Genomic DNA, 56,930 nt, shown 5'->3' with positions numbered 1-56,930 from the left:
TCGGGAACGATACAAACGTCATACTTTTCAGGCAAGGGTCAATTATCCGCTCAAACCCAGGCCCACGAGTCCGATTCCATGAAAAGACCGTAGTTTTTTGTCAGGTTTTCCGCAGGTGGCATCGATTTCGAAGAGACCGCAGAACGGTCGGCTTCGGTTAAGCTTGTCACCGGCCGTGCGCCGGTAGTGCGCGGAGCATTTGAAGAAAAAGGAGTTGCATGACGGTGGCATCGATGATGGCCGCATTGCTTTCGTGTTTGACACTGGCAATTTGGGCGGTGCTGCGCTATGGGCGTGGCGGATTCTGGCAGGTCGCGTTGCCGCGCACCGGCGGTGCGATGCCGGAGGGGCGTGTTTGGCCGGATGTGGTGGCCATCGTCCCGGCACGTAACGAGGCGGACGTGATCGCCCAGGCGGTCCATTCCTTGCTGACGCAGGACTATCCGGGCGCGCTGCGCGTGGTGGTGATCGACGATCACAGCGACGACGGCACGGCCGAGGCGGCCCGCGCCGCGGCCGCCGCGCTGGGCGAGCAGGCGACGGCGCGACTGCGGATCGTAGGCGCGAGAACGCTGCCCAAAGGCTGGAGTGGCAAGGTGTGGGCACAGTCCGAGGGTATCGCGGCATCGGGCACGTTCGCACCGGGCGCGGAATGGTTCTGGCTGACGGACGCCGACATCGTGCATCCCCCCCATGGACTGCGCGACCTCGTCCTGCGTGGAGAACAGGGCAAGCGCGACATGGTTTCACTGATGGTACGGTTGCGCTGCAGCGCATTGCCGGAGCGGATGTTGATCCCGGCCTTCGTTTTCTTCTTCGCCAAGCTCTACCCGTTCCGGTGGATTGCCGACGATGCGAAGGCGACTGCCGGCGCGGCGGGAGGGTGTATTCTGCTGCGCCATGGCGCATTGACGCGCATTGGTGGACTGGCGGCGATCAAAGGCGCATTGATCGACGACTGTGCGTTGGCGGCCGCGGTCAAGCGCGGCGGCAGCGTCCGGCTTGATCTGGCCGATGCCGCAGTGTCGATTCGCCCGTACGATGGCTGGAAAGACATCTGGAACATGATTGCGCGCACGGCGTACACCCAGTTGCACTATTCTCCGTGGTTGCTGATTGGTGCGACGTTGGGCATGGTGCTGACGTATCTCGCGCCGCCGTTACTGACGATAGTCGGTCTGCTGAGCGGCGCGCCCTGGGGGTTTGCCGGTCTGGCGGCGTGGGTGCTGATGACCCGCTGCTATATGCCGATGCTGCGGTACTACAAACAATCCCCGCTCTGGGCCGTGGCGCTGCCGGTGGTAGCGTGTTTTTATATGGCGGCCACGCTGGATTCCGGCTGGCGACATAGCGTGGGGCGGGGTGGTCACTGGAAGGGGCGGGCGCAGTCCAGTAACGTGACGGAATGATGCGGTAACGCATGGGACGCCATGCGGCGATAGAGCAAGCGAGGGCCGGCTGGAACGGCCCCTCGATACAACAAGAGGTCTTACGACGATGGCAATGATAAAGACGGGAAGGATGCCGGGTGCGGCGATGGTGCGAGCGGCCGCGACGACGATGCTGGCGGCGATGACGCTGGCGGGTCTGGGCGCATGCAGTTCCGGGCCTGCGCTATTCACCAGCGACGGCCGTCCGACGCAGCAGATCAGCTGCAATGGCGGCAGTTTCGTCGAATGCCAGCGCCGTGCGCAAGTGGCTTGTGGGGACGGCGGCTATGACACGTTAAGTCAACAAACCGGTCAGCAGAACACGATGGTCATCGCGTGCAAGCGAATCCAGCGCAGCTACTGATCAAGAGGGACGCGCCGGAACGCGGTTCGTGAAAGAGCGAAACGCGTCTCGCATGCGCGTAGCGTGCCGCTGCTATCCGAACAGGACGGGGGCGAGGCCTTTTGACGTTATCCGCCACGCAGGCGTTCGCGCCTGCGTGGGCATCTGCTTAGTGGGCGCTCAGGCAATCTTTCATGAATGCCTTGCGCGCATCGCCGGTCTTGCCTTTGGCATCGGCATTACAGCTCTTCATCTTGTCCTGCTGTGTCGGCTTGGGGGCGACCGAGGGCTTCGACGACAGGCAGCTCTTCATGAACGCCTTGCGCTGATCGCCTTTCATATTCCCGTCGGACGCTTGCTTGTTGCAGGTCGCCATTTTCGTTTGCTGCGCGTTTTGCGCCACGGCCGCGGGGGCGGTGCTCGCCAGGCCGAGCGCAAGTCCCAGGCTCAGCGCGGTCATCGCCAACGTCTTGCGTGATCCGGTCCGACAGGGCGCGTTGGCACTGGACGAAAACAATGTGGCATTGCGTTGCAGTTTCATGCTGGTGCTCTCTCCAAGGGGAAATGGAATCGACATCCGACCCTTGCATGATACGCCCGCCCCCTATCTACCGAGTCGCCGGTATCGTGCTGCAATTCCTCATTGCGCAGACAGCCGGGAGGCGGTAACTCCGGGGAATATCCCTCCGCCGCGTGATAGAGACCGCGAACGTTGCGAGATCGCCAGCAATGGATATTTGTCGTCTATAAATTCGCGTTTGCCCGGTGTCGTCTGCTACCATTTGCGTGACCGCTACGCTTGTTCGCGCCAGCGTCGGCACGTTGGAACACCGGGCGTGGCTTACCATGCTGGCTACTGCTGATTTGCAATTCCCATGTCTGTCGTCCATTCCCGCCAAGTTGTTTCGCCTTACCCGGCCAATGCGCGCCCGTGCGGCGTGCATGGCCGGCGGCGTGCGCCTGCGCATGGCCTGGCGACGGTCGTGGCGTCCTTGGCAAGTGTCGCCGGGTTGGCGGCATTGCTGACGGGGGCGGCAAGCGCGTTCGCCGCCGAGCCATTGCATGCCACCAGGACGCGTCATGCTGCAACGCACCATCACGCCGGTATGACAGCCGCGGAACGCACACATGCAAGCCGCACGGTGCATCGTCAGGCCGGCTCGCGTCAGGCGGCATCACCTGCCGAGGGACATGTGGTACGTGCCACCCGGGCCAATCACGCCGCCAAAGACGATGCCGCGCGCGCGTCCGTCTCGAAGGTGCCCTCGGGCACGCTGCCCGTTCAGGACGCGGTATCGGTCTGTATCGCCTCGCTGAATCGAGATATGCGTAATAACAAACGCTACGACCGGCTGATCCAGTTGGATCGCTATGTAATTCGCGCCCGGGTGCAGCACGAGGATGCGGTTTTCAGCGTGGTGCAGCCGGTGCCGGTGGATACCACGGTGATGATCAAGGGGTCCGCACGGGTTCGAGGTCACTGGCAGTGGCAGCCCGTCATCACCCGCTGCGGCCTGCATAACGGCAAGGTCGTGGCCACGTCGATCGAACCGCGCACGGCACCGGCGCCGCTGCCACCGGGCGAGGAACGTGAGCGCCGGCCAGGCGTCGATTATGTCGAGCGTTTCACGCCCATGCGTCACGCCTGATCGCTCCAGTGGCCCGCGCCGAAGCGCGGTTTGCGCGTTTCTCAACAGGCGTGATCCCGAAGTGTCGGTAGAATCCCCGGGTACCTGACCGTGAATCCGTCGTGCGGACCTTTGCGCTAGCGAGGCGGCACGACGGCACGTGTCATGCCGTCCAGGAGAGTCCGCCGCACGATGTTCCGTTCCTTGTTCCGCCCTTTCTCGTTTTTGCGGCAATGGCGTGCCGCGCGTCACGAGCGCCAGTTATTCGAATTGTTGTCCCATGCCGAGTGGGATGCGCCACTGGCTGTCCGAAATCAATGGCTGATCGATGTCGTGCGTTGGCTGCGTCGCACCTCGGTGCCAAAGAACCCGACTGGCGCGACGGGCCACGGCGAGGTTGGCGGCGCCGAGACCATGGCAGAACGGGCGGAGCGGGAAGAGATCACCGACACGTCGGCAACCGACGCCAGCGACGACACGGTCCGCAGTTGGCCCCAGCATGTGCGGCTGCGCTTCCTGTTGCGCACGCTTGCCCAGCATCCGGACTGGCGCCGTAATGTCTCGCGTTTGCTCCGGGCGACGCTGGCGGAGGGCGACGCCATTTCGATGCTATGCGACACCGGGATGCCGACGCGTTCCGGCTTCTGGGGCGCGCTGACCGAGCGCATCGGTGCATCGTGGATTCCGCCGGCGCCAAACACCCGTGATCTGTCGGCGCTGGTCATTTTGATGTTCGGCGACGATCAGCCGGATCGTCAGGCGCGGCGAATGCGTAAAGCGGCCGCGCCAAGATTTTCTCGTACCTGGGGCTGGCGCGGCCGGTGGGGGCGACGCGACGATCCAACGCCCTCGCGGCTCGACGATGCGGCCTGGATCGACGCGCTGCCCGCTGAACTGCTGCAAGGCCTGTTCGCGTTGCTGCATGACCCGGACGCCGACGAAGTCGCGCGCGTTGCCTACGCCGATGCATTGCTGGCCGCGATGCACAACCTCTGCTACCAGATAGGCTCCACCGGCTTGTCTCCGGCGGTGCGCTCGCGGCTGAGTGAAGTCCGTATCCGGGCGCTGCCGTTCTATCAGCTCGGCCCGGTGATGCAGGCCGTGGAGGCCGCCGATGCCCATACGCGGGATAAGGAGCCGTTGGCCCCATCCGCCTCCGGGGAGGCATCGACGGTGACCGATCGCGGCGTTGAAGGCGACGCCAACGCCAACGCATCGTCGCGCGCCAACGGCATGGACGACACCCGCGCCGCGACCATTCATCTTGCCGCCGCGCAACACATCGCCGCGGCAACCGATGCGCGCCGATCGGCGCAGTCGACGTTGCTGCAGGAAGTGAACGTCCTTCGGGCGTTGCTCGACGATTGCCATGCGGCGATCACCGAGCTGTATGCACACCTGGATGCGAACGGCGTGAGCGTCGAGGTGGTCTATCAAGTCGAGCGCATGCGTGCACGTCTGGTACGCCTCGAGCGGCTGCTGGACGCCTGGCTTGCCGAAAATCCGCTTGCCGCACAGGCCAGCCTTTTCGCGGACCTCGTTCGGGCGGTACGTGCGCGTCAAAGCGTCGGCCACCTCATCCGCGTCAACTTTGCCTTGCTTGCCCGCAAGATGATCGAAAGTTGTGCGCAGACAGGGGATCATTACATCGCACGCGACCGCGCCGAGTATCGCAAGATGCTATGGATGGCGAGCGGCGGTGGCGCGCTGACGATGTTCACCGTTTATATCAAATTCTTTGTCACCGGCGCGCACTGGGCGCCGATGGTCGAAGGAACGCTGGCCGCTCTGAATTACGCGATCAGCTTCGTGCTGATGCACTTCCTGCATTTCACGCTGGCGACGAAACAACCGGCGATGACGGCGCCGGCGATTGCCGCACGGCTAGAGGATACGGGCACGCCGGAAGGCATGGACGCATTCGCGACCGACGTGATCGCGCTGATGCGCACCCAGGCCGCGGCCGTCTTTGGCAATCTGGCGCTGGTGTTTCCGCTGTGCCTGTTGGCGCAACTCGGCTGGGCGCATCTGACGCATGGTGGTCATTTGATTTCCCCCGCGAAAGCCGAAGCCACGTTGCGATCGTTTTCACTGCTGGGTCCCACGCCGATCTATGCGGCGATGACCGGGGTGCTGCTCTGGTTGTCGGGGCTGATCGCCGGTTGGGCCGAAAACTGGTTTGCCTTGCATCGCCTGGCGGATGTGCTGTACTACAACCGCCGCCTGCGGACCTTGACCGGTGAGCGCGGCGCCGCGCATATTGCGGGATTTTGGCGTCGTAATTTTTCCGGTATCGTCAGCAATCTGTCATTGGGCATGATGCTCGGTATCGTTCCGGCCGTCATGGGCGCGTTCGCGTTGCCGTTCGAAGTGCGTCACGTCACGCTTTCCACCGGTTCGATCGCCGCGGCGATTGGCGTGTTGGGGCCGAAGGTGTTGCATGACGCTGCCTTGTGGTGGGCCGTTGCCGGGACGGCGATCATGGCTGTTTTGAACGTGGCGGTCAGTTTCTTCCTCGCATTCCAGATGGCGTTGCGTTCGCGCACGAGTTTGCCCGTGGACAAGGTAGAAATTTACCGCGCAATACGGCGTCGGTTGGTGCGTCATCCCTGGTCATTGTTGTTTCCACCCGCAACGTGATGAATGATTGGAATGTGGGATGAATTGGCTGCATACGATGTTGTCGTCGTGATACGTCACCGCGGTGGTCGTAAAAATGGTAATTTGCTGAAAGATTGTTGGTGGCAACCACGTCCAGGGCGTGGCTGTATTCGTCTTGGCGGCATGCGAGGCGCTCTGGTTCATCAAACTGACAACAAGAATCGAGCATGGACCTGATTCACGCGATGCGTGTCTTCGCACGAGTGGCGGATGCGCAAAGCTTCACGCGCGCGGCGGAACAACTCGACGTATCGGTACCCGTGGTGACGCGAAGCATCGCCGCGCTGGAGCAGCATCTGGGCGTGCGGTTATTCCAGCGTACGACACGACGCGTTTCGCTTACCGATACCGGTCAATCGTATCTGGAAGGATGCCGGGCGGTCCTGATGCAGATCGAGGATATTGAGACGACGGTGGCGCGTACGTCGAGCGAAACGCGTGGCAGCCTGCGCGTGGCGGCCTCCACTGGTTTTGCACTGACACGTCTTGCGCCGGTATTCGCGGCATTCCAGCTTCGTTTTCCCAGCATTGCATTGCAAGTGTCGTTGATGGATCGGCCCGTCGATATCGTCGATGAAGGCTTCGATGTCGGCCTGGTCGCGGACCATATGGTCAAATCCGAGACCTTGATCATGCGAGAGCTGGCAGCGCTGCCCCGTATTCCTGTCGCGTCGCCCGCCTACCTCAGCCGTGCCGGGACGCCGATTACGCCACAGGACCTGGAAGCGCACGCATTCCTGGCGCCAAGCAGCGATATGCGCAGCCATCAATGGACATTCGGGGATGGACAACAGCACTGGCGTGTGCACCTGACGCCCACGCTATCGGCTAATTCGAGCATGTTTTTACACGCGCTCACGCTCGAAGGAACGGGCTTTTCGATCTTGCCGCAAACGTTGGTCGAGCGCGATCTGCGCAGCGGTGCGTTACAGAGACTGCTGGCGCCGACGACCGTTGAAGATGGTGAAGTCTCGGTGTTCCTTGTCTATCCAAGTAGACGTTATATCAATCGCCGAGTGCGGACGTTCATTGATCACATCGCGGAAAGCTTCGGCGATACCCACGATACGTCGCGATTACACGGCGCGCTGCCCGATGAGGACGCAGACGATATCCAAGGCCAGCGTGAAACACACCGCTGATCGTCGCCACGGTTACTTCGCCGCCGCGGAGGCGACGTGCGGATCGTCGTCGAGCGACACGTCGCGGGCACCAAAACGTTGTGCCAGGACCGAGCAGATCATCAGTTGAATCTGGTGGAACAGCATCAACGGCAGCACGATCGTGCCTGCGCCGCCGGGCATGCCGGCAAACAGCACTTTGGCCATTGGCACGCCGGCCGCCAGGCTCTTCTTCGAGCCACAGAACATGATGGTGATCTGGTCCGGCTTTGAAAAGCCCAGCCTGCGGCCCGCGATTGTCGTCAGTCCCAGTGCGATGCCCAACAACACCAGATTGACCACGACCAGGCCAGCGATTGCCGACAATGGAATCTGGTGCCATAGCCCACCGATCACCGCCGCGCTGAATGCGCTATAGACCGTGAGGATAATCGAGCTGTTATCGACGATCTTCAGCATCCCACGATGCCGGCCGACCCACTCGCCAATCCACGTCCGGGCGATCTGACCCGCGGCGAAGGGCACCAGCAGTTGCAGGACAATGCTGCCGATCATATGCAGCGCATTGCCACCGCCGCCGTGCGTTTGCAGGATCAAGCCCGCCAGCAGCGGCGTGATGAAGATGCCCAGCACGCTCGACGCCGAGGCGGCACAGACCGCGGCAGGCACATTCCCTTTTGCAATCGATGTCAGTGCAATTGACGACTGCACCGTCGAGGGAAGCATGCATGTGTACATGACGCCAACGTATAACGCCGGTGTAACCAACGGGAGCAACACCGGCTTCAACACAATGGCGAGCAGCGGAAACACGATAAATGTGCTGCACAGGATCGACACATGCAGGCGCCAGTGCGTCAGCGCGGCAACCAGCGCTTCGCGCGACAGTTTCGCGCCGTGGAGGAAAAACAGGATGACAATCGCGAGCGTGGTCAGGTGGCTGAAGATCGGGGCGAAAATGCCGCGCGCCGGCAGGAAACTGGCAAGCGCAACCGTGCCGACGAGCGACAACGTGAAATTATCGGGAAGAAAGCGCGGGCGAGCCATGTCAAGTCTCAATGCGAGCGAATGAAAGCCGTATTGAAACGCGTGCCTACTAAAATGGCAAATTCATTTTTTGGCGCTATTCATGCGTTATTGATATGAATAATCGACTACGTATAAGGACTGTGCGTGGAAGATATGTGCATTGTCTGTGTTACACGAAGTTACAACCGGGCGGCCACGCTAACATCTTGCCCCTCGACAGTAATGGGGCTGCCGCTTACATTGAGGGCACGTGTCAGGGTCGGGTAACAGACCTTTCACGATTTTGGGTTATTGATATGCGAGTCATGTATTTTTAACGCGATGCCGCGCAATAAATCATTGTTTTGAAGTCGGCTTCATTTCCGCAGTTTGCTATGCCCACCGCACTTCGTCGCTCTAAATCGCTGCCGGCGTTACTCGCTGTGTTTGCCGTGCTCGTCGTCATTGCAACGATTGCCGCTGTGCTCATCAGTAATGTAATGCCGTCGCGTCATGCGCAAACGAGCAGTGATGGTACCGATGACATGACGTCGGGGGTCGGCCGGGCATCCCGCATCGCGGCGGTTACGCCGTTGTCACGTCCCGGTGCCTCGGGCGTGACAAAATCAGACACCCCCACCGACACCGATATCGGCGCTACACCCGGCGATACAGCTTCCAGCGCGTCGACACTATCCGCGTCCGGATCGGCGGCGACCACCGATGTGCTGCCTGCATCCGATGCCCAATCCGCCAATGCCGCGGGCATGCGGCATTCGCATTTGCGGGCGGCCATGCATCGTCCGGCGGTCGACTCCGACAGCATGCGCTCGGGCGGTACGTTGCGCGCGGATATTGCCCGTTACAATGCGGAGCGCCGTTCAGGTCACCGTCCGGGGGTATTGCATGCCGCGAGCGTACCGAACGTCCATTCGCTCTGGGACGAGATTCCCGGCCCGATGTCCGACGTGTATCGGAATTGACGTCTCGCCCGGCATGTGTGGGGCCGCCTAGCTTTTTATGCCCACCAATCGGTCAAGCGTTTCCCGATACTCCGTAGCCAGCCGGTTGACGAGCGTTTCCACTGGCGGCATATCGCCGATGGCGGCAACGCTCTGACCCGCGCCCCAGATATCCTTCCATGCCTTGCCTTGTTCGTTGTTGAGGCGCAGCGCCCCGGGTCTCCCCTGTACATCGTCAAGATCGATGCCACCGCGAATCAGACTGTCTTTTAAATAATTGCCTAGCACTCCGGTGACGCGATCGGTGTAGACGATGTCATCTGTCGACGCGGCGACGACCGCCTGCTTGTATGCCTCCGCGGCGTTCGCTTCCTGTGTCGCGATGAATCGCGTCCCCATATAAGCCATGTCCGCACCCATTGCCTGTGCCGCGACGATGGCACCGCCGCTTGCAATCGCACCGGACAGGATGATGAATCCATCCGGATAGAATTGGCGGATCTCCGCCACCAAGGCAAAAGGAGAGAGCCGGCCCGCATGTCCACCGGCACCGCTGGCGACGACGATCAGTCCGTCCACGCCCGCTTCCAGCGCTTTTTTTGCGTGCTTTGCGTGGATGACATCATGCAGCACGATACCGCCGTACCCGTGCACCTCATCAACCAGTTCCTTCGGTGGTGCGCCGAGGCTCGTGATCAGGATCTTTACCTTATGTGCGATGCAGACGGCTGCATCTTCCGCCTGCCGCTCATTTGAGCCGTGAATGATCAAGTTGACCGCATACGGCGCACATTTCTCGACGCCGGGATAGGGTTCCGTGGTCTCTTGTGCGATACGCTTGAGCCAGGCATCCAACTCGGGCTGTGGACGCGCGTTCAACGCGGGAAACGCGCCGACGATGCCGGCGCGGCATTGCGCTATGACGAGTTCCGGATAGCTGACGGTGAACATCGGCGCGGCGATGAGCGGTAGGCGTATGTGCTGCAACAGCGAGGGGATGGCCATGACGGCGCTCTCCGAGACCGATCGTGCGATGAGATTGCGGCGCCCGGCGTGTCCTTCACCGTCGCGTGCGACGCGGCAGTGGTGGTGCGTACCGAATCCATGAAATAGCACGATCGTGCGTTAATGGGCGTTCGCAGTATAGCCCGGCGGTCCGACCTTGTCGAAGAGGCGGCGCTCAAATGCGTTGCCTCGCGAATCATCGATCGATGGGAACTTTCCGGAGGATGCGCGGTCTTACGGATATCGCAAGACGCGATGACGCTGATCACGTCGATAATTACGCCGTTCTATTCAGAGCGGCTTTTTTTTGCGCGCGGGGCATGGCATGCGTACTTTCGACGCAAGCCAGCAAGCCAAATACGCGACTACCTTCTTACAACGACCCGGCGCTGGTGGCGACTTCGGCGGATCGCGGCTTGATGAGTACCTTCGCCGTTGCGCTCAGCACGGTCTGCTCGCGCTGGTTCGTGACCGTGCCTTCGAGTGTGGTGAGATCACCATTCAACTCGTTCTTCCAGAAGGCATCCACCACGGTCCAGGTCATCGTCAGCGTGTCGCCGGCAATGACGGGCCGATGCACCTTGATGGCGAAGTCCTGCAGCAGCGGTTGCGCGAATTTGGCGAAGTGTGCGGTCACCGTCGCCAGGAAATAGGCGGTGGGTTGCGAGCCCGACGCGAGGATGTTCGGGAAGCCGGCAGCCTTGGCGGCCGATTCGTCGTGATGCAGCGGATGCATGTCATCGACATGCTCCGCATAGAGGCGAATGTCTTGCGGCGCCAGACGCTGAACCTTCGAAAAAACGTCGCCGATCATGACAATGCGTGACATAAGAAGCGTACCTCACTCTGGGTGTCGGGGGTCAGGGTAACGGCAACGCGTGCTAAGCAAACCGGCATCCTTGATTTGCATTCTGCGCCGCCGATATCAAACTGGCCAACGAAAATTGACTAGGCGTTTCCCGTTTGACCCTATGCCTGAGGCAAGAACACGACAGTCATACCGTATGTCGATTCACATGCTTCCTCTTGCTGCAGCAAGCGCCGTGCACGGTGCTGGAAAATGGGCCGTAACGCGCAACACATGCGGCCGCAAGCGCATCCTGAGCGGGTGCTCGAACAGCCATGCAACAGGAGTCGCCATATCGACTGGTGAGTGACTTTTTCGTCAACGGCGTTCTGCCAGGTCGATCACCGGCGCGTTCGTCCAACGAGCCAGCGTCGCGCCGTCTAGCTGGAACACGGCATGCGGGTGGCCTGCCGCGGCCCAAATTGTGTCCAGGGCCATCAAGTCGGCATCGATCAAGACCACCGGTTCGATGGCATGGCCGATTGGGCATACGCCCCCGATGGCGTAGCCGGTCGCGTCGCGGACAAAGCGGGCGTCGGCGCGACCGATCGCGCCGACTTGCGCGGTGACTTTGCGCTCGTCCACGCGATTGATGCCGCTTGCGACAACCAACACGGGGCGATCGTCTTCCAGACGTCGGAAGATGATCGATTTCGCGATATTGGCGACCTCGCAACCCAGGGCCTGCGCGGCTTCCGCCGAGGTGCGCCCGGTTTGCGGCAACATGACGACGGGATGGGGATGCGCAAACCTTGCCAGCAATGCGGCAACCCGTTGCGCCGATGGCGGCAACGACGGTATCTCGGTTGGTTCCGTCAATGTGGCCGATGCCGGACTGCCTGGTCGGGCCGGCATCGCTTCAGCGGCGGAACCGTGCGTCACCTCGAGTCCATTCTCTTCCAAGGCTGATTTTGCAAGCGGTTGTTGCGGCGCCGACGGTGCCTGCGCCTGGATACTGCTATCCGTCATATCCTCTCCTGCCGTGCTCTCTGCGTTCCATTCGATGTGACCTCATTGTAGGCCCAGCCGGACAGCGATGCAGTAACGTCAATATCGGCATGGGATTTGGCATCACGCCGCGGGCCGGCGCAACATCAATGATGTTCGGATCGTTCGTTGGGCGAATGCCAGACCACGGCGTCGTCGATGGCATAGAGCTGGCAGCGGGTTTCGCTGTTACGCTGGCAGTTATCAAGGGCAACGGCGATAGGGTCGTCGCCGCCTTCGGCCCACGACCACGCCCCGACTGACGAGATGGCGAATGCGCGGCTGGGATATCGCGTGAGAAATGTGCGATAGCCGTTGCGGCCTTCTTCGTCGAGATAGGGCACCGCATCGACATCATCGAGCGCCGCGAAATGGCTAGGCGCCGGCCGATGGACCGCCGGCGTTCGTTCGCAGACGGTATCGGGCATGCCGATACTGACCAGAAAACGGTCCACGGCCGGCCACCAGATCGCGACGCCGTCACGATCGCCCACTAGTCGATGGGCATTGTCCTTGTAGGCACCGAAGTCGACGAACGCCACTTGACCACCCGAGTCGCGATAGCCATCACGTAAGCGCCGTGCCAGGTCGATCGGCCAGTTCTGATCGTTATCGCCATAGAGCCAAAGGGAAGGCAACGGCGCGCGTGTGCCGAAGTGGGTGAAAGCGGCCACAAGCGATTGCTGCCAGCTATCGCACAGTGCTTGCCGCAATCCGCCCGAAAAGTTGATGAGTCCCCTTACGCCCGTGGCGGGATGCATGCCATACGCGATGGTGGCCAGGCCGCCTTGCGAGGCGCCTGCCACCAGCACGCGTGACGTGTCGGCATCTGGCTGGGTGTGCAGCCAGTCCACCGTGGCGGCCACATCCACGGCTTGCTGTTCGCCGATGCCGGTGATATCACATGGCGTTTCGGTGTAGGTGCCATCGGAACCGGCGAATCCTTCACGATTCGGCACGACCACCAGATAACCGCGCCGCACGAATTCGCGGGCGAAGGCCAACGGTCGCGCGCGTAGCTGTTCGCGTGGGTCGATGGGTTCCTTGCCATGGTTGAACACGACAACCGGGAATGGGCCGCTGCCTTCCGGTTTGAAGACAGTCGTCTCGAGCGTCTTGCCGGTCGTACCTACCGGTACGCGGACAACGGTTTCGTTCATGCCGGGCGGCAGCAGCGGCAGGAGCGTGAGCGGTGTGTCACTCTCGGTGACCGGGCTGGGGACCGACTGCACGGCAGCCGGTGCCGACGCCGTATCGACGGTCGATGCGGACTGTGACGGAACCGGTGTGTGCGGCAACGATTGCCTTGGGCGCGTCGCCACGCCGCTGGCGGGTCCACGCACTCCGGCGGCGCTGCGTCCGCGCTCGAAACCACCCGGAACGGTGACCAGCGCGACGCGTTTCACCAGGACGGCCGCCGACGCGGGGCGTGATGGATGCGCTTGCGTGTCCGGCGGTGTGGGCGCTTCGGCGCGCGTAACTGCTGGCGCTGCCAGCAGCAACACGCCCAGCGCCGCACTGAACCAACGGCGCGTCACTCCTGTCCAGGCGGGAGACCCGCGAAATCGACGGACTCCGGATGGTCGCTACCCAGTCCACCGATGGTCTTGACGCAGGCGTCATGGCGCGGCGCGATATCGGCAGGTGACGAAACCGTCATGCCCAGGTCCCGCAAGCGGCCATCATGGACGCCGTACGTCCAGCCATGCATCGTCAGCGGCTGGCCGCGCTGCCAGGCGTCGAGCACGATATTCGTATTGCAGACATGGACTACCTGTTCCATCGTGTTCAACTCGACCAGGCGTCGGTGGCGGGCCGCGCCGAGTGGCCATCGCTCCAGCAGGTCAGCATGCTTGTCGCGGACATCCTGAACGTGCCGCAACCAGTTATCGGCCAGCCCGACCCGTGCGCCCGTCATCGCCGCGCGCACGCCTGAACAGCCGTAATGACCCACTACCACGATGTGCCGGATCTTCAACACATCCACCGCGAACTGGATCACGGACAAGCAATTCAGATCCGACGGCACCACGACATTCGCGATATTCCGGTGAACAAACACCTCGCCAGGCGGCAGGCCGATGATTTCATTGGCCGGTACACGCGAATCGGAGCAGCCAATCCACAGCAGTTCCGGCGACTGCTGGTCCGCCAGCCGGGCGAAGTATCCGGGGTCCGACGCGATCATGCGGTCGACCCACTCCCGGTTGTTCTCGAAGAGGTAGTTCAGTGTCGCCTCGGTGCCGCCATCCGCGTCGTCGCCCGGTGGGGTGCAGCAGGGCGGCACCCCGGGCGTGTCCGCCCCGGTGGCGAGGAGGGGCGGTGTGCCGGTATCGGCGTCGGAGCGGCGATAGGTCATGTTTTATCCTGTGCCGCACGGTCAATGGTCCAGGTACGGCGTTGTTAAATTGTAGCGCCATTGCCGGTGCTTGCCGATGAGTGCTGGAACGGTCCGAGATCCGATATGCCGGAGGGCCGCGGCAGGAGCCCAGGGAATGGATCGTCTACAATGCCACAGCAACCTCTCACTTTCCCGATGATGAAACCTAGCGAACGCGAACTCGATTACTGTTTCGGCGACACGTTGCCGCCGCCCGGCACCGCGTTCGAGGTGGCGCCGGGGGTGCATTGGGTGCGGATGCCCCTGCCTTTTGCGTTGGACCACATCAACCTGTGGGTCATCAACGACCCCTACAATCCAGGTGACGGCAACGCCGCGGCGGAAGGCGAGACCGATGCGGCGCCGGGTTGGACCATCATCGATGCCGGCATCGGCAGCGACATCACGCACGGGCATTGGGAAAGCGTCTTCGATGGTCTGTTGGACGGCAAGCCGGTGCATCGCGTGTTGTGCACCCATTTCCATCCGGATCATTTCGGCTCGGCGCACTGGTTGTGCGAGGGCGGTGCGCGGCACCGCTGGCAGGCCCGGCTGTGGATGACGGTGGGGGAATACGCCACCGGCCGCTTGCTGGCACAGACCAGCGCCAGCACCGGCAGTGGCGGTGTTGCCGCCGCGGAGCATATGCGCCGTCACGGTTTCGACGATAAGGTGGCGCTCGAACAGATCGCCCATCGCGCGGCCTATTACCCCACTTTGGTGCCGTCCGTGCCGCCGCGGTTCCGGCGGATGCGCGAGCATGACCAGATCATGATGCACGGCGTGACCTGGCGGGTCATCATCGGACAGGGACATTCGCCAGAGCATGCGGCGTTGTATAGCGACAAGCGCAATATCCTGATCGCCGGCGATATGGTGCTGCCCCGGATCTCGACCAATGTCTCGGTCTTCGATACGGAACCCGAAGGCGATCCGTTGGGCGACTTTCTGACGTCGCTGGGCCGCTACGACGATCTGCCCGCCGATGTGCTGGTCCTGCCATCGCACGGCAAGCCGTTCCGTGGATTGCATCCGCGCCTGCGGCAATTGCGTGAGCATCACCGCGCGCGGCTTGGCGAGGTGATCGAGGCCTGTTCGCATGCGCCGCGCAGCGCCGCCGATATCGTCCCGATCATGTTCCCGCGCGCGTTGGACACACACCAGATGACGTTTGCGCTGGGTGAGGCACTGGCGCACTTGAACCATCTGTGGCTGCGCAACGCATTACGGCGTGAGGTTGGCGCGGACGACGTCTATCGGTTCACGACCTGCTGAAGCGATCTGGCGCCGATGCGGAGCGTCGGCGCCACCATCGATATCGATCAGTTCACGTTGACGGCGTCGAAGTGGACGCGGCCGAATGGACTGACCTGATAGCCGCTGACATCACTGCGCGTGATGGCGGACGCCACCGGATAACCCAGGGGAATCCACAACGCTTCATCGTGGATCTTCTTCTGCGCGTCGATATACAGCTTGGTGCGGGTCGCGACGTTATCGGTCGTTTTCGCATCGGCGATATCCTTCTCCAGCGCATCATTGCAATAGCGCGCGAAGTTGATGCCCGACTGCACCGAGGCGCAAGCGAACTGCGGTGTCAGGAAGTTGTCTGGATCGCCGTTGTCACCCGCCCACCCCATGAACAGCAGGTCGTGCTGGCCTTGTTTGGCGTCGCGGATCAGTTCACCCCATTCCACTATCTTGACCTCGGCTTTCACGCCGATTTTCGCGAGATCGGCCTGCAGCAGCTCCGCGCCCACCTTGGGGTTCGGGTTCAGCACGCTGCCGGTCGGGCGCGTCCAGATCGTTGTGGAGAAGCCGTTCGGGTAGCCTGCTTCGGCGAGCAATTGCTTGGCCTTCGCGACATCATGCGGATAGGCCTTCAGTTGCTTGTCATAGCTCCAGGTGTTCGGCGGATAGGGATTGACGGCTGGCGTGGCCATATCGTCGAATACCGTCTTCAGGTACGTCGATCGGTCGAACGCCATGTTCAGCGCCTGGCGCACCTTCGGATTGTCGAGCGGTTTGTGCTGCGTGTTCAACGCGACAAAGGCGGTCATGAATGCCGGGGTTTGCACGACCTTGAGCGCATGATCTTTCGCGGCATCCTGGACGTCCTGCGGCTTTGGCGACAGGGCAATCTGGCACTCGCCGGCCTTGACCTTCTGCACGCGCACCGCGGCATCCGGCGTGATCGAATAGATCAGGCGATCGACTTTCGGTTTCGTGCCCCAGTACGCCTTGTTCACGTCGTAGCGGATCACGGCGTCCTTCGTGTAGCTGCGCAATTGGAACGGGCCCGTGCCTACCGGCTTTTCGTTCATCTGTGCGGTCTGGTTCGCCTTCAGCAACTGGTCCGCGTACTCGGCCGAGTAGATCGATGCGAAGCCCATCGTCAGCACCGACAGGAACACGGCGTTCGGCTGCGTCAGTGTGAAGCGCACCGTATGCGCGTCCACCTTGTCAACCGACTTGACCAGCTTTTCAAGGCCCATCGAGTGCGCATGCGGGAAGCCGCTGGCGCCGGCAACCTTGTGCCAGGGATTGCTGTCGTCGAGCATCCGGCTGAAGGTGAAGACGACGTCGTCGGCATCGAATGCGCGCGTCGGCTTGAACCAGTCGGTGGTCTGGAACGCCACGTTCGGACGCAAATGGAAGGTGTAGGTCAGGCCATCCGGGCTGACGGTCCAGCTGCTCGCAAGCGCCGGCACCACCTTGTGCTGGCTTTCATCGTATTTGACCAGGCCGTCGAAGACCACGTCCGCCGACGCGTTCGTCGTGGTCAAGGCATTGAATTGGACGACATCGAAACCATCGGGACTGGCTTCCGTACAAACGGTCAACGGTTTCGCCGATGCCACACCGGGGAGGATCAGCGCGGCGGCCAATAACGCGGCGGGCGCGGCGCACGAGAAAAGACGCATACAGACTCCAGAGCGATTGATAAACGTAATGGTGCCGGACAAGGTGTTCTTGGCCCTCGCGCGGCGCATCGCGCATTGGCGCGTCACGCGCAGGGGGCACTCTCGGACGTTTATTGTCTTACGATTTTATAACCGCCGTGAAAGATTATCTCTTTCGGTCTTATTTCCTCCAGATGGATTAGCGCGGTACCCGGGGCTTGTGGGGGGCGCGTGCGAACGCCGCATCGTAGAGCCAGCGAGGCAGGATATGCAGCACCATCGCCACCAGCCGCATGGGCCAGGGCAGGACGGTGAACCGGCGTTTTTTCAGGATCGCGTCCACCGCGCCGCGAGCAAAGGCGTCCGGTGCCATCAGGAAAGGCATCGGATAAGGATTGCCATCGGTCATCGGCGTGCGAATATATCCTGGCGCAATGGTCACCACCGCCACGCCCGCACGCCGGCATTCCACGCGCAGGCTTTCGAGATAGCGCAGCGCCGCCGCTTTCGAGGCGCTGTATGCGCCCGCGCCCGGCAGGCCGCGCACCCCGGCCACGCTGGCGATGCCGACCAGCGTTCCGCTGCGCGCCAGGCGCATCGGGCTGACGAAAGGCTCGAACGTCGCCACCATGCCGAGATAGTTGACGGCCATCACCCGCGCAAAGGCGTCGAGGTCGCCCATGCCGGTCACCGATCCTTGGCTGATGCCGGCATTGGCGATAACGATGTCCGGCAGACCGAAGCGGGTGGTGAAGTCTTCGGCGGCGTCTCGTAGCGCATCGGTATCGGTCACGTCGAGCACATACGGCACCACTTGTACGTGCGGATGCGTGTGCGCGAATTCGTCCAGGAGGTCGGCACGGCGCGCAACGAGCGCCAGGACGGTCCGGTCGGGCACTGCGGCATGCGTCGCGCCGGTGGCGTCGGGCGAACGGGTGGACTGCGCCGCGCGCTGTGCGCCTTCGTCGGGGGCAAGGGGGGATGCGTATTCTGACGCCGATCCGTCGTGCGAGGCGGCGTTGGACGGAGAAACAGGGGGGTGGTGGCGCGCCCGGCGAGCGAATTCCTCGGCCAGCGCCCATCCCAACCCGCTCGAAGCACCGGTGAGGAAGACTTTCATATAGGGAGCAGCGGATCAATAATACGATCCGCCTAGCTTACCCTTGTTCGAGCGGGTGAAACGCGGAACCGCATGGAACGATGTGCGTCCGTCGGAAGACGCCGCCCGACAGACCATGCCCGCGGTTGTTGTTTACATCTTCTTGGCGCGAATTTGCGCATCAAGCCAGTCCATGACCTTGATCGTGCCGTCCAGGCTTTGCGTCTGCGCCGGCGAGGTCACATATTTCCCCTGGATCACGACAGTCGGGACCCCTTCTATCTGGTAGCTGTTCATCATGTCGGTGTCACGCTTCAACGCCGATTGCACCGAGAACGAGTTGTACGTGGCCAGATACTTTTTCGGGTCCACGCCCTGCGTCGCGAGGAACTTTGCTTGCGCGTCAGGCGTCAGCAGGTAGTCCTTCTTGACATGGATTTCCTCGAAAACCTTCGGCGTCAACGTCGACTCGAGGCCCATCGCCACCAGTGCGTGGTACATCAGCGAGTGCGGCTTGAACTGGTCGTTGAATGCTACCGGGATGCGATGGAACACGACGTCATCGCCCTTCGCCTTGGCCCATTTCTCGATGAACGGTTCGAACGCGAAGCAATGCGGACAACCGTACCAGAAAAATTCGATGACTTCGATCTTGCCCGCAGGCGCATCCACGGGCTGTGCTTTCGACAGTACCGAGTAATCCTTGTTCAGCACCGGCGCATCCGGCGACGCATGCGCGGCATTGGCGATCAGTCCAATGGACAGAAACAACGCGCCAAGAAGTCTTTTCATCTGAGTCCAGTTCCAAATTGATCAAGGGAAGGGCGAACACCGCCGGCAATCCAGGCTGGGCGGTTCCTGCAACGTCGCAGAGTATAGTCAGGCACGCTTAAACGTGCCTGAAACGACGCGTTTGCGTGTGTCACTGCTGGCTGAAGCGGAACACCGTGGTGTCAAAGCCTTGGTTCGTCAACGCGCGGCGCACCTTGTTCGCCTGATCCAGCGTGGAGAACGGACCCACGCGCACGCGGTAGTACGTCGTCGAGCCGCTGACGCCCTTCGATACGGTGGCTTCCTGGCCCAGCATCGCCAGGTTGGCGCGCTGCTGTTGCGCCGCATCGGCGGTACGGTAAGCGCCTACCTGCAGCATATAGCCGGTGTTCGATTGCCCTGGTGTCTCGGGCGTTGCCGGGGCCGCGGGTTGCTGCGCGACTGCTGGTTGCGAGGGCGTGGCGGGCTGGGCCGGCGTATTCGGCTTCGGCGGCTCGCTCCCCCATACGGTAGGCGATTGTTGCGATGGCGCTGGCCCGGCCGGTGTCGACGACGGTGCCGGTGCGTTTGGCATCTCGACGATTTTCGGCTCGTCCAATAAACCCGTCGAGGGGTTCGCCGGTTGGCCCGGCGCCGTGTTCGGCGGGGTAGGTTGCGCCGCGGATGGGGGCAGCGCCGGGCTGGTGGCGCTGGCACCGGCTGCCGGCTGGTTTTTGGCCACGAACGGGGTGGGTGAACGTGTAATGTACAGTGCGACCACCACGGCGATCGCCAGCCCGACGATGAGTCCGAGTATCACGCCCAGAAGGGTGCCGCCATGCTGCTTGGTCGTCTTTGCGGGCGACCGACGTTGCTTGCTTGCCATCTGATATCCCTACAGTGTTGATCCAGCGGTGCGGGCAGTCGTGCACGCCTCGCGCGCGGACTGCCCGCACCGCCCCTGTTCCTTACATCTTTTGCGGCGCCGACACGCCCAGCACCGCGAGCCCCTTCGCCAGTACCACACGCGTGGCTGCCAGCAAGGCAAGGCGCGCGTGCTTGACCGTCGTATCATCCACCAATACACGATCTGTGTTGTAGAACGAATGGAAATCGCCGGCCAGATCGCGCAGGTAGAACGCCAGCGCGTGCGGCGCCAGATCCGCCGCGGCCCGGCTCAGCATATCCGGATATTCGGCGAGCCGTTGCAGCAGGTCCTTGGCGCGGTCGCTGTTCAACGGCGCCAGATCAGCCGGCGACAGAGAGGAAAGCGTGGTCACATCGCCTCCCGATTCGGTCCACGTGGTCAGGATCGAGCTGATCCGGGCGTGCGCGTACTGCACGTAATACACCGGATTCTCGTCATTCTGCTTCAGCGCGAGATCCACGTCGAACACGAATTCGGTATCCGCCTTCCGCGAAATCAGAAAGAACCGTACCGCATCGCGGCCCCGGCGGATCACCTCCTGGTCCGCCGTGATGCCCGCGCTGCCTTTGTCGGCATCGACGCCGACGCCACCCGACCATTCGATCAGGTCGCGCACGGTCACATAGCTGCCGGCCCGCTTCGAGATCTTCACTTCCTGGCCGTTGCGCATCACGGTGACCATCTTGTGCAGCACATAGTCGGGATAGCCTTCAGGAATGCCGATCGCCAGCGCCTGCAGGCCCGCTCGCACGCGGGCGATGGTGCCGTGATGGTCGGAGCCCTGGATGTTGATGACCTTCGTGAAGCCGCGCTCCCACTTCGCCTCGTGATAGGCGACATCGGGCAGGAAATAGGTGTACGTGCCGTCGGTCTTGCGCATCACGCGATCTTTGTCGTCGCCGTAGTCGGTCGTGCGCAGCCAGAGGGCGTCGCCTTCCTCGAACGTCTTGCCGCTGTCGACCAGACGCTTTACCGTACGGTCCACGCGGCCATCGGCATAGAGCGACGACTCCAGGTAGTAGCAATTGAACGACACGCCAAACGCCTGCAGGTCGATATCCTGCTCATGCCGCAGGTAAGCCACGGCAAACCGACGAATGGACTCCAGATCCTCGATGTCACCGGCGCCTTCTACCGGGTCGCCATCCTTCGCGGACACTGTTGCACGCGCTACGTAGTCCCGCGCGATGTCGCCGATATAGTCGCCGTTATAGGCCGACGCCGGCCATTGCGCATCACCCGGCTTCAGTCCTCGTGCGCGTGCCTGCACTGAAAGCGCCAGCGTCTGAATCTGCACGCCGGCATCGTTGTAGTAAAACTCGCGCCAGACGTCCCAGCCTTGCGTCTGCATCAAGTTCGCAAGCGCATCCCCGAGGGCGGCCTGTCGGCCATGGCCGACATGCAACGGTCCCGTGGGATTGGCCGAGACAAACTCGAGCAGGACACGCTCCCCGTTATGGGTGTCGCTGTGGCCGAAGGTCTCCGGCGATTGCAGGACTGCGTTCACCACCGCGTGCCGCGCGCCGTCGGCCAGCCGGAAATTGATGAAGCCGGGACCAGCCACCTCGGCGCTGGCCAGCAGCTTCTCGGCCCGCGGGTCGGCCATGACGGCGGCGACGATGCGCTCCGCCAACTGGCGCGGATTGGCGCGCAACGGCTTGGCGATCTGCATGGCGACATTGCAGGCGATATCGCCGTGCGCGGCCGCTTTGGGTCGTTCCAGGACGATTGCCGGGGCGTGAAACGCGGGCACTGTCGTGGCGGCGTCGTGCGCGGCCGACGCGGCATCGCCACCGACGGTCGCGGTCGCTTGCGACAGCATGTTTTGAAGCAAAAGTGAATGTTCGGGCAGCATTGTTGGAGTCCTGTGAAGCCGGGTAGCGTGGGCTGTTGGCGACGATTCCATTACGAAATATAACGACGGTCGGCGATGAGGTCCGACTACGTGGGCGCAATGTTTACGTAACGATTACGGCAAAGACAGCGCGCGGTTGCGAGATTTTAGCAGGTGCTATGATGGGCTCCAGGCGCTTCCTGTTCTGGGATGCCGGGGGCGGGATCGGCCGTGGCGTGGTGAGTCATGGTTCGCGAACGGGGAAGCGGTAGTGTAGAAAAGAAAAAACGAAGGAGAGGACTCATGTTGATAGCTTTCAAATCCCCTGCGGCGCCGGAATTGTTGATGACGGAAGATCTGGCGCATTACCTGGTCGGCCTGTTGGGCAAGACCTTGGGCGTGCGGGGTGTCATCCACCACGACGAGATGTCCAGCGCCATCTCTCGCCTGGAATCGGCCATCGCGGTCGACAAGGCAAAGCATGCGGCGCATGAGTCGCACTACGCCACGGCGAGCGGCGATCCGTTGCATCACGATGCCGTCCATCTGGCACAGCGCGCGTTTCCGTTGCTTGACATGATGCGGCTGGCGCACAAGAAAAACGCCGACGTGCTCTGGGGGGTATGACGTGCCGCATTCGCCTGGCGGTCAAGGGTGAACGCGCACCGCGCGAGAGGGGATCGCCAGCAGTGGCAAAACGTGCCACGCGGTGATGCCAGCGATGAAAAAAGCGGCCTTCGGGCCGCTTTTTTCATGCGGCTTAGTGCAGCAGCGGTGCCAGCGCCCGTCGCGCGTCAGCATCGGATATCCCCATCCGCGCCGCGAAGTCCGCCACCTGATCCTCGCCAATCTTGCCAACGGAGAAATACGTACTTTCCGGATGCGCCAGATAAAAGCCCGACACGCTGGCCGCGGGCAGCATTGCCAGCGATTCGGTCAGGCTCATGCCCACGTCTGCGCACTGCATGACGCGGAACATGTCGCGCTTCACCAAGTGATCCGGGCAGGCCGGATAGCCCGGTGCCGGACGTATGCCTTCGTACTTCTCACGGATCAAGTCGTCGTTGGTCAGCGTTTCCTCCCGCGCATAGCCCCACAATTCCTTGCGCACGCGCTCGTGTAAATGCTCGGCGAAGGCTTCGGCCAAACGATCCGCGAGGGCCTTCAGCATGATCGCGCTGTAGTCATCATGGCTCGCTTCGAATGCCTTCTCGCGCGTTTCCACACCCAGTCCGGCGGTGACCGCGAACATGCCGATATAGTCGCCCTTGCCGCTGTCCTTCGGTGCGATGAAGTCGGCGAGGCAGCGATTGGGTCGTCGCACGCCATCCACGACCGGGCGCTCCGACTGCTGCCGCAACCCACGCCATGTCAGGGCAACCTCGGTGCGGGACTCATCGGTATAGATCTCGATATCGTCGTCGTTGACAACGTTTGCCGGCAGCAGCATCAATGTACCGCTGGCGGTCAACCAGCGATTCTGGATGACCTTCGTCAGCATCGCGCGCCCGTCGGCCATCACTTTGCGGGCGGCGTCGCCAACGACGTCGTCATCGAGAATCGCCGGGTAGGGGCCGGCCAGGTCCCAGGTCTGGAAGAACGGGCCCCAGTCGATATAATCGGCGAGCTTTGACAGATCGTAATTCTTGAACACCCGGCGACCGATGAAACTCGGCGCTTTCGGCGTGAACCCCGACCAGTCCAGCTTGAGCCGATTGTCACGCGCTTGCGCCAGCGTCACCATCGGCGTGGCCTTGCGGTTCGCATGCTGCTGGCGCACACGCTCATAATCGGTTCGCAAGTTTTCAATATAGGCTTTGGCGCCTTCATCGGACAGCAGGCTCGATGCCACCGATACCGACCGCGAGGCATCCGGTACGTAGACGACCGGGCCTTCGTAATGAGGTGCGATCTTGACGGCGGTATGCACACGCGACGTTGTCGCGCCGCCGATCAGCAGCGGGATTTGCTTGTCTTTGAAATAGTCGTCGCGCTGCATTTCGGCCGCCACATACGCCATTTCCTCGAGGCTCGGGGTGATCAATCCGGACAGGCCGATGATGTCCGCGCCTTCGTCCTTGGCTTTTTTCAGGATCTCGGCGCACGCGACCATCACGCCCATATTGACCACTTCGAAGTTATTGCACTGGAGCACGACGGATACGATGTTCTTGCCGATATCGTGGACGTCACCCTTCACCGTCGCAATGACGATCTTGCCCTTCGCGCGCACATCCGCGCCACTCGCGGCCATCCGTGCCTTTTCCTCTTCGATGTAAGGAATCAGGTGTGCCACCGCCTGTTTCATCACACGGGCGGATTTCACCACCTGCGGCAGGAACATCTTGCCGGCGCCGAACAGGTCGCCGACGACATTCATGCCGTCCATCAAGGGGCCTTCGATGACCTGGATCGGGCGCCCGCCCGCATCGGCGATCTGCTGCCGCGCCTCCTCGGTGTCGTCGACGATGAAAGTGGTGATGCCCTGTACCAGCGCGTGCGCGAGCCGCTGTGCCACTGGCTGCTGCCGCCACGCGAGATTTTCTTCCTTCTTCGCCGCGCCACCGCCCTTGAAGCGGTCCGCGATTTCCAGCAGCCGCTCCGTTGCGTCGTCGCGCCGGTTCAGTACGACGTCTTCCACGCGCTCGCGCAGTTCCGGATCAAGGTTCTCGTAGACGCCCAACTGGCCGGCGTTGACAATGCCCATGTCCATGCCCGCGGCAATCGCGTGATACAGGAACACCGTGTGAATGGCCTCCCGCACCAGATCATTGCCACGGAACGAAAAGGATACGTTCGAGACCCCGCCGCTGATCTTTGCGTATGGCAGGTTCTGCTTGATCCAGCGCGTGGCTTCGATGAAGTCCACCGCGTAGTTGTTGTGCTCCTCGATACCGGTGGCCACCGCAAAGATATTCGGATCGAAGATGATGTCCTCGGGGTCGAACCCCGCTTCGTCCAGCAAGACACGGTAGCTGCGCGCGCAGATTTCGGTCTTGCGCGCGAACGTATCGGCCTGACCTTTCTCGTCGAACGCCATGACGACCGCGGCGGCGCCATAACGGCGCACCAGCCGGGCGTGATACAGGAACGCTTCCTTGCCTTCCTTCAGCGAGATCGAGTTGACGATCGGCTTGCCCTGCACGCATTGCAGCCCGGCTTCGATGACCTCCCATTTCGACGAGTCGATCATAATTGGCACCCGTGCGATATCGGGTTCCGATGCGATCAGATTCAGGAAGCGGACCATTGCCGCTTTCGAATCCAGCATCGCCTCGTCCATGTTGATATCGATGACCTGGGCGCCGTTCTCGACCTGCTGCCGTGCCACGGCGAGCGCTTCGTCGTATTGCTCTTTCAGGATCATCCGCGCGAAAGCACGAGAGCCGGTGACGTTGGTGCGCTCACCCACGTTGACAAACAAGGCGCCGGCGCCGATGTTGAAGGGTTCGAGGCCGGAGAGGCGCATCGGGCGAGCGATCGGCAAAGTGTCGGACATGCTGGAGCGGTCGGTCGTTGTATTGGGATCGGCGCGCGGCACGGACGCCGGCGCGGCAAGGTTATCTAGGGCGCGATGGCCTGTCAGGCGGCGTCTGCGTCGCTGTGATGGTACTGCGAAGGCCAACGGCGCGGCCCGACCGTGCTCAGTGCCTGCGCGATGGCGGCGATATGGTCGGGCGTCGTGCCGCAGCAGCCGCCCGCGATGTTGACCAGACCCGATGTCGCGAATTCCTTCACGAGCCGCGACGTCACGTCCGGGGTTTCGTCAAAACCGGTATCGCTCATCGGATTGGGCAGGCCCGCGTTCGGATAACAGGACACGCCGCAATCGCACAGTTTCGCCAGTTCGGCAATGTACGGCCGCATCAGCGTGGCGCCGAGTGCGCAATTCAACCCGAAGGTGAATGGACGCGCATGGCGCAGCGAATTCCAGAAGGCTTCCACGGTCTGGCCGGACAGGATACGGCCGGACGCATCGGTGACCGTGCCCGAGATCATGATCGGGAGGCGCTCGCCGGTGTCCTCGAATAACTGATCCAGCGCGAAGAGGGCCGCCTTGGCATTCAGCGTATCGAAGATGGTTTCCACCAGGAACAGGTCGGAGCCCCCTTCCAGCAGTGCCTTTGCCTGTTCGTAGTAAGACTCGCGCAGTCCATCGAATGAGACGTTGCGCGCGCCCGGATCATTGACATCGGGGGAAATGCTCGCGGTCTTCGGTGTCGGGCCGATGGCACCGGCCACAAAACGCGGCTTGTCCGGTGTCGACGCCGCATCGCATGCTTCCCGGGCGAGGCGGGCAGATGCGACATTCATCTCGTACGCAAGCGCCTCCATCTTGTAGTCATCTTGCGCCACGCGTGTCGCACCGAATGTGTTCGTCTCGATGATATCGGCGCCGGCGGCCAGGTACTGGTCGTGGATCTCGCGGATGATATGCGGCTGCGTCAGTGACAGCAGCTCGTTGTTGCCCTTTACATCCTGCGCGATATCAGCGAAACGTGTACCCCGATAAGCTGCCTCGTCGAGCTTGTACCGCTGGATCATCGTCCCCATCGCGCCATCCAGTATCAGGATGCGCTTTTCCAACAACCCGGGCAGTTGCGCGCCGCGCGTGTAGGGGCGCATGGCCGGTTGGCCCGCGGCGGCGGGCGAGGACAGCGGGGGGGCGGAGGCGCTAGCCTGAGAAGACGTGGACATGACGAGAGCAGGATAAGGTCCGTGGTGCGGGCGATCCGGCGCGCAACCTGGCAGCGATGAGGACCGACACATTAACAAAGACACGATTCTAGCCGATCAAGGGCGTGGGGGGCGCAGCCGGCATGCACTGTCGATGCCCGGCGCGACGGCGGCCCGCATGCCGTTCCCGGTGGCGCGGCGTGTTGATAGAAAAAGGGGAAGGAGGCGGTGAAGTGCGTGGCTAGCCCCCTAGCCCCTGGGATGTCCCACCATCGTGATGAAGGAGGCGTGTGGTCAGTGCAGTATGACGGGGTGCAGCATCAGGCTGTCGAACTGTCCGAGAAAGTCGTCGACCTCCTCGAGTGATGGTTCTTGCGCGATAAGTCGTTGCACGTTTTCCCGGAACTGCATTGCCAGCACACCGTCGATGAACCATTCGCGCTGCAACTTCTTGTCGACTATCTCGTAACCGCCGGCCGTTAGGCGGGAGCTGCCCTCGGCGGCAAATTCAACGATGCAATAGTTCGGGCTGTTGTAGATCATTTGCATGGCGACACTCCAGTGAGTCCTGCTCCAGACGAACAGCCGATGTCGCGGACGCTCAGGCGTGGACCATGCGGGCCTGCCATGCCGGTGAAACATGTGGGAGAGGGGCAAATAGGCGCCGGACGATGGCACCGCTCCTACGGTAAAGCTCGGTATGGACAAGCTTTGCATCGTCTGACGCCGCAATGGCAGGCATCGTCGCCGTCATTGTGCATCCGGTTCCAGATTGGCTGATTTCCCGTGGATCGTAAAGCGCGCATTTGCAGATGTGGCCTGCAACATGTTGTGTTCGCGCATCGCGTCCACCGGGAGCGGTGTCCAGCGATGGATTGAAGGTGGGGCGATATCTACGAAAAGCAACCTTGCTGTCGCAAGGGTCGTGCCAGTATAACATCGTGGGCCGCTCACGGGCGGTCGATCACCCTGGACGTAGACGGATCAGCGGTGTACGCGCCATTGGATACCGCGTTATTGTCCGTCGCACTATCATCGGACGCGCCTGCCGGCGGCAGGCGGGCGTGGAACAGCAGTTCGATTTGTGTCCCATTTGGCTCGGTCTGCATGATCCGCACCGGAACCCAGTTCATAGACGGTGCCAGCCACACGTCGATCCGGCGCTTATCTCCTTCCTTGCGCGGCAGCCGCATGAAGTGCAATGTCGCCACGGGACGATTGCCGATCATGGTCTGGTCGGTGCCAATCGTCTGAATCGGCCAGATCTCGGCGCTGTCGCTGTCAATCACGTCGAATGCGCGCGTAACCCCAGGCTGGTAAAGCGAGGCATTGGCGCGCACCAGGCTCGCCAGTTGGAAGATCATGCTGAAGCGATCCTGCGCGCCGGCCGGGAGCGGTACATTATTTGGCGTCCGCGTGAACGCAACATGCGGACTACCGTCGTCGCGCACGAAGCGAGAGACCGATGTGCCGCGACGTCCACGTGTTTCCGTATACGTATCTGGCGCCAGACCGTAGTCATCGATATGGCCTTCGCTGCGATAACTGTAGGTGCCGATGAACGGCACCGGCATCGACACCAGTAGCGTGTAGTGATGCCCGTCCGTGCGCCAGTGCAATGTGCCGCTTTGATTCTGCGCGCCGTTGTAGAACGTGTCGTAGACCAGGTCGCAGGACGGCATCAACGCGAATCGCGTGCCCTGTTGCGCGGGACCAGGGGTGCCGGTGCCTGGGTCCGGGGCGGCCGTGCCTGTCGTCAACGTCGTGGACGCAGGGACTGGCGCTCCGCTGTCGACGTTGGTCACGCGTTCGTGTGTGTTGCCCACGGGCGCCTCATCGACGCTCGCGGCTGAAACGCCTGCCGCGAGGGCGAGTCGCGCGGCCGTGGCTTCGATGTCGTCGGCGGATCGTGGACGCCGGATATCGCTCGCACCGGCGACGGCCGACGCCGGTTTCGCCGGGGACGCCACGTCAAGATGATGCTTGCCCCGCCTTGGGGCTTGCGCGTCCGACGAGAGGGGCGCAGGGCGGCGAGGCGGCGGCATCGGCGGTGTCCGCACAGGCGGTGGAGGCGTCAGCAAAGGCTGGAATGTCCCGGCAGCATATGATTTCCGTGCGTTACCCGCTGCGGCATCCCGGGTCTCGTCCGGCGTGCCGAGTGGGTCACTGCGACCGTCTCGGGCAATGCGGGTGGGCTGCAGCAGTTCCACGATCGCGTGGGCTTTCGCGGCAGGTTCGAGGCCGTGCGTCTGGCCGAGCAGCCCGGCAAGTAACGCCACCATTACCGACAAATGCACGAACACGGCGGCGACGATGGCCACGATCATGCGCGCACGCCGTCGATGCACGCCGCGTTGGAGCGCCAGCCAGGCAGCGAGGGCGTGATAGTTTCCGACGGCGGACGAGACCGTCTGGCGGGCGGGGGACGAGGAAGGAGAGCGGGCATCGCGCATGGCCGCATTGTCGCGCATTGTCTCGTCCAATGTGTAATGCGACTCGCCTGTCCAAAGGACTCACGTAAAATGGCGCTCCGCCTGCCTTACTTTTTCTGGTTACCGATGAAGCTCGCCACATTGAAGGATGGCACCCGCGATGGTCAATTGATCGTCGTGTCCCGCGATTTGCAGTCCGCCGCGGTTGCCGATGCGATTGCGCCGACATTGCAGCGGGTGCTGGAAGACTGGCATTTCTATGCTCCCCAGTTGCGCACGCTGTACGAATCGTTGAATAGTGGGCGAGTGCGTCGGGCGTTCAAATTCGATGCGACGGCCTGCATGGCGCCGTTACCGCGCGCCTGGCGATGCATCGACGCGACGCATCCGATCGAGGGGAATGCGACCACCGGTGAATGGTTCGCTGCTCGTCGGGCCGACGCGCTGGTCGGCGCGCGCGACGACATCCTGGTCGCGGACGATGCACGACAACTCGCTTTACGCGCAGGCTTGGCCGCTTATCTCGGCGATATCGCGCCTGGCGCCTCACCGATGGAGGCGGTCTCGGCGGTCCGTTTACTGACGCTGTTCGCATCGTTCCAGGCATCGCCATCCGTCTCGGCCGAAGCGACTCAGGCGAAGGCCGTGCCGGGATGGTTCGACGCCACGGCACACGATGCGTTGGCCTTTGCGCCGCTTGCGGTGACGCCCGACGTTTTCGGCGAAGGCTGGCATCACGGGGTATTGCGCCGGCGGATCGACTTGAAGGTAAATGGGCAGCGCATCGCGGAGCCCGACGCAGCCGCCAACGCCGCTGCCGCGTGGCGTGCCGATATCGGCGGCTTCGCGACGGTCGCCGCCTTGCTGGGCCGCGAACAGGGTATCGGCGCGGGGACGATCGTGCTTGGCGCGCCCGGCATTGCTCGCCCGGATGCGGACATGCTGGCGGTAGGGGACCGCGTCGCAGTGGATATGCGGGACGATAAGGGCGTGACGTATTGCGGTACGATCGAGACCAGTGTGGCACCACGCACTGATGGCGACGCCATGGATGCCTGACCGGCCGTTCCCCGTTATCGTCCGTTAATACCCGAGGCCATGCCACAGTCGGGCGGTGCCACTGTAAGATAGGCGAATGTACAAGCAGGCGGTGCGCGTCGATGCCGACCCGGTCCGCCGTTGGGTCTGATGAAGGGCGGCCTTCGCGTTGCAATCGCGACGGGTCTCCGCATCCGCAGTTCGACCGACAGGCGGGCAAGGAACGTTTTTATCGGGTCGTGCGTGGCCGCACCGCCGCCCAGTGGAGAAATGCGATGTCTGAACAAGGCGGTCCGGAAGCGTGGCAGAAGTTATGGTCGATGTGGGTGCCTTCCACTACTGACGCGTCAGGCGCGACAGGGCCTGGGGCAGTAGGAGCAAAAGACGCAAGCTCGCCGTTTCCCACTATGGCGGGCGCGTTTCCGTCCGGTTTCCCCGGCATGGCTCCCGGTACTTTTCCGCAAGGCTTTTCTGGCGCGATACCGGGTTTTCCATCGAACGTGGCAGGCTTCCCAGGGATGCCCGGGACGTTTCCTGGAGTCGCGGGCGCGTCTGGCAATCCTTTCAGCGCGTTCGGGCCGTGGGGCCAGATGGCGGCGCTGGCGGCAATGACACCCGGCATGTCAGGCATCGCCGGGACGTCCGGCCAGGCAACAGGCGGTGCATCGGATCCCATGAGTGCAGCAAGTGCCGTCTTCAACGCGCCGTTCGCCGGATTGTCGCCGTCGTTATCGATGATGTCCGAGATGATTGCGCCGCTGACACAGGTTGACGAACTCGACAAACGGATCGCTGATCTGCGCGCGGTCGAGCATTGGTTGAAATTGAATCTGCAAATGCTGCAATCGACAACGCAGGCGTTGGAAGTCCAACGTGCGACGTTGGCCACATTGCGGGCATTCGGCGCGGCCACCGCGGCGGCAAGCGATGCGGCGACGCAATCGATGCGTGACGGCGCCGCTGGCGCGTCCCCCGATCCGTCCGTGGAAGCCGCCGGCGAAGCCATGGCGGCTGGATTGGCCGCGGTGCCGGCGCTCGATCCACAGCGCTGGTGGGCCATGCTGAACGATCAGTTCCAGCAAATGGCCGCCGCCGCCGCATCGGTCGCGCCGCCGACGGACGCTGGCGAGACCTCGCGCCCGGCGGTAAGCAAAGAAGATGTCCAGGGGAAGAATGCCGCGGCACCGATTGCCGGGGCAGTGGCGGGTTCCCGTGCAACAGCCGCCCCCCCACGCCAGACGGACGGCGGACAGTCCGTACCCGCACCGGTGTCGGCCGCCAAGCAGCCGGTGAAACCTGTTGCGAAACGCGCGCCGCCACGCCCGGCAACGACGTCGAAAGGGGCGAATGGCAGCGCTGTGACGCGACCGGCCAGTCAGAACGCCGGGGGGCGCCCGCCCCATCGAAAATCCCCGTCATCGGTTTGACGTGCCTTGCGGCACCGGGGGCGCAGAGTGGCAGGGGGAGGTGGCTCCCTCGTCATCACCCGCCTATCTCCCCATGCCGGTATCGTGGCGGGATGAAAGGGGGTGCCGCGTTTTAACCGGCACCTTTGAGTAACCGCGACCGAACGCTTGGCATCGTGGTGCTCGTATCCAGCCAAATACCGAAAAACGCTCGACAGAATTCGTTGCCGGCAATTTTGCCAACCGGCTCGCCATTGAGAAAGAACTGGGTGCCCTCATTGGGACGGAAGACGGCGGTCAAGTGATCGCCGGGTTGCACCGTGGGCAAAAATTGCGTCAATTGACGCTGCCAGACACGAATCTGTGCGCCATTTGCTATTCCTTGATCGGCCATCTGGCCAGCGAATTCGCTGGCCAGATGGTTGGCGGTATGATCGTTGCGATACTCCAGGTCCAACGCAAACGATTCGCGTGATAGATCATCGGCGGAAAAGGTGCCCAGATCGACAAAGAGCTTGATGTCGTAGACCGGCCGCCCATACCGCCTTAGCAGCGCACTACCATACAACCGGGCCGCTGCGACCTGATCCGGTACGAAATCCAACGGATCATAGGCGATTGCCATGCGTGGAGCGACCGCGAGTGATACCACACACACCAACGCCAGCGCGGCGCCACGGATGCCGGTGGAAAGAGCGTGGCGCAAGATTTGCGAAGGTGTTGTAAAAGCGCGCAACGTAGCGGCGCATGGCGTCGCGCAAGATCGACACCATGTCCCTATCGAATTGACGATATTCGTTTTTTTGATCCTACGCATGAGAAGATGGGAATCACGGTGGTTGCTTGGTAGATGGAAAAGTCTGCATGTTATTATGCGGCCCAACAGTTGTAAGCTTTGCTCCGTGCGTCGCGCGAGCGGGCGCGATGACGGGTTGACTGGTGGAGCGGCCGGGTGTCGGGGTATTGGGCGAGCTTGCTGCTCGCGTGCCTCGCACGTACGCCGGTGTCGAACGTTGTCGTGGCCACACCGATGAGGTTAGAGGAAAAATGAACGGTATGCTTTACCCCGAACTCTACAGATCGCTCGAGTCGGTTCGCTGGGATATGGATAAGGATATCCCCTGGGATAAATTCGACGCTTCGTTGTTGTCTGACGAGCAGGCGAAGACGGTCAAGATGAACGCGATCACCGAGTGGTCGGCTCTTCCGGCCACTGAGATGTTTCTGCGTGACAATCGTCACGACAGCGATTTCTCGGCGTTCATGAGCGTCTGGTTCTTCGAGGAACAGAAGCATTCGCTGGTACTGATGGAGTACTTGCGCCGGTTCCGTCCCGATCTCGTACCAACCGAAAAAGAGTTGCATGAGGTGCGTTTCCCGTTCGATCCGGCACCGCCGCTCGAGACGTTGATGCTGCATTTCTGCGGTGAAATCCGACTGAATCACTGGTATCGCCGTGCCGCGGAATGGCATACCGAGCCGGTCATCAAGGCCATCTACGAAACCATCTCGCGTGACGAGGCCCGTCACGGCGGGGCGTATTTGCGCTACATGAAGCGTGCGTTGTCGCAGACCGGTGACGTGGCGCGAGCGGCGTTCGCGAAGATCGGCGTGTTGATGGCCTCCGCGCGTCGTACCGAGAAGCCGCTGCATCCGACCAATCTGCATGTGAACCAGGAACTGTTCCCGCGCGATACAGTGCAGTCGCGGTTGCCGGACCCGGATTGGCTGGAGCATTGGCTTGACGAACAGATCCTGTTCGATTCGGTGTGGGAGACCAAGGTGGTCGAGCGCATCCTGCATAACCTGTCGATCTTGTTCGAGCGTCCGTTCGCATCGGTGCAGGAGTTGAACCGGTATCGCAAGGAAGTGGTTCAGCGGATGCAGGCCGCGGCCGGCGACAGCACCCCGGCGCCTGTCGGCGTGTGACGGAAGAACGGGCATCCATGGTGTCGACACCCGCCTCCTCCGCATCGACGAGCACCATGGCGTCGCCGTCGCACGCGCCCGGCTTCGAACGTAAGATCGTGACGTTGGAAACGCTGCTCGCGCGGCGTGCGGACCTGCCCGAACCGGTGGTGTTCACCAACGGGGTGTTTGACATTCTGCATCGCGGACACGTCACCTATCTGGCGCGCGCGCGTGCGTTGGGCGCTTTCCTGATTGTCGGGGTCAACAGTGATGCGTCGGTCCGAACCTTGGGCAAGGGGGAGGACCGTCCGATCAACGCCGAAGCGGACCGTATGGCCTTGCTGGCTGCGCTGGCCGACGTCGATGCGGTGATCGGTTTCGCTGAATCGACGCCGGTCGAGCTGATCCGCGCCTTGCGGCCCGATGTCCTGGTCAAGGGCGGCGACTACGATATGGATGCGCTGCCCGAGTCCGCGCTCGTGCGCGGATGGGGCGGCCGTGCGATCGCCATTCCCTTCGAGCATCAGCGCTCGACCACGGCGCTGCTGCGCAAGGTCCGCGCGGCTTCCTGAGCGCGTGCTTGCAGTGCGTTGGCCTTACAGGCCGGTGCGACGTTATCCCGGCCAGCCTGTAGCGCGCATCTCGGGCAGCGTTAGCGCGTTCTCGTGTGGCGATGCCCTATCGCGTTAGCACACGATGCCCGCCGGCGGCCGTCGGCGGATGTGCTCCATTTCCTCTATATCTTGCTTACCGCTTCTCCTCGGGAGATGCCGGTGCGCGCGCGATATGCGATAAGCCCTGCAGGACGAGATCGTCATGTCGAGTGATCGGCATCGACAATACCGGCAGTACTTCCCGGGCGGCACCGCCCGCGACGATGCAGCGGCGCGGGGCCGACGCGTCGGTCGCATCGTCTTCCCAGGTCCGCCATGCCGACATGATCAGGCCAGCTTGCGCCTGGCGGCATCCCTCCACGATGGCCTCGCGCGTAGTACGCGCGAACCCGGCTGCCATGCCTGCGTGGACATCGGCGTCATGCAACGTCGGCAGCTGCGCCGCGTGTTGCCCGAGTGAGCGCAACATGACGCTCCAGCCTGGCGCGATCCAGCCACCGTTGAACCGGCCGTCCGCACTGATCGTATCGATCGTCGTTGCCGTGCCGAACGTGGCAATCAATAGCGCCTCACCCGGATAGGCCGCATGGGCGGCGATCATGCCGGCCCACCGGTCGCTGCCGAGCGTCTCGGGCTGCGCGTAGGTGTTGACCACGCCGCATTGCGCTGGTTGGGCGCGAATGACATGCCGTGGCGTATTCGGCCACATGGCGCTGCAGGCCGCCGCGATGCTTGCGGCAATCGTCGCGCCGGCGACGTTTGATATCCAGATTTCATCCGGTGGCGTCAGCGTGCGCCACGCCTGCTGTAGTTGTTCGGTGGCATCAGCCTCTAATGCGGTGGGGGATCGTAATGCGGCGACTGCGTCCGACGTCGCGACGTTGTCGAGAGAGGGAGCAGGCGCGGCGGTGCCCGCGCCGTGCGCGAGCCATGTTCCCGCAGCGTCGGTGAGCGCCCACTTGAGCCGACTGTTTCCCGAGTCGATAAGCAGGCGGTGACGCACGGGCGCATGTTCGGCCAGTCGCAGAGAGACATCCCCTGCCTGCACCGCCACCCATTTACCTGTCGTCACCGCATCGGCACCCGGATGATCGTCGGCGCGGGCGTCCATGGGGTAGCCGCTTTCCCCGGCTGAACAGGTGCCACCGATCCCCGTGTCCACGAGCAACTGGCCACGCGCGTCGACGCCCGCGGCGATGCCGCTTACTTTCTCGACACCGCCATCCAGGATGCGAATCGGACGCCCGGCGAAACGATGCACGCGCCACCAGGCCTCGCGCATTGCTTCAAAACCGGATGTCGAAAAAGTCGAGAGCCGCGTCACCAGCGCGTGCGTAATCGCGCAAAGCACATCACCACGCCAGGTATCCGGTCGATGATCGTGCGAATCGTCGGGGCCGCGCGATACACTGTCCTCGGCTGAATCCCCCTGCCGCATCAGCATGGCCAGGCAGGCAGGCGGCAGGCCTTGCGGGCTGCCCACATCGCTTGCCGCCGGCGCGGGCGTGCCGCGGAGGTTCAAGCCAATGCCAATTACGACGGCGCATGCGTGCGCGCCAGTACCGGCCACTTCGATCAGGACACCGCCGAGCTTGGCGTCGTCGAGAAGAATATCGTTCGGCCATTTCAAGCCGAGGCGGCGCGCGCGCGCCGGCGTCATGGCCGGCAGCGCGCGCAACCCCTCGACAATACCGAGTCCCACCGCGAGACTCAGCCCAGCCAATGCGTCCACCGAACAGGGCATCACGATGCCGATCGAAAAAAGTAGCCCTTCTCCCGGCACGGTACGCCAGGGGCGACCCTGGCGACCCCGTCCCGCCGTTTGCTCATCGGCGACGCGCACGATCGGCGGAAAAGCGGCGCAGCTGCGTGCCCAATCGATGGGGGCTGTCAGGGCACGTAACCACGGCTTGATTGGCGTGGCGTCAGGATGTGGCTGCGCCGGGTCGTTGGCCCAGCGTGAGAGGAGATCCGTGTTGGTCGAGCCGGTTTGTGCAACGGATTCCAGCACCCAGCCATCGGGGAGTCGGGAGGCGACGTGGCGGCGATCCAGAACGCCATAAGAACGGGTCGTATTCATTCGCGCATTGTAGCGTTGCGCCGTCGTCCTTGAGCGGGTCTGTATACAATGGGAGCCGATGCCGTGGATGTTTGGAGATACCGTGCCTTCGAATCTGGAAGCGCCCCCTTCGCTGACGGTCGACGAGGACCCGCAAGCGCAGCTAGGCAGCGCGGCGTCGCGCGACCCGGATGGCATGCCTGGGCCGCTTGGTCGTACTGCCCGCTTGTCCGGGCAATGGACGGCGCTCGCGCTCGCGTCTGATCGTGATCATGCGGGCGCGTTGTTGCGCCATGCGCGCGAACGGCCGCTGGCGGCCTGGGACCTGACGGCGATCGAGCGCCTCGATCACGCCGGTGGTCAACTGCTTTGGCGAACGTGGGGCCGCAAGCTGCCCGACCATGTCACGCTCACGGACACGCAACGCGGCATCTTCGACCGCATCGCGTTGCTGGACGCTCAGCCACACGAGTCGCCGGAGGACGTGCCGCGTATCGATCCCATCACCCGCTTTGGGCTGGCGATTTTCACGTTCGGTTCACATCTGCGCAGCGGCATCACCCTATTCGGTGGTGTGGTGCAGGATCTTGGCATCGTCATCGCGCATCCTTCGCGGATGCCATGGCGTGCGCTATCGGCGCAGATCTACGTAATGGGAGCGCAGGCGCTAGGCATCACGGCGCTTGTCGCCTTCCTGATCGGCATCGTATTGGGCTACCTCTCCGCGCAGCAACTGGCCGCTTTCGGGGCGAACGCTTATATCGTGAAGATTCTCGGGCTGTCGATCATCCGCGAATTGGGACCGGTCCTGGCGGCCATCCTCGTGGCGGGGCGCTCCGGTTCGGCGATTACGGCACAACTGGGGGTGATGCGGCTGACGGAGGAGCTGGACGCCATGCGGGTCATGGGCATCTCGCATGGCAACCGCCTGGTCCTGCCGCGTGTGCTGGCGCTGGCGATTGCCATGCCCTTGCTGATCATGTGGACCGATGCCATCGCGCTGATGGGCGGCATGGTGGCTGCGCGACTGGGTCTCGGTATTGATTTCGCATTGTTCCTGCAGAACCTGCGCAATGCCGTGCCCATCGTCAATTTCTGGATCGGACTGGGAAAAGGCGTGGTCTTCGGCACGTTGATCGCCTTGACCGCCTGCCACTTCGGTTTTCGTATCAAGGCCAATTCGCAGAGCCTGGGCGCCGGCACGACATCGTCGGTGGTCAGTGCGATCACGGTGGTGATCTTTGCCGATGCGGTATTCGCCATCGTGTTCCAGGACATTGGACTTTAAGGATCGGACGATATGACCCGCAGTGCCTTTGAAGCCGCCGCGCGATCCGCGCCGCCGCCGCCGGTGGGCGAGCCGGTGATCGAGATTCGCGATCTGTGTACGCGCTTTGGTGACACCGTGATCCACAATCACGTGAATCTGACCGTGTACCGGGGTGAAATCGTGTCGCTGGTTGGAGGGTCCGGCGCGGGTAAGACGACATTGGTGCGACAGATGCTGGGATTGGAGGCGCCCACCGCTGGCACGGTGCGCGTCTTCGGTGACGATCCCGCGCGGCCCACGTTGGGTACCCGGATGATGCGCAATCGGTCGGGCATGCTGTTTCAGCGCGGCGCGTTGTTCTCGTCGATGAGTGTGTTTGACAATGTCGCGCAACCGATCCGTGAATTCGGCCGTATCCCGGACGATCTCCTGCGCGACATCGTCATGTTGAAATTGGAAATGGTCGGACTGTCGTTTCGCCACGCCAACAAGCTCCCGGCGGAACTGTCCGGCGGCATGATCAAGCGTGTGGGTATCGCCAGGGCGCTTGCCCTGGAGCCGGAATTGCTTTGTCTCGATGAACCTACCGCGGGTCTCGATCCGAATGCGGCCGATGATTTCGTCGACCTGATCGCGAGTCTGCATCGCGCCTTGGGACTGACCGTCGTCATGATCACGCACGATCTCGACACGATGGTCTCACTGTCCACCCGTGTCGCCGTGCTGGCTGACCGACGGGTTATTGCCGCGGCACCCGTGGAAGAGGTCGCCGGCGTCTCCCATCCGTTTATCGAGGAATATTTTTTAGGCGAGCGCGGCCGTCGCGCGTTGGCGGCCTTGCCGTCGGTACGACGTGCGACGTTGCCGGATAGCGCACACTGGAACTGATATCGCCGAAAGGCAAAGAGTGGAGTAGGCATGGAAAACAAGTCGCACGCGTTTGCGACCGGGCTGTTCACGATCTTGCTTGGCTTGGCGATTGTCGCGACCTTGCTGTGGCTGCGTCGCGATACGAGCGAACGCGTCCCCTATGATGTCGTCACGCGCGGAGCGGTCACCGGGCTGTCCCCCAATGCACCAGTGCGCTATCGCGGCCTGCTGGTCGGTCGCGTGCAGCGGATCGGCTTCGATCCATCCGGGAACGGTGAGATCGATATCCGGATCATGGTTGATGCAAAAACCCCGATCACGCATGCCACCGAGGCGTCGCTGGGTATCCAGGGCGTGACCGGCTTGGCCTTTGTCCAATTGGATGAGCGCGCCGACGCTGACATCTCGGCGGGCACTCCCGAAGGCGCCAGGTCAGGCGTCGGCGCGACGACGACCGCATCGAACGCCGGCGCGGAAGCAAACCCGGCCGCCTCGCCCATCGATCGCAGTCCGTTGTCGACATCGGCAAGCCAGGTCGCGCGTATTCCCATGCGTCCGGGCCTGCTTGAGCAGTTGGAGCATCGTGGGCAAGCGTTGCTGACGCAGATGGCGCGCATCGGTGACAATCTCGGTCGCTGGACCGACGACGACACCCGGCAGCAATTCATGGCCACGATGACCAGCATCCGCCACGCCGCAAAGCACGTGGACGCGCTGGCCGTGCATGCTGATCCTGTGGTGCAGCGATTGCCGGAGACAATGGCGCATCTGGACCAGACCGTGCAATCGGCAAACCGGTTGATGATCACGCTTAACCGTCCGGATGGCCCGTTGATCGGGAACCTGAATCGTATCGGCACGGCGGCGGAGCGCACCGGCGACGCGCTCGCGGATATCTCCGCCAAGGTTCGTTACGACACGCTGCCGCGCCTGGATGCACTATCGGATAATGTCCGCGTGGCGAGTCGCAGCATAAGCCGCGCCGCGGACCTGATCGCCGATCATCCGCGCAGCTTGCTGTTCGGCACGCCGAGGCCGAGTCCGGGGCCGGGTGAGGCCGGTTTTGGGTGGCCGTCGGCAGTGCGCGGCAAGGCAGGGACCGCCCCCGTGGGCGGGGCGAATGCCGCCTATCATGGCGCAGCCGGTGCCGATGTGGCGGACGCGCCCGAGGCGCCTGATACGCCGGATGCGCCCGACGCCTCCGGCAATCCCGCCAGCCACGCGGGTGGCATGAGCGACACCCATGGTGCGGCGGCCGACGACCAAGGCCAGGATGATCGTGACGCGCAAGCGGCATGGCGCGCAATCGCGCCGAAAGGAGAGGGAGAATGACGGGCAGCAGTGTGCGTTTCGGCGGGGAGGCAGCACGGATGTCGCGTCGCATGCTCTGCCTCGTGTGCATGGTGGGCGGCGCGGTGACTGTGTTGACGGGCTGCTCGACGACGCCCAAGCCGGTGGTCAGCAATCGTCTGGTGCGCTATGACCTGGGTCCATCGGCCGCATTGCCGCCATCCACCCTGCAAGGCGATGACGCCACGGCATCGCAGGCGGTCCGGCCGCAAGTGCTCGCGACCAATCCTCCCGCGCTGAAGTTGATGCCGGTGAGTGCTTCCGCGTCGCTCGATGACGACCGGATTCGCTATCGATTGGATTACGCTGACATCCGCGAAGCGCGTACCTACGCGAACAGTCGCTGGTCCGGCACGCCGTCGCAACTGTTGACGGACCGGTTGCGCGCGCGTCTGGCCTCACGCGTGGAGGTATTGCAAGGCGGTGACCCCGAGCGCGCGCCATTGCTGCGGATCGAACTGATCGATTTCTCACAGCGCTTCACGTCAGCCCGCCAGGGGGTGGGCGTGGTCAGCGTGCGCGCATCTCTGCGGGCACCCCTGGCCGAGCGCCGCCGCCCTGCAAGGCGCGAAGACCGGCGCGTCGCCGCGTTCGACGGGCGCGAACCGTTGGGTCGCACAGCGTGAATTCACCGTCAGTGTGCCTTGCCCCAGCCCGAACGCCGCTGGCGCCGCGGCGGCCATTGCCGATGCGAGTGACAAGGTGGCCGCGGCGGTCGGCGATTGGGTTATCGTTGCGTTACAAACGCACCTGGCGGAACGGGGGGCTGTCGAGTGATGTCACCGGCATCGCCCGCCCCTTTCCCTAGCCGCCTGGTAGGCCCCTTTCCGTATCGATCAAAAGAAGAACGCCAGCCGCATGTCGCGACGTCCGCCATCTGTGTCCAGATCGCCCAAATCCGTGCGAAACGGCAAGCCACCCCATGCGCAGTCGTCGGTCGTTCCGCCCGAGCATCAGACGGACAAGCCATGGCGTCGCCGGGCATCGCCGCTTGCGCGGCAAGCGCTGGCGTGGTGGGTCGCGCTGGTGATGTACGGCAGCTTGTACCCGATGACCGGTTGGACGGATATAGGCGTTGGTCCATTTGCTTATCTGAGCGCGCCCATCCCCCGCTGGCTCACCCCGTTCGATCTGATCACGAACGTTCTCGGGTATGTACCGCTTGGCGTCTTCGTCGTGCTGGCCGTCTACCCGCGGTTGCGTGGTGCCTCGGCCGTGCTGGCGGCGCTGCTCTCGGGCGTGATCCTGTCCGGTGCGATGGAAGCCGTGCAGACCTATCTACCCACGCGCGTGGCGTCGAACCTCGACCTCGCGACGAACGCCGTGGGTGCCTTGATTGGCGGTGTTGTCGCGGCGCCGTTCGTCGGAGCCTTGCTAGATCGCGGCTGGTTACGAAGGAAGCGGTTCCAGTGGTTTGAGCGGCATTCCGGCAAATCCATCGCCTTGCTGCTGCTGTGGCCGCTTGCGCAGATGTATCCCCAACCCTTCCTGCTGGGCATTGGTGACTGGCCGCGCCGGATCTGGGATCTTGCCGATCCGGCCACGACCGACGCCATCCTCGATTTCGTGCCTGGATTGAGCGCGTTCGCCGATGCATTCCCCGACGCCCTTGCTTCGTGGACCGATTCCCATGTCTGGGAAGCGATCATCACGACGCTCGGCGTACTCGGCGCAGGATTGTTCGCCTCGTTGCCGATCCGCGCACAGGCGCCGCGCTATAGGTTGATCTATGGAATGTTGATCAGCGCATTGGTCGTCAAGACCGTTGCGAATGGCGTGCAATCGAGCGGCGACTGGCGTAATTGGTTCGACTGGACGACCGACGGCGCGATTACCGGGTTGCTGGCGGGCGCGTTGATTTTGCCGTTCTTTCTGCGCCAGCGCCTGCGCAGCCGTGCCTTATGGGCGTCTGCCACCCTGCTTGTTTCCTTGCTGCTGGTGAACCTGTTGCCACTGAATCCGTACTGGCCAGGCGTGCAGATGAGCTGGCGGCAAGGCGAATATCGGCATTTGAATGACCTGGCGCAATGGCTTGCCGGTGTCTGGCCCTATGCGGCCTTGCTCTGGCTTGCGGCATCCGCCGAACGCGACTGGCTATCGGCCCAGGCGCGCCGTCGCCGCCCGCATTGACGGCGAAATGGGTCGTCGACGCATCGCGGCGTCGGGGCATCCACCGCGCCGCGTGTGGGCCACGGCGGGCGTGCAGGCCGCGAGGCATCCCCGTGAACACCATGGCGCACCGCCCAGATCGCTATAATGGCGCTTATCGCGGACCCGGCAAAGATCGGGGTCGCCCCCCTGCAAACCGTCCACTGCCAATCAGGTCCGGTCACCATGTCCGAATCCCCTTCCGCTGCACCGTCTTTTTACAAGCATCACGTGTTTTTCTGTCTGAATCAACGTGATGCCGGTGCGTCGCGTCCGAGTTGTGCCGGTTGCGGCGCGGCCGAGATGCAGCAATACGCGAAAAAACGCATCAAGTCCCTGGGCCTCGCCGGGGAGGGGGCCGTGCGGATCAACCAGGCCGGCTGCCTCGATAGGTGTGAATTGGGCCCGGTGCTGGTCGTCTATCCGTCGGCCACGTGGTACACCTATGTCGATCAATCCGATATCGATGAGATCATCGATTCGCATCTTGTGGGCGGCAAGGTTGTTGAGCGGCTGCTGGTGGACCTGCCGGGCGCGTGAGCAGCGGCAGAACATGCGGAAAACATCGACAAGGGCAGGAGGCGCGACAGCGTGCAACGTTACCTGATAGACGGTCCCACCGGCCGTCTCGAAATTGCCGTGGAGGAGGCGGACCTCCGTGCGACGCAGGCCGACGGCGTGCCACGGGGCTTGGCATTCGTCGCGCACCCGCACCCGTTGTTCCAAGGAACGATGGATAACAAGGTTGCCACCACACTCGCGCGCACCTTTGTGCAATTGGGTTATCGTACCGCTCGCCTCAATTTCCGCGGCGTGGGAGAAAGTGAGGGCACGCACGACAAAGGCATCGGTGAACAGGATGACCTGCTTGCGCTGATCGCACATCTGCGGGCGGGCGGCAAGGATGCCGCCGCCGCGCACACCGCGGCGACCATGCCGATCGCGCTGGCGGGATTCTCGTTCGGTGCCTTCGTGGCCAGCGCAGTGGCAAAGACGCTGGCCGAGCGTGACCCCGGTCTCGTCATTCAGCGTCTGGTGGTCGTGGGAATGCCCGCTGGCAACTGGGACGTGCCCTCGGTGCGGGAGGACACCATCGTGATTCATGGCGAGCAGGATGACACCATTCCGCTGACCAACGTATTCGAATGGGCACGTCCGCAGGAACTACCGATTACCGTCGTTCCTGGGGCAGACCATTTTTTCCATCGCAAACTGCATATCGTGAAGCGCTTGGTCACCGAATCCTGGCGCGTATAATACCCGCGGTCGTCTCGATCCCCGTCTTGCGGCCGCCTTGCCTGCGGCTTACGCCCGGCTCTCCTAACTGTTGCAATCAGCCTTCCTCTATTCTTCTATGCGTTTCCCCGCTTTTACTCCCCGTGCCGCCGTGATCGCGGCACTTGGCGTTGCCATGCCGTCGCTGCCGCTCATCGCGCACGCCCAGGTGGCGCCGCCTGCCGTACAAGCCAGCGCCTGGTTGCTGGTGGATGCCACCAGCAACCAGGTTCTCGCTTCCAGCAACGCCGACGAACGTGTCGAACCGGCGTCGTTGACCAAGCTCCTTACCACCTACATCGTGTTCCAGGCGTTGAAAGACAAGCGGATCACGCTGGAACAAACGGTACTTCCGAGTGAAGCGGTTCGCACTGTCGGCACCGATGAATCGCGGATGTTCATCGAGGCCGGCAAGCCAGTCTCCGTGAACGACCTGTTGCATGGCATGGTCACGCAGTCCGGCAATGACGCCGCCATCGCGCTGTCCGAGCTGATTGGTGGGAGCCAGGCCGGTTTCGTCAACATGATGAATGCGGAAGCGGCCAAGCTCGGCATGAAGCACAGCCATTTCGCCGATGTGAACGGCATGCCGAATCCGGACCACTACACGTCCGCCGGCGACCTGGCGATCGTAGCCACGCACCTGATCCGCGACTTCCCGGAGTACTACCCGATCTTCGCCGAGAAGGAATTCACGTATAACCACATTCGCCAGCCGAACCGGAATCGCCTGCTATGGCTGGACCCGACGGTCGACGGCCTGAAAACCGGTCATACGAAAGCGGCCGGCTATTGCCTGATCGCCACCGCCAAACGTCCACTGCCGGGTGTGCCGGGCGCGAACCGCCGCCTGGTCACGGTGATGATGGGTGAGCCGAAGGAAGCGCTGCGGGTCACGGACAGCCTGAAGATGCTGAATTACGGCTATCAGGCGTACGAAGGCGTCCGCCTGTATGCGGCAAACCAGACGATCGAGACGGCGCGCGTGTGGCAGGGGCAGGTGAACGACGTCAAAATTGGTGTGAAGAGCGATCAATACATCACGGTTCCCAGCGGCACGGCGAGCAAGATCAAGCCGGTGCTGGTGCGTGACCAGCCGCTCGTCGCGCCTATCGCCGATGGCCAGCCCGTGGGTGTCGTGAAGATCATGGCCGACGACAAGGAACTGACACAGTTTCCGGTGGTGGCATTGACGGCTGTGCCGCGGGCCGGTTTTGCCGGCCGCATGTGGGATATGCTGATGATGAAGTTCCAAAGCAAGAAGTAGTCATCTTGGCGCGGCGCATGGCTGTGCCGCGGTCCGCGCCGGGCGCCGAGGAGGACGGAGAACACGCATGAGCGATGCATCGAAAAACACGCCGCTGGCCCAGCAAAAGGACAGCGCGAGTGAAGACGGCAAAGAGGAAATCTTTGATTTTCCCTGCGACTTTCCACTGAAAGTAATGGGCCAGGCCGGACCGGACTTCCAGGAAACCGTCTTGAAGCTGGTCGAGCAGTACGATGCCACGCTGGACCGTTCCAAGGTCGAGGTTCGGCCTTCGAGCAGTGGCAAATACACCGGCCTGACGGTCATCATCCGTGCCCAGAGCCGTGCGCAACTGGACGATATCTACCGTGCAGTCACAGCGCATCCAACGGTCAAGTTCGTGCTGTAGTCTTGTGCGGCGGTGCTTGAGCGGCGGTATGCACGACGACGGTGCCGAGGGGCACCGTCGCGGGCGTGCTATCCGGCTCATGCACTTCTTCCCGCAGCCAGGTTAGAAATGCCTCCACGCGGGGAGTGCTTTTCAGGGATGGCGGACATACCACCGACGTCTCGGCCCCGTCGCTCGCATCCACGTCGAACAGTCGCACCAGGCGACCGTCGCGCAGATCATCGGCGGCCAGCGAAGAGCGGACCAGCGCAATCCCCTGGCCGCGGATGGCGGCATCGAGCAAGTGACTCGAATCCATATAGCGTGGGCCGTGTTGCGGTTCGGGCACATCTTTCAGGCCCGCGGCATCGAACCAAAGTCGCCACGGCTCATCGCCTGACGATTGCAGCAGCCGATACGACAACATCTCGCGCGGACTCGTCGGCAGGCGTCCACCTTTGAGCAGGGGACTGCAGGCGGGAAAGTACACGTCGCGGACAAGCGTTTCCGTGTACAGCCCCGGATAAGGGCCTTTTCCATGACGCATGCCGATATCCACCTCGCCGCGTGCGAAATCGGCGTATTCGGCCGAGGCACGCACTTCGATATCGATTTCCGGGTGTCGTTCGATGAATCGGCCGATGCGCGGCATCAGCCAACGTGACGCCAGCGACGGCAAGACGCTCACGACCAGCCGTTGCCCGCGACCACCGTTACGCACATTGGTGGTGGCTTCGACCAGCGTCCGTAGCGCGTCGCGCACCTGCAACGCGTAGCGCTCGCCTGCCTCCGTGAGTACCACCCGCTTGCCTGTCCGTGCAAACAACGTGGTCTGCAACTCTTCTTCCAAGCCGCGGATCTGATGACTGACCGCGCCGTGGGTTACATACAACTCATCAGCGGCTTTTGAAAAGCTCTGATGCCGCGCCGCGGCTTCGAAAGCACGCAGTGTCGTCAGGTTCGGCAGGCGATGAGCATCCAACGGTGAAAATTCCTCACATGATGTGGCTGAATTTATCGTTTTTCCTTACATCAGACAATTCTTATTATGCAAGGACAGTCAAGCCAGGGAAAGTGCTGGCGCGATGTACCAGGCAAAATGAGGCGTAGTGATGAATACCTTGAAGAAGCTCGCGGTTCAGACCCTTTTCGCCGTTCCGGCGGGGCAGACGCAGCTGTGGGAAGTTGGCACGCGGGGCCGCGTCGCGGCACGTGCGGGTCGTATATGGGTCACACGGGAAGGCGATCCCGCGGATTACTGGCTGGACCAAGGGCTCACGCTGCAGGTTGCACCGGGTGACCGGCTGTGGGTGGGTGTCGATGGAGATCGTGACGCGTGCGTATCGCTGTCGAGCGACAGCGCGGACCCCCGGTGGCGTCAGCGTCTGCAAGGCCTGTTATCGCCCCATACTGCGCCAAGCCGTGTGATGTAAGGCGCGATTCGTCATGGCGGGGCAGCTTCGGCGAGGCGCAATACTGTACAGCGGCGCCGGGTTTTCGAATTCCAGTACACTTGCGCCATGACGACGACGCTTCCTGTTTCTCTTGATCTTGCGGTGCAAATAAGCAACGGTATCGCCGTGAAGTGGTGCGGCGAACGCGATTATGCCGCGTGTTTCGACGCCATGCGCGTGTTCACCGATACCCGTGCGGCTGACACTGCCGACGAGCTATGGCTGGTTTCCCATCCGCCTGTCTATACACTGGGTCTCGCCGGAGATCCAGGGCACCTGCTGCGTCGGGATGCCGCCATTCCATTGGTCAAGACCGATCGGGGCGGACAAATCACGTATCACGGGCCGGGTCAGGTGGTGGCGTATTTGCTGATCGACCTGCGGCGCAGGGGTCTGATGGTCAAGGAGTACGTGCGTCGGATCGAGCAGGCCGTCATCGACACGCTGGCGGCGTATAATCTGGCTGGTGAACGCCATCCGGGCGCGCCGGGTATCTACTTGGTGGACGGGACGTTGGCGGGCGCGAAAATCGCCGCACTCGGGCTGAAGATCCGCCAGGGGTGCAGCTACCATGGGGTCAGTCTGAATGTCGGGATGGATTTACGTCCATTCGACGATATCAATCCGTGCGGATACGCCGGACTGAAGACCACCGATATGGCCAGCGCGGGCGTGCAAGCCGAATGGCGCGAGGTGGCGGCGCGGCTGGCCGACCGACTGGCGGCGAATCTCCCCGAACGGAATCTTTGAGATGAGCATAGTACAGAACGGCGCTGAAACAGTGCCGGCCGCGGTGTCGAATGGCAACACCGCAGGCGTTGGGACGGATGCCGTTACCACGCCGGTTTACGATGCCACGCAGAAACAGAAGGCCCAGGCGAAGACGTCGCGGATTCCGATCAAGGTCATCCCGATCGAAAAGCTGAAAAAACCCGAGTGGATCCGTGTGAAAGCGGCCACAGGGAGTTCGCGCTTCAACGAGATCAAGCAGATCTTGCGCGAGCACCAATTGCATACGGTCTGTGAAGAAGCAAGCTGTCCGAATATCGGCGAATGCTTCGGCAAGGGTACGGCCACCTTCATGATCATGGGCGACAAGTGTACGCGGCGTTGTCCTTTCTGCGATGTCGGTCATGGCCGACCCGACCCGCTCGATACCAAGGAACCGGAGAACCTGGCGCGGACCATCGCGGCGCTGAAGTTGCGTTACGTCGTCATCACCAGCGTCGACCGAGATGACCTGCGTGATGGCGGGGCCGCACACTTCGTCGAGTGCATCGAACGTACGCGGGCGTTGTCACCGGCGACACGGATCGAGATCTTGACGCCGGACTTCCGCGGTCGCCTGGATCGGGCTTTGGGCATCCTGAATGCCGCACCGCCGGATGTGATGAATCACAACCTTGAAACGGTGCCGCGTCTCTACAAGGAAGCGCGCCCCGGTTCCGACTACGCGCACTCACTGAAGCTGTTGAAGGATTTCAAGGCGCTGCATCCGGAAGTACAAACAAAGTCGGGCCTGATGGTCGGCCTCGGGGAAACCGAGGAAGAGATCCTGCAGGTCATGCGCGACATGCGCGAGCATAACGTCGACATGTTGACGATCGGCCAGTATTTGCAGCCGTCGGAGCACCATCTACCGGTTCGTGAATATGTCCATCCGGACACATTCAAGCGTTATGAGACGGCTGCTTACGAAATGGGCTTCACCCACGCGGCAGTCGGCGCAATGGTGCGTTCAAGTTATCACGCCGATGTACAGGCCCACGAAGCCGGCCTGGTATTCTGACCAACTGAACGGATCAAGCGATCACGGGTCCGTCGCCGTCTAGCCGCGGCGGCGGACCCGTGTTTCCTTGACGAGGACGGGATCGTCATCCAGCGCAAGGCGTCCCGTGGCAGCCAGTTCGCGACAGCGCCACCCGACAATCGCATCGCTGACCGCGGTATCCGCATGCTGACGCAGACGTGCCGCCAATTCCAGATATGGCATCCATTCGGTGGTGGCGTACTCCAATGCGGCGGCATCGATCTCGGCAAACGTACCGCTTGCGAAGGTATTCGTGCGTAAACGGCGAACATCGTTATCGAGCTGTTTCAACTCCTGCCATTCCAGGGCAAGCCGGCTGATGCGGAGTATTGAAATGGGCGCGATGGCGTGCAAGCCATCACTGACCGCGGCGAGTGATGCGGCATGCGCGGCCCTATCGTAGCCGGGGTGCCGTGCGTCGAGCTCGCCGATGGGACGATCGCTTTGGATGGCGATTTCGTTCAACCGTTGCGGCATGTTGCGCAGCCGATAAGCAAGGCGGCGCAGCAGCAACTGGTCTGCCGCATGTCGGGTATGCCAAAAGACAACCTCCCCCTCATTGTCGACGGTCAGCGTCTTCAGGGTATGGTCATTGATCGCAAATGCATCAGTAATCGTTTGTGACATGCCGCGCTCACCTGCGCCCAGCACGCGTTGCCAGAAACCCACGCGCGCTTCCGCGCTCTCGTCTATGTGTCGCAGCGGTCCGACTGTCAGGTCGTCGTGCAGCACGACCACTGGATCGCCGCGACGCGCGGCATTGGCCGGCAGCGCGAGTGCCTCGTCGAGCAACGTGGCGGCGCGGTCGCCATTGACTACATGTGTGAACACCATTGCTTCCTTCCTGCCTGGCCTGCATTACGTGTCGTACGCCTTGTCGTCTGTCCGTGAGGTCGGCCAGATGGCGTAACGACGCCTCTGCATCGCTACGCCGCATCGCCCTACACTCGCCCGCCGATGGCGTTGTTATAGTCTAGGCGATCGTACGGAATCGGACCATGCCGGCCGGTCCGGTCTTGCCAATGCTAGAGTGCTCGACATCTAGAAAAAAGGATACGCCATGTCCGTCAATCCGGTTTCCGAAGTGTCCAGCGGCGGCGCGGCGCGTGACAGTGATGCGCGTAGTGACGATGCCACGGCGCGTGCGCCGCGGTTAACATTTGTCCTGGGGGGGGCCCGTTCGGGAAAGAGCCGCTTTGCCGAGGAATGGGCCGCAGCATTGGCGACGCGCTCAGTCACGTCGCCAACGGCGGCGCCTGCCCGCGCTGACGCCGCGCATGCGGTCGCATCCGACGCCAGCGATTCTCATGTTAACGGGAGCGTCGCCCCGACCATTACGTATATTGCAACATCGGCTTGCGTCCCCGGTGACATTGCATTCGCGGGACGGATTGCGTTGCATCGCGCGCGCAGGCCGGCCGCATGGGGGCTGATTGAAGCGGATCACGACCTTGCAGGCGCGCTACGTTCCGCGGATGCCGAGGGGGAGGGCATCGTGCTGATCGATTGTCTGACGTTGTGGCTGACGCGATTGCTGTGCCCGATGGACGCGGATGCGCCCCGCGAGGACTGGCAGGCACGGCTATCGGATTTCGATGTGGCCTTGGCGCAAAGCCGGAGTCGAGTCGTGTTGGTCAGCAACGAAATCGGACTGGGTGTGGTGCCGATGGGGGCGGTCACACGATTGTTCGTCGATGAACTAGGGCGATTGAACCAGCGTGTTGCCGCGGCGAGTGATCGTGTGGTGTTGACGGTCGCGGGGTTGCCATTGGATTTGAAGGGCGGCATTGCCGCTTCACGGCTGGGCGTTTGATGAAGCCAACTGACGGTGAGGCGTGTGTCGCGGGAAAGGACGATAGGCCGATGCCGCATATCGGGCGTCGATGCGTCCGTCTTTGGCTGGCCGCATTGCTGTCTGGCGCGATGGGGTTCTGCCCGGTCGCTTCGTTCGCGCAACATCCCGGCGCCCGTGCCGATGGCGCAGGCTATCGCGCGGAAGACAACGATGCGTCGTGCAGCGCCGTGGCAAGTCCTTGGTGCACGCGCGACGACGCCGGTCGCCTTGTCAGTTTGCGAAGGCCGGCGCGACGGATCGTCAGTCTTGCCCCCCATGTCACGGAATTGGTCTATGCAGCCGGCGGGGGCGCGTGGCTGGTCGGCGCCGTCAATTACAGCGACTATCCGCCCGCAGCGCGGACGTTGCCGCGCGTAGGGGGCTACGCATCGATTGACATCGAGCGTATTGCCGCGCTGCATCCGGATCTCATCGTGGCTTGGCGCTATGGCAATGCCGATCGGCAATTGGATGCCTTGACCGCGCTAGGCATTCCGGTTTTCGTCAGTGAGCCGAGGCATGTCGACGATATCGGCACTTCGCTGCGACGCTTAGGCGCGCTACTCGGCACCGCTTCGACCGCGAACCAGGAGGCGGCGCGGTTGGAAACGGGTTTTGCGGCATTGCGGGAACGCTACGCGCGGCGTTCCCGGATCAGCGTGTTTTATCAAGTCTGGACGCACCCGTTGATGACATTGAGTGGGCGGCAGATTACAAGCGATGTCATTGCACTTTGTGGGGGCCGTAACGTATTTGCAGATCTCCCTGGCGTGGCGCCGACTGTGTCAGCCGAGGCGGTGATCGCCGCCGCGCCACAGGCGATCGTCGCGCCGGCGGCAGGCGCGACGCGGAACGGAAATACGGCGATGGTAACGGACTGGACTGCATGGCAGGCCTGGCCGTTGTTGCCTGCGGTGGCGGCAGGCAATCTCTTTTCGATCGATGGCGACCTTATCAGTCGACCCGGACCGCGCCTGCTCGATGGGGCACGTCTGCTATGCGAAGACCTGGATCGCGCACGCCGGCGCCTGGGGCCATGAGGGTGGTCAGGTACGGCCCGCGGGCCGTCTTATTGCGCCGCCGCATTCGACATTTACCGCAGTTAGCCGTCCCACTGCCGTAAGGTCCACGATGGTGACGGGCGCGAACCGCGATGCCGCAACGTCACGGCGCCACCGAAATCGAGTGGCCATTGCAGCGTGGCGGTCAATGGCAGGTCGAGTGCCAGCGCGGTCAAGACGCGAATGGGGCCGGCATGCCCGATAAGCAGCAGGCAGGGCGGTGGTGCGGGCTCGTCGGTCTCTTCTTCATGGTTTGCGCTGTCGAGTGTCGTGGTCAGCTCTCGCAGCCAGGCGCCGCAACGGTCGGCCAGCATTTGCACGCTTTCACCGTGGTGTGGCCGGCCATTGAGGATATCGGCTGCCCATGCGTCGATCTGATGGCGGGGAATGTCGTCCCAGCGCTGCATTTCCCACTGGCCGAAGTCGAGTTCCGCCAACCTTGGCTCGATGACAGGCGAAGCAGGCAGGCGTGCTTTCGACGCGGCGTGCTCATGCGGATGAGCGAACGTCAACGATGCGTGTTGCTGTCGACGTGGATCGTCACGCGGATCGTGCAAGCCAGGCGATGGCAATGCCCGGGTCAGGGCGTGCGCAACGTCTGCGCATCGTTGCAATGGGCTCGCGAAACAAGCATGCACGAGGCCACGTTCGCGGAGGTGGGCTGTGATGTTCGCGACGGCCAAGGCTATCGTCGCAGTTTGCGGCGGGATGGCGAGGTCCGTCGTACCGACCACCGAATGCTGAGATTCGGCCGTGTCCGCGGGGAAGCGCGGAAGGAGCGCGACGTCGGTCTGGCCGTAGCAGACGCCAGACGGCACGTCGACTGCCGGATGACGAATCAGGACGAGATCCATGCGAGCACGATCAGATAGATACCCATTTCGAACAATTGCTGTGCGAGTCCTAGGCAATCACCGGTGTAACCGCCGATGCGCCGCAGCCACCATCGTCCCAGCAGCCAATGCAGCACCGCGCCTGCCCCGATCAGTACGAGTCCGAGCGCGATGCCATGCCAAAACAGGCCAGGCAGGCCTAGTACCAGGGCGATGATGACGCCCTTGGTCGCCCTGGTGGCGTGTTCAGCGCGAACGTCGTTGCCACTGCCGCGTTGGAACGGCCGTGCCTTTGCATCGATCGCCGAACCGGTGGCGTCCTCCTCCGCGATGCTCGGTGTTCCGCTGTCGGCCGGGCGCCTATCGACATGCCCGGCATCCTGCCCCTTATCCTTGGGCGTCCGGGCGTAATCGAGTGTTGCCGTGAACACGATGGCTCCCGCGCGGCTGGCGGCATGGGCGACGATCATCCACGCTGCGACGAATCCGTAGCCATAGGCGGCGAGACCCTGCAGCGTTTGCCATTTCAGCGTCAACGTGACGATCAAGCCGATGGCACCGAACGCGCCGATCCGGGAGTCTTTCAGGATGCGCAGCACGTCGGTGCGCTGATAACCGCCGCCGAATGCGTCGCAGCAGTCGGCCAGCCCGTCTTCGTGTAGCGCGCCGGTCGCGAGAAGCGTCGCGATTATCGATAGCAGAACGGCGACCGAAAGCGGCAGGACATGACTGCCAATACCGAAAGTCAACGCCCCCAGCGCACCGACGACGGCGCCCACGACAGGAAAATAGCGTGCTGAACGCGCAAGCCGCGCATCGGTGAACGCGACGCCGTGCGGCACAGGAAAGCGTGTGAAGTAGCCGAATGCGATGACGATCGTTCGGGCCTCTTCCCGCCAATCGAGGCTATCGTGTTTCTCTTGCGCGCGCGTCATGCGTTGCGGCCGTCGACGCTAGCCGATGCAAAACTCGCCATATCGGAAAGCATGGCGCATGCTGCGCGAAGCAGCGGTAGCGCGAGCGCCGCACCGGTCCCCTCGCCGAGTCGAAGGCCCAGGCGCAATAGCGGATGCGCGTTGAAATAGGCGAGCATTGCCTGGTGTCCTTTCTCGTCGGATTCGTGAGAAAAGACGCAGTAATCGCGGGTAGCGGGAACGAGCGCGCAGGCGGCCAGCAAAGCGGACGAGACGACGAAACCGTCGACGAGAATCGTCATCCCCTTTGCCGCCGCGGCAAGGAAGGCGCCCGTCATCGCCGCAATCTCGAATCCACCGAACGTTGCCAGGGTCTGTTGCGCCCGCTCAATCGGATCGACGATGCTATCGAGCACCGGGCCATGTAGCGCCAGGGCGGCAGTCAGCACGTCGCGCTTGCGGGCCAAACCGGTATCGTCCAGTCCCGTGCCACGTCCGACGCAATCGGCAATTGGCTCACCGGTAAAGCGATGCATCAAGCACGCGGCGGCTGATGTGTTGCCAATCCCTATTTCCCCGAAGCCGATCGTGTTGCAACCTCGTGCCACCTGTTTTTCGACCGCACGGGCACCTGCTTCCATGGCGTGCTGCAATTGCGGCACGGACATTGCCGGTTCGCGAGAGAAATCCGCTGTTCCAGCGGCCACCGCGTCACGAGTCAGTAATGATCTTGCCGGCGCCGCTTCGAGATCGAGATCTTTTGGCAATGGATTGGCAATGCCCACGTCGACGATCGCGCAATGCATATCCGACGCGCTACAGAACGCGTTGATCGCTGCACCTCCGGCGACGAAATTGGCCACCATCTGCGCGGTTACCGACTGTGGAAATGGACTCACGCCCTGAGCGGTGACGCCATGGTCTCCGGCGAATACCACGAGGGTCGGGCACAGGATGCGGGGGGTGTCGCTACGTTGTATCAAGGCGATCTGCAACGCCAAGGTTTCCAGGGCGCCGAGACTTCCCAGTGGTTTTGTTTTGTTATCGATAAGCGATTGCACCGCCGGACCCCTGCTCTTATCCACGCTTGCTACCCTTGGCAGTTGCACGAATGGAAACGCCCGCGAGACGACGGGCACGGAAGAACCCGTTATCGGAGGCGTTGGTATGGCTGGCAATGCTTTGGACATAAATGTGCGGTTCGTCAGATGTCGATATTGGCCAGTGCGGCTCACGCAACGCATTATGTGGCGCGCAAATCCGACATGCAATGTATGGGGCCCGGGAGGGGCGTACCACAGCGGACATGTCCAGAACCAGGTCGGCGGAAACGTGATTCTCTCATAGGCATTTGTGTCCGATCTGGAACGAGGTGTGCCGGAATGCCGGGCGAAATGAAATGTGCGCCTCTGTATCAAGCCCTTCACCGGGTCTTGCGTGATCCGGCAAATACTCGTTGGTCTCCTCCTGCCTAAAGACAAGCGATGAAAGATAGATATCGATTACAGTCGTTGGATTGGCATTCATGGGTGAAGCGCAGGTGTAGGGCGAGATGGTGTGCCCTCAATCTTGCCCGTTCGCCAACGGTGTTTCCGGGGGATGCAGAAGATGAACGTTTCGGCATTGCCGACGTCGCGTCCGCGCGAAATGGGCGGTCTGGAGGGGGCGTATCCAAAAGGCAAAGTGGGTGTCCGTGCAAATTTTATTTCACAGTTCGGGAAACGTACCAAGGCAAGTATCCGAGCGAAATTTGAGCATCCGTTCCGGCTGATCAAACAGCAGTTCGGGTTTGTCAACGTGCGCTACCGTGGCTTGAAGAAAAACACCGCGCAGCTCGCGACTTTGTTTGCTCTGTCCAACTTGTGGATGACGCGTCGCAAATTAATAAAGGTGTGAGCAAGATGCGCTGGATCGAGGTGCAAACAAGCGACATTGCAACAAAAAGCGCAGCCAAAGAACCGTCAGATTGCTCTGTTCGAAACCAACTCGACGAATAAGCAAGCCGAGAATCATCTGAGACTTGCCCATGCACGCTCGAAAGTGCTTTGTTCAGACCATCCCTAGTTGTTAGGGATTCATTTCCTTAGTAACGTAGCTAACGCGTGAAGTTGGCCGCCTGGGGAGTACGGTCGCAAGATTAAAACTCAAAGGAATTGACGGGGACCCGCACAAGCGGTGGATGATGTGGATTAATTCGATGCAACGCGAAAAACCTTACCTACCCTTGACATGGTCGGAACCCTTGAGAGATCAGGGGGTGCTCGAAAGAGAACCGATACACAGGTGCTGCATGGCTGTCGTCAGCTCGTGTCGTGAGATGTTGGGTTAAGTCCCGCAACGAGCGCAACCCTTGTTGACACCCTGCAACTCGAGTGCATGAAGTTGGAATCGCTAGTAATCGCGGATCAGCATGCCGCGGTGAATACGTTCCCGGGTCTTGTACACACCGCCCGTCACACCATGGGAGCGGGTTTCACCAGAAGTAGGTAGCTTAACCGCAAGGAGGGCGCTTACCACGGTGGGATTCGTGACTGGGGTGAAGTCGTAACAAGGTAGCCGTATCGGAAGGTGCGGCTGGATCACCTCCTTTCTCGAGCTTGAAGCATAAGTTGCTAAAGCGCTCACGCTTATCGGCTGTCATACGACAGGCTGTAGGGTCTGTAGCTCAGTCGGTTAGAGCGCTGTCTTGATAGGGCGGGGGTCGTTGGTTCGATCCCGTCCACCTCCATCAGAAAATGGGGAACAGAAAGTCGACGAAGGGTATAAGGGCGCCAAGAAATCAAGAAGCGGTGAATGGGTCGTTGAGAGCGATTGTGTTAAGCAATGATTTTCGACCAATGGCTTGAGTGTAAGAAATAAGGTTGTGCAATGAGGTGAATGTTTATGGATTTCAAGCGTTACACGAAATTTTATCTGGTGACTCCATCTTTTATAAGTGCGCTCGTTTTTTCTACAGCGACGCAAGCTATGGAATTAGATCGAGAGCGATATTTGTATACGTTGAGCTTAGGAGGTGGGAGCGGAGAGAAAGGCGGTGTTCCTAATTTACTGGTATTTAAAAATTCTCCACAAACACGTTCGCTAAGTATTGGGATTGAGCGTTCTGTTTGGTCGGTACGGGATAACATCACAGTCAGTGGGGCAAGTTATGTGCATACGGTTTTCAGGAGGAATGGAAGTTTTGTGGTGACAGGAATTAATCCGCTAATTAATTTTCATTTCTTTAATGATAGGTTGGTTTTTAAAATTGGCTTAGGTGCCGCAGTATTAAGCAATAAGCAAGTTAGATCTGATGTTTATCAAGGAAGTTATTTAAATTTTTTGGAAACAGCTGAATTATCATTGGCCTTGCATAAGCAACTTAGCGTCTTTGTCAGGGCGCAGCATGCTTCAAATTTAGGTTTTACACGAAATAATCCAGGCTGGAATATGTATTCGGTAGGGGCGTCGTTCAAGTTTTAAGAGTAAGCGATCCGTGACGGACGTCTACAGCGTCGAGCCGCCGGTTCTTGCGTCGGATTTTCAAGGCACCGCGGTAGCAGTTGCTCATACATAGTCAGCGGCACTTGCCGCATAGGGCTGCGCCTTGAACAGCACAACCAGATCGCTGTACGCGTCAATGCCGTTGGCCTTGCACGTCTCAATGATCGAGTAGTGTTATACGGGCGTAGCCATCACTCATCAAGGCAGCGCCCTTGCGTGGGCTTGACCATAGCGCTACGCCGCGCGCAGTGCCTCGCCCCGGCGCATAGCTGAACGGCCGCACCGGATGGATGCCGTCGGTCATCTGTGTCCGCAAATAGCGCTTGGACTGGGCCGCACGTCTAGGCTCCTTGAATCGTCGACCCTGAACAACTCGTAGAGTCGCATGAGATAAGGCTTTGGCATGGTATCGGGGTTGAGGGAGTGGTAAGGAGCAGGCATATCACGCATGGAGCCCTGCAAATTCTGACGAATTTTGAATATGCCCGAAGAAAGCTTCGCCGGAAGCAGATTTCTTCCGGCAACCGCTGCGCGAACAGATCAACTTGAAGCGTGCGCAGGTGAATCTCAGTGAGCTGATTGATTGGGAGCGACTGCACGGCGTGATATGAGCCCGAGCTTCGCAGCGCGGCAGGCCAGCGCGTTCCTCGTGTTTGATCGCCGGCGCTGTATTTGCCGCATGCGTTTGACCTGTCCGGTTAGGCTTTACGTGCCTCGCTTTATTAGTACATGCGCGTCGTCTTTGGCTGTGGTTGGTCTACCCGCTCAATTTCACAAAAAACGCAAAAGTACTTGCAGGTTTGCTGGGTGTGTCCTATTATTCGGCTCCCCGCTGCAGACAAGGCGAAGCGTTTGTTGTGGTGGTGGGGCGGTGGTGAGAGAAGGTACTTGATTTGAAGGGTCCTTTCTTGTTGCTGGTGTGGGTAGGCTTGGTCTGCAGGTGCTGAGGCTGGGTGGTTGAGCGGTGTGTA

The 56,930-nt window shown here is 62.0% G+C and carries 52 protein-coding genes, 3 pseudogenes and 1 other annotated feature; of the genes and pseudogenes, 30 read left to right on the top strand and 25 right to left on the bottom strand.

Going from position 1 to position 56,930, the window contains the following annotated elements; translation table 11 throughout:
* Positions 1–224: 224 nt before the first annotated feature.
* Together WM40_RS05445 and WM40_RS05440 are read left to right on the top strand one after the other, a co-directional pair.
* Positions 225–1,409: a glycosyltransferase gene (locus tag WM40_RS05445; RefSeq protein ID WP_176026073.1), complete on the top strand. Its 1,185-nt coding sequence runs from the start codon at positions 225–227 to the stop codon at positions 1,407–1,409.
* An 88-nt stretch (positions 1,410–1,497) separates the two neighbouring features.
* Entirely contained in the window at positions 1,498–1,794 is a 297-nt protein-coding gene (locus WM40_RS05440) for a hypothetical protein (protein WP_236693398.1), read from the top strand.
* Positions 1,795–1,942: 148 nt separating this feature from the next.
* Here WM40_RS05440 and WM40_RS05435 read toward each other — a convergent pair whose 3' ends face one another.
* Positions 1,943–2,233 (bottom strand): PsiF family protein, encoded by a 291-nt coding sequence (locus tag WM40_RS05435; protein WP_046152444.1) that lies wholly within the window; start codon positions 2,231–2,233, stop codon positions 1,943–1,945.
* Positions 2,234–2,648: 415 nt separating this feature from the next.
* On the opposite strand from WM40_RS05435, the gene WM40_RS05430 reads away from it, so the two are divergent.
* From WM40_RS05430 to WM40_RS05420, 3 genes are all read left to right on the top strand, one after another.
* Positions 2,649–3,422, top strand: coding sequence for a BspC domain-containing protein (locus tag WM40_RS05430; protein WP_046152363.1), 774 nt, complete (start codon positions 2,649–2,651; stop codon positions 3,420–3,422).
* Positions 3,423–3,593: 171 nt separating this feature from the next.
* On the top strand, positions 3,594–6,041 hold the full coding sequence (locus WM40_RS05425; RefSeq protein ID WP_046152362.1) for a site-specific recombinase: 2,448 nt from the start codon (positions 3,594–3,596) through the stop codon (positions 6,039–6,041).
* Positions 6,042–6,229: 188 nt separating this feature from the next.
* Complete coding sequence (locus tag WM40_RS05420; protein WP_024905166.1) at positions 6,230–7,204, top strand: LysR family transcriptional regulator; 975 nt, start codon at positions 6,230–6,232, stop codon at positions 7,202–7,204.
* 12 nt (positions 7,205–7,216) lie between these two features.
* Here WM40_RS05420 and WM40_RS05415 read toward each other — a convergent pair whose 3' ends face one another.
* Entirely contained in the window at positions 7,217–8,230 is a 1,014-nt protein-coding gene (locus WM40_RS05415) for a bile acid:sodium symporter family protein (RefSeq protein WP_024905165.1), read from the bottom strand.
* Between the two features lie 356 nt (positions 8,231–8,586).
* On the opposite strand from WM40_RS05415, the gene WM40_RS05410 reads away from it, so the two are divergent.
* Positions 8,587–9,174: a hypothetical protein gene (locus tag WM40_RS05410; RefSeq protein WP_046152361.1), complete on the top strand. Its 588-nt coding sequence runs from the start codon at positions 8,587–8,589 to the stop codon at positions 9,172–9,174.
* Positions 9,175–9,201: 27 nt separating this feature from the next.
* On the opposite strand, the gene WM40_RS05405 is transcribed toward WM40_RS05410, so the two are convergent.
* The 5 genes from WM40_RS05405 to can all read right to left on the bottom strand — a co-directional run bounded on the left by WM40_RS05405 (position 9,202) and on the right by can (position 14,351).
* Entirely contained in the window at positions 9,202–10,158 is a 957-nt protein-coding gene (locus tag WM40_RS05405; RefSeq protein WP_046152443.1) for an NAD(P)H-dependent flavin oxidoreductase, read from the bottom strand.
* 373 nt (positions 10,159–10,531) lie between these two features.
* A complete protein-coding gene (locus tag WM40_RS05400) occupies positions 10,532–10,987 on the bottom strand; it encodes a MaoC family dehydratase (RefSeq protein WP_024905163.1) in 456 nt (151 codons plus the stop codon).
* 336 nt (positions 10,988–11,323) lie between these two features.
* A complete protein-coding gene (locus WM40_RS05395) occupies positions 11,324–11,824 on the bottom strand; it encodes a YbaK/EbsC family protein (protein ID WP_024905162.1) in 501 nt (166 codons plus the stop codon).
* 275 nt (positions 11,825–12,099) lie between these two features.
* Entirely contained in the window at positions 12,100–13,530 is a 1,431-nt protein-coding gene (locus WM40_RS05390) for a dienelactone hydrolase family protein (RefSeq protein ID WP_052738181.1), read from the bottom strand.
* A complete protein-coding gene (can, locus tag WM40_RS05385) occupies positions 13,527–14,351 on the bottom strand; it encodes a carbonate dehydratase (RefSeq protein ID WP_024905160.1) in 825 nt (274 codons plus the stop codon). The genes WM40_RS05390 and can overlap by 4 nt, the downstream gene beginning before the upstream one ends.
* Positions 14,352–14,531: 180 nt before the next feature.
* Between can and WM40_RS05380 the strand changes: the two genes are divergently transcribed.
* Positions 14,532–15,647: an MBL fold metallo-hydrolase gene (locus WM40_RS05380; RefSeq protein WP_024905159.1), complete on the top strand. Its 1,116-nt coding sequence runs from the start codon at positions 14,532–14,534 to the stop codon at positions 15,645–15,647.
* A gap of 47 nt (positions 15,648–15,694) precedes the next feature.
* On the opposite strand, the gene WM40_RS05375 is transcribed toward WM40_RS05380, so the two are convergent.
* From WM40_RS05375 to argS, 5 genes are all read right to left on the bottom strand, one after another.
* A complete protein-coding gene (locus tag WM40_RS05375; RefSeq protein ID WP_024905158.1) occupies positions 15,695–17,296 on the bottom strand; it encodes an ABC transporter substrate-binding protein in 1,602 nt (533 codons plus the stop codon).
* Between the two features lie 178 nt (positions 17,297–17,474).
* A complete protein-coding gene (locus tag WM40_RS05370) occupies positions 17,475–18,395 on the bottom strand; it encodes an SDR family oxidoreductase (RefSeq protein ID WP_046152360.1) in 921 nt (306 codons plus the stop codon).
* Positions 18,396–18,527: 132 nt separating this feature from the next.
* A complete protein-coding gene (locus WM40_RS05365) occupies positions 18,528–19,166 on the bottom strand; it encodes a thiol:disulfide interchange protein DsbA/DsbL (RefSeq protein ID WP_024905156.1) in 639 nt (212 codons plus the stop codon).
* Between the two features lie 130 nt (positions 19,167–19,296).
* A complete protein-coding gene (locus WM40_RS05360) occupies positions 19,297–20,010 on the bottom strand; it encodes an SPOR domain-containing protein (protein ID WP_024905155.1) in 714 nt (237 codons plus the stop codon).
* Positions 20,011–20,092: 82 nt separating this feature from the next.
* On the bottom strand, positions 20,093–21,907 hold the full coding sequence (gene argS, locus WM40_RS05355; protein ID WP_024905154.1) for an arginine--tRNA ligase: 1,815 nt from the start codon (positions 21,905–21,907) through the stop codon (positions 20,093–20,095).
* A 282-nt stretch (positions 21,908–22,189) separates the two neighbouring features.
* Here argS and WM40_RS05350 point away from each other — a divergent pair, with 282 nt between their 5' ends.
* A complete protein-coding gene (locus tag WM40_RS05350) occupies positions 22,190–22,513 on the top strand; it encodes a DUF1840 domain-containing protein (protein WP_024905153.1) in 324 nt (107 codons plus the stop codon).
* 133 nt (positions 22,514–22,646) lie between these two features.
* Here WM40_RS05350 and metH read toward each other — a convergent pair whose 3' ends face one another.
* From metH to WM40_RS27705, 4 genes are all read right to left on the bottom strand, one after another.
* A complete protein-coding gene (gene metH / locus WM40_RS05345; protein WP_082102468.1) occupies positions 22,647–25,385 on the bottom strand; it encodes a methionine synthase in 2,739 nt (912 codons plus the stop codon).
* Between the two features lie 83 nt (positions 25,386–25,468).
* Positions 25,469–26,512 (bottom strand): homocysteine S-methyltransferase family protein, encoded by a 1,044-nt coding sequence (locus tag WM40_RS05340; RefSeq protein WP_096335624.1) that lies wholly within the window; start codon positions 26,510–26,512, stop codon positions 25,469–25,471.
* 345 nt (positions 26,513–26,857) lie between these two features.
* A complete protein-coding gene (locus WM40_RS05335; protein ID WP_024905152.1) occupies positions 26,858–27,112 on the bottom strand; it encodes a BTH_I0359 family protein in 255 nt (84 codons plus the stop codon).
* Between the two features lie 401 nt (positions 27,113–27,513).
* Positions 27,514–29,034 carry a DUF3108 domain-containing protein gene (locus WM40_RS27705; protein WP_052738180.1) on the bottom strand — a complete coding sequence of 507 codons (1,521 nt, stop codon included), beginning with the start codon at positions 29,032–29,034 and terminating at the stop codon, positions 27,514–27,516.
* A gap of 87 nt (positions 29,035–29,121) precedes the next feature.
* On the opposite strand from WM40_RS27705, the gene WM40_RS05325 reads away from it, so the two are divergent.
* Positions 29,122–30,054, top strand: coding sequence for a fumarylacetoacetate hydrolase family protein (locus WM40_RS05325; RefSeq protein WP_024905150.1), 933 nt, complete (start codon positions 29,122–29,124; stop codon positions 30,052–30,054).
* Between the two features lie 254 nt (positions 30,055–30,308).
* Positions 30,309–31,460 carry a PhaM family polyhydroxyalkanoate granule multifunctional regulatory protein gene (locus WM40_RS05320; protein ID WP_157685719.1) on the top strand — a complete coding sequence of 384 codons (1,152 nt, stop codon included), beginning with the start codon at positions 30,309–30,311 and terminating at the stop codon, positions 31,458–31,460.
* Positions 31,461–31,572: 112 nt separating this feature from the next.
* Here the strand turns inward: WM40_RS05320 and WM40_RS05315 are convergent, their stop codons facing one another.
* Positions 31,573–32,145, bottom strand: coding sequence for a chalcone isomerase family protein (locus WM40_RS05315; RefSeq protein WP_052738178.1), 573 nt, complete (start codon positions 32,143–32,145; stop codon positions 31,573–31,575).
* Between the two features lie 341 nt (positions 32,146–32,486).
* On the opposite strand from WM40_RS05315, the gene WM40_RS05310 reads away from it, so the two are divergent.
* Positions 32,487–33,368 (top strand): ferritin family protein, encoded by an 882-nt coding sequence (locus WM40_RS05310; RefSeq protein ID WP_024905147.1) that lies wholly within the window; start codon positions 32,487–32,489, stop codon positions 33,366–33,368.
* A 56-nt stretch (positions 33,369–33,424) separates the two neighbouring features.
* Positions 33,425–33,922 (top strand): D-glycero-beta-D-manno-heptose 1-phosphate adenylyltransferase, encoded by a 498-nt coding sequence (gene rfaE2 / locus WM40_RS05305; RefSeq protein ID WP_024905146.1) that lies wholly within the window; start codon positions 33,425–33,427, stop codon positions 33,920–33,922.
* 175 nt (positions 33,923–34,097) lie between these two features.
* Here the strand turns inward: rfaE2 and WM40_RS31185 are convergent, their stop codons facing one another.
* Together WM40_RS31185 and WM40_RS31180 are read right to left on the bottom strand one after the other, a co-directional pair.
* Positions 34,098–34,985: a type III pantothenate kinase gene (locus WM40_RS31185; RefSeq protein WP_046152436.1), complete on the bottom strand. Its 888-nt coding sequence runs from the start codon at positions 34,983–34,985 to the stop codon at positions 34,098–34,100.
* Between the two features lie 501 nt (positions 34,986–35,486).
* Positions 35,487–36,044, bottom strand: a pseudogene (locus WM40_RS31180) (biotin--[acetyl-CoA-carboxylase] ligase); the annotation flags it as partial.
* A 67-nt stretch (positions 36,045–36,111) separates the two neighbouring features.
* On the opposite strand from WM40_RS31180, the gene WM40_RS05295 reads away from it, so the two are divergent.
* From WM40_RS05295 to WM40_RS05255, 10 genes are all read left to right on the top strand, one after another.
* Entirely contained in the window at positions 36,112–37,311 is a 1,200-nt protein-coding gene (locus WM40_RS05295; RefSeq protein WP_096335625.1) for an MlaE family ABC transporter permease, read from the top strand.
* A gap of 12 nt (positions 37,312–37,323) precedes the next feature.
* Positions 37,324–38,181, top strand: a complete 858-nt coding sequence (locus tag WM40_RS05290; protein ID WP_046152358.1) for an ABC transporter ATP-binding protein — start codon at positions 37,324–37,326, stop codon at positions 38,179–38,181.
* A gap of 30 nt (positions 38,182–38,211) precedes the next feature.
* Positions 38,212–39,495, top strand: a complete 1,284-nt coding sequence (locus WM40_RS30870) for an MlaD family protein (RefSeq protein ID WP_052738176.1) — start codon at positions 38,212–38,214, stop codon at positions 39,493–39,495.
* On the top strand, positions 39,492–40,139 hold the full coding sequence (locus tag WM40_RS05280) for an ABC-type transport auxiliary lipoprotein family protein (protein ID WP_052738175.1): 648 nt from the start codon (positions 39,492–39,494) through the stop codon (positions 40,137–40,139). The genes WM40_RS30870 and WM40_RS05280 overlap by 4 nt, the downstream gene beginning before the upstream one ends.
* A gap of 13 nt (positions 40,140–40,152) precedes the next feature.
* On the top strand, positions 40,153–40,290 hold the full coding sequence (locus WM40_RS31175) for a hypothetical protein (protein WP_236693397.1): 138 nt from the start codon (positions 40,153–40,155) through the stop codon (positions 40,288–40,290).
* Between the two features lie 123 nt (positions 40,291–40,413).
* Complete coding sequence (locus tag WM40_RS05275; protein WP_046152433.1) at positions 40,414–41,643, top strand: VanZ family protein; 1,230 nt, start codon at positions 40,414–40,416, stop codon at positions 41,641–41,643.
* Between the two features lie 204 nt (positions 41,644–41,847).
* Positions 41,848–42,201: a (2Fe-2S) ferredoxin domain-containing protein gene (locus tag WM40_RS05270; protein WP_036012373.1), complete on the top strand. Its 354-nt coding sequence runs from the start codon at positions 41,848–41,850 to the stop codon at positions 42,199–42,201.
* Between the two features lie 51 nt (positions 42,202–42,252).
* Positions 42,253–42,918, top strand: coding sequence for an alpha/beta hydrolase (locus WM40_RS05265; RefSeq protein WP_046152357.1), 666 nt, complete (start codon positions 42,253–42,255; stop codon positions 42,916–42,918).
* Between the two features lie 97 nt (positions 42,919–43,015).
* Positions 43,016–44,203 (top strand): D-alanyl-D-alanine carboxypeptidase family protein, encoded by a 1,188-nt coding sequence (locus WM40_RS05260; protein WP_046152356.1) that lies wholly within the window; start codon positions 43,016–43,018, stop codon positions 44,201–44,203.
* Positions 44,204–44,270: 67 nt separating this feature from the next.
* On the top strand, positions 44,271–44,591 hold the full coding sequence (locus WM40_RS05255; RefSeq protein WP_024905137.1) for a YbeD family protein: 321 nt from the start codon (positions 44,271–44,273) through the stop codon (positions 44,589–44,591).
* Here the strand turns inward: WM40_RS05255 and WM40_RS05250 are convergent.
* Complete coding sequence (locus WM40_RS05250) at positions 44,575–45,552, bottom strand: transcriptional regulator GcvA (RefSeq protein WP_024905136.1); 978 nt, start codon at positions 45,550–45,552, stop codon at positions 44,575–44,577. The genes WM40_RS05255 and WM40_RS05250 overlap by 17 nt on opposite strands.
* A gap of 130 nt (positions 45,553–45,682) precedes the next feature.
* Here WM40_RS05250 and WM40_RS05245 point away from each other — a divergent pair, with 130 nt between their 5' ends.
* From WM40_RS05245 to lipA, 3 genes are all read left to right on the top strand, one after another.
* Positions 45,683–46,003 carry a DUF2917 domain-containing protein gene (locus tag WM40_RS05245; protein ID WP_024905135.1) on the top strand — a complete coding sequence of 107 codons (321 nt, stop codon included), beginning with the start codon at positions 45,683–45,685 and terminating at the stop codon, positions 46,001–46,003.
* Positions 46,004–46,090: 87 nt separating this feature from the next.
* Positions 46,091–46,774, top strand: a complete 684-nt coding sequence (gene lipB, locus WM40_RS05240) for a lipoyl(octanoyl) transferase LipB (RefSeq protein WP_046152355.1) — start codon at positions 46,091–46,093, stop codon at positions 46,772–46,774.
* A gap of 1 nt (position 46,775) precedes the next feature.
* A complete protein-coding gene (lipA, locus tag WM40_RS05235) occupies positions 46,776–47,813 on the top strand; it encodes a lipoyl synthase (protein ID WP_236693396.1) in 1,038 nt (345 codons plus the stop codon).
* A gap of 39 nt (positions 47,814–47,852) precedes the next feature.
* On the opposite strand, the gene WM40_RS05230 is transcribed toward lipA, so the two are convergent.
* Positions 47,853–48,668 (bottom strand): DUF3658 domain-containing protein, encoded by an 816-nt coding sequence (locus WM40_RS05230; RefSeq protein ID WP_024905133.1) that lies wholly within the window; start codon positions 48,666–48,668, stop codon positions 47,853–47,855.
* 226 nt (positions 48,669–48,894) lie between these two features.
* Between WM40_RS05230 and WM40_RS05225 the strand changes: the two genes are divergently transcribed.
* The gene (locus WM40_RS05225) at positions 48,895–49,647 is read left to right on the top strand and encodes a bifunctional adenosylcobinamide kinase/adenosylcobinamide-phosphate guanylyltransferase (protein ID WP_024905132.1); all 753 of its coding nucleotides are present in this window, start codon (positions 48,895–48,897) and stop codon (positions 49,645–49,647) included.
* Complete coding sequence (locus WM40_RS05220; protein ID WP_024905131.1) at positions 49,647–50,708, top strand: cobalamin-binding protein; 1,062 nt, start codon at positions 49,647–49,649, stop codon at positions 50,706–50,708. Before WM40_RS05225 ends, WM40_RS05220 begins: the two co-directional genes overlap by 1 nt.
* Before the next feature lie 62 nt (positions 50,709–50,770).
* Here WM40_RS05220 and WM40_RS05215 read toward each other — a convergent pair whose 3' ends face one another.
* From WM40_RS05215 to cobT, 3 genes are read right to left on the bottom strand one after another with little or no spacing between them, the layout of a single operon-like run.
* Positions 50,771–51,583, bottom strand: a complete 813-nt coding sequence (locus WM40_RS05215; protein WP_046152354.1) for a histidine phosphatase family protein — start codon at positions 51,581–51,583, stop codon at positions 50,771–50,773.
* Entirely contained in the window at positions 51,568–52,497 is a 930-nt protein-coding gene (locus tag WM40_RS05210) for an adenosylcobinamide-GDP ribazoletransferase (RefSeq protein ID WP_024905129.1), read from the bottom strand. The genes WM40_RS05215 and WM40_RS05210 overlap by 16 nt, the downstream gene beginning before the upstream one ends.
* Positions 52,494–53,666, bottom strand: coding sequence for a nicotinate-nucleotide--dimethylbenzimidazole phosphoribosyltransferase (gene cobT / locus WM40_RS05205; RefSeq protein WP_081765133.1), 1,173 nt, complete (start codon positions 53,664–53,666; stop codon positions 52,494–52,496). Before cobT ends, WM40_RS05210 begins: the two co-directional genes overlap by 4 nt.
* A gap of 481 nt (positions 53,667–54,147) precedes the next feature.
* On the opposite strand from cobT, the pseudogene WM40_RS28590 reads away from it, so the two are divergent.
* Positions 54,148–54,372 (top strand): annotated as a pseudogene (locus tag WM40_RS28590) (transposase); the annotation flags it as partial.
* A gap of 221 nt (positions 54,373–54,593) precedes the next feature.
* Positions 54,594–55,053 (top strand) — a sequence feature (16S ribosomal RNA rRNA prediction is too short).
* 306 nt (positions 55,054–55,359) lie between these two features.
* Positions 55,360–55,938 (top strand): acyloxyacyl hydrolase, encoded by a 579-nt coding sequence (locus tag WM40_RS28585; protein ID WP_157685718.1) that lies wholly within the window; start codon positions 55,360–55,362, stop codon positions 55,936–55,938.
* 178 nt (positions 55,939–56,116) lie between these two features.
* Here WM40_RS28585 and WM40_RS29955 read toward each other — a convergent pair whose 3' ends face one another.
* Positions 56,117–56,263: a hypothetical protein gene (locus tag WM40_RS29955; RefSeq protein ID WP_157685717.1), complete on the bottom strand. Its 147-nt coding sequence runs from the start codon at positions 56,261–56,263 to the stop codon at positions 56,117–56,119.
* A 175-nt stretch (positions 56,264–56,438) separates the two neighbouring features.
* On the opposite strand from WM40_RS29955, the pseudogene WM40_RS31170 reads away from it, so the two are divergent.
* A pseudogene (locus tag WM40_RS31170) lies at positions 56,439–56,655 on the top strand (IS5/IS1182 family transposase); the annotation flags it as partial.
* Positions 56,656–56,930 lie beyond the last annotated feature (275 nt).

This window comes from Robbsia andropogonis, assembly GCF_000970345.1.
Taxonomy (GTDB): domain Bacteria; phylum Pseudomonadota; class Gammaproteobacteria; order Burkholderiales; family Burkholderiaceae; genus Robbsia; species Robbsia andropogonis.
The sequence above is the reverse complement of the archived record's forward strand: the minus strand, read 5'-3'. Positions and strand labels throughout refer to the sequence as shown.

What these genes read in the sequence shown, in the direction of transcription:
- WM40_RS05440 (WP_236693398.1), top strand. Translation starts at nt 1,498, where the DNA reads ATGGCAATGATAAAGACGGGAAGGATGCCGGGTGCGGCGATGGTGCGA.
- WM40_RS05435 (WP_046152444.1), bottom strand. Translation starts at nt 2,233, where the DNA reads ATGACCGCGCTGAGCCTGGGACTTGCGCTCGGCCTGGCGAGCACCGCC.
- WM40_RS05430 (WP_046152363.1), top strand. Translation starts at nt 2,649, where the DNA reads ATGTCTGTCGTCCATTCCCGCCAAGTTGTTTCGCCTTACCCGGCCAAT.
- WM40_RS05425 (WP_046152362.1), top strand. Translation starts at nt 3,594, where the DNA reads ATGTTCCGTTCCTTGTTCCGCCCTTTCTCGTTTTTGCGGCAATGGCGT.
- WM40_RS05420 (WP_024905166.1), top strand. Translation starts at nt 6,230, where the DNA reads ATGGACCTGATTCACGCGATGCGTGTCTTCGCACGAGTGGCGGATGCG.
- WM40_RS05415 (WP_024905165.1), bottom strand. Translation starts at nt 8,230, where the DNA reads ATGGCTCGCCCGCGCTTTCTTCCCGATAATTTCACGTTGTCGCTCGTC.
- WM40_RS05410 (WP_046152361.1), top strand. Translation starts at nt 8,587, where the DNA reads ATGCCCACCGCACTTCGTCGCTCTAAATCGCTGCCGGCGTTACTCGCT.
- WM40_RS05405 (WP_046152443.1), bottom strand. Translation starts at nt 10,158, where the DNA reads ATGGCCATCCCCTCGCTGTTGCAGCACATACGCCTACCGCTCATCGCC.
- WM40_RS05400 (WP_024905163.1), bottom strand. Translation starts at nt 10,987, where the DNA reads ATGTCACGCATTGTCATGATCGGCGACGTTTTTTCGAAGGTTCAGCGT.
- can (WP_024905160.1), bottom strand. Translation starts at nt 14,351, where the DNA reads ATGACCTATCGCCGCTCCGACGCCGATACCGGCACACCGCCCCTCCTC.
- WM40_RS05380 (WP_024905159.1), top strand. Translation starts at nt 14,532, where the DNA reads ATGAAACCTAGCGAACGCGAACTCGATTACTGTTTCGGCGACACGTTG.
- WM40_RS05375 (WP_024905158.1), bottom strand. Translation starts at nt 17,296, where the DNA reads ATGCGTCTTTTCTCGTGCGCCGCGCCCGCCGCGTTATTGGCCGCCGCG.
- WM40_RS05370 (WP_046152360.1), bottom strand. Translation starts at nt 18,395, where the DNA reads ATGAAAGTCTTCCTCACCGGTGCTTCGAGCGGGTTGGGATGGGCGCTG.
- WM40_RS05365 (WP_024905156.1), bottom strand. Translation starts at nt 19,166, where the DNA reads ATGAAAAGACTTCTTGGCGCGTTGTTTCTGTCCATTGGACTGATCGCC.
- WM40_RS05360 (WP_024905155.1), bottom strand. Translation starts at nt 20,010, where the DNA reads ATGGCAAGCAAGCAACGTCGGTCGCCCGCAAAGACGACCAAGCAGCAT.
- argS (WP_024905154.1), bottom strand. Translation starts at nt 21,907, where the DNA reads ATGCTGCCCGAACATTCACTTTTGCTTCAAAACATGCTGTCGCAAGCG.
- WM40_RS05350 (WP_024905153.1), top strand. Translation starts at nt 22,190, where the DNA reads ATGTTGATAGCTTTCAAATCCCCTGCGGCGCCGGAATTGTTGATGACG.
- metH (WP_082102468.1), bottom strand. Translation starts at nt 25,385, where the DNA reads ATGTCCGACACTTTGCCGATCGCTCGCCCGATGCGCCTCTCCGGCCTC.
- WM40_RS05340 (WP_096335624.1), bottom strand. Translation starts at nt 26,512, where the DNA reads ATGCGCCCCTACACGCGCGGCGCGCAACTGCCCGGGTTGTTGGAAAAG.
- WM40_RS05335 (WP_024905152.1), bottom strand. Translation starts at nt 27,112, where the DNA reads ATGCAAATGATCTACAACAGCCCGAACTATTGCATCGTTGAATTTGCC.
- WM40_RS27705 (WP_052738180.1), bottom strand. Translation starts at nt 29,034, where the DNA reads ATGCGCGACAATGCGGCCATGCGCGATGCCCGCTCTCCTTCCTCGTCC.
- WM40_RS05325 (WP_024905150.1), top strand. Translation starts at nt 29,122, where the DNA reads ATGAAGCTCGCCACATTGAAGGATGGCACCCGCGATGGTCAATTGATC.
- WM40_RS05320 (WP_157685719.1), top strand. Translation starts at nt 30,309, where the DNA reads ATGTCTGAACAAGGCGGTCCGGAAGCGTGGCAGAAGTTATGGTCGATG.
- WM40_RS05310 (WP_024905147.1), top strand. Translation starts at nt 32,487, where the DNA reads ATGAACGGTATGCTTTACCCCGAACTCTACAGATCGCTCGAGTCGGTT.
- rfaE2 (WP_024905146.1), top strand. Translation starts at nt 33,425, where the DNA reads ATGGCGTCGCCGTCGCACGCGCCCGGCTTCGAACGTAAGATCGTGACG.
- WM40_RS05295 (WP_096335625.1), top strand. Translation starts at nt 36,112, where the DNA reads ATGTTTGGAGATACCGTGCCTTCGAATCTGGAAGCGCCCCCTTCGCTG.
- WM40_RS05290 (WP_046152358.1), top strand. Translation starts at nt 37,324, where the DNA reads ATGACCCGCAGTGCCTTTGAAGCCGCCGCGCGATCCGCGCCGCCGCCG.
- WM40_RS30870 (WP_052738176.1), top strand. Translation starts at nt 38,212, where the DNA reads ATGGAAAACAAGTCGCACGCGTTTGCGACCGGGCTGTTCACGATCTTG.
- WM40_RS05280 (WP_052738175.1), top strand. Translation starts at nt 39,492, where the DNA reads ATGACGGGCAGCAGTGTGCGTTTCGGCGGGGAGGCAGCACGGATGTCG.
- WM40_RS05270 (WP_036012373.1), top strand. Translation starts at nt 41,848, where the DNA reads ATGTCCGAATCCCCTTCCGCTGCACCGTCTTTTTACAAGCATCACGTG.
- WM40_RS05260 (WP_046152356.1), top strand. Translation starts at nt 43,016, where the DNA reads ATGCGTTTCCCCGCTTTTACTCCCCGTGCCGCCGTGATCGCGGCACTT.
- WM40_RS05255 (WP_024905137.1), top strand. Translation starts at nt 44,271, where the DNA reads ATGAGCGATGCATCGAAAAACACGCCGCTGGCCCAGCAAAAGGACAGC.
- WM40_RS05245 (WP_024905135.1), top strand. Translation starts at nt 45,683, where the DNA reads ATGAATACCTTGAAGAAGCTCGCGGTTCAGACCCTTTTCGCCGTTCCG.
- lipB (WP_046152355.1), top strand. Translation starts at nt 46,091, where the DNA reads ATGACGACGACGCTTCCTGTTTCTCTTGATCTTGCGGTGCAAATAAGC.
- lipA (WP_236693396.1), top strand. Translation starts at nt 46,776, where the DNA reads ATGAGCATAGTACAGAACGGCGCTGAAACAGTGCCGGCCGCGGTGTCG.
- WM40_RS05230 (WP_024905133.1), bottom strand. Translation starts at nt 48,668, where the DNA reads ATGGTGTTCACACATGTAGTCAATGGCGACCGCGCCGCCACGTTGCTC.
- WM40_RS05225 (WP_024905132.1), top strand. Translation starts at nt 48,895, where the DNA reads ATGTCCGTCAATCCGGTTTCCGAAGTGTCCAGCGGCGGCGCGGCGCGT.
- WM40_RS05220 (WP_024905131.1), top strand. Translation starts at nt 49,647, where the DNA reads ATGAAGCCAACTGACGGTGAGGCGTGTGTCGCGGGAAAGGACGATAGG.
- WM40_RS05215 (WP_046152354.1), bottom strand. Translation starts at nt 51,583, where the DNA reads ATGGATCTCGTCCTGATTCGTCATCCGGCAGTCGACGTGCCGTCTGGC.
- WM40_RS05210 (WP_024905129.1), bottom strand. Translation starts at nt 52,497, where the DNA reads ATGACGCGCGCGCAAGAGAAACACGATAGCCTCGATTGGCGGGAAGAG.
- cobT (WP_081765133.1), bottom strand. Translation starts at nt 53,666, where the DNA reads ATGTCCAAAGCATTGCCAGCCATACCAACGCCTCCGATAACGGGTTCT.
- WM40_RS28585 (WP_157685718.1), top strand. Translation starts at nt 55,360, where the DNA reads ATGGATTTCAAGCGTTACACGAAATTTTATCTGGTGACTCCATCTTTT.
- WM40_RS29955 (WP_157685717.1), bottom strand. Translation starts at nt 56,263, where the DNA reads ATGACCGACGGCATCCATCCGGTGCGGCCGTTCAGCTATGCGCCGGGG.